This window comes from Paenibacillus oralis (assembly GCF_003863965.1).
GTDB classification, from domain to species: domain Bacteria; phylum Bacillota; class Bacilli; order Paenibacillales; family Paenibacillaceae; genus Fontibacillus; species Fontibacillus oralis.
In genome coordinates this window covers 1,877,499-1,935,052 of sequence record NZ_RRCN01000001.1, presented here as the reverse complement: position 1 = coordinate 1,935,052, position 57,554 = coordinate 1,877,499, and the positions used below count along the sequence as shown (strand labels likewise).

The window sequence follows — 57,554 nt, the reverse complement described above, 5'->3', positions numbered from 1 at the left end:
TGCTCCACTGAATATGTATAGTGAGGAATCTGACTTTCCGCAGCAACGGAGACAAAACGGATCGTGCCGTACTCGCGCATGGCCCGCCAGCCGCCGCCAAGATCAAGGCTCCATGTCGTGGGCCGGTCCTGAACCGCCCCGGTACGAACCGCTTCAATCTTGATAAAATCGCTTTCTTCCGTGCTTAAAGGCAGATAATTTAATATTAGTTTAATCAACCTCCGTTGTAAAGCGACATGTAAAGAGGCAAAAGGCGCAATTTCGAACAATGCCCCTCCTTGGTCCGCACGGACGATTTCAGCGTAAGCCTTGGACGATTCCCGGGCCAAAAAATCATCCTCAGCCCCGGCCACCTCGGCCAGCCGGTTCAGCGATACCGCCAACTGATCATTATATTGCCCCAAAAAAGGCAACACATCCAGTCTAAGCGAATTTCGCGTATATTCCGTAGACAGGTTGCTGCTATCGGTCATGTATGGGATGCCGGATTCCTCGCAAGCCCGGAGCAAATCCGTCTTGTATATACGCAGCAGCGGGCGGATGAGTTCCACATTTTTTTCCCGGCGCTTGAACCGCATTCCCGCCAGCCCCGAAGGACCGCTCCCCCGCAGCAAACGCATGAGGACCGTCTCCGCCTGATCGTCGGCATGGTGGCCCAAAGCTATCGATGCCGCCTCGTGCCGCACCGCGGTGCGCCGCAGGAACTCGTATCTTTTTTCCCGCGCCGCCAGCTCCAGGCCTTTACCCGATTCCTTCATATAAGTAAGCACGTCGGCATAGCCGAGTTCAAACGGGACGTCAAGCCTCGCCGCCAGCTCCCGGACGAAATCCGCATCGCGGTCCGCTTCGCTCCCGCGCAGGCCGTGGTTCAAGTGGGCGCAAATCAGTTCCAGCCCCTCGCCGGCCGCAATTTCTTTCATTATATGTAAAAGAACCGTCGAATCCACTCCTCCGGACACGGCCACGACGATCCGGTCCCCGCGGGACCACAGCCGCTCTTGCCGCCCGGTGCGCGAAGCGAGCTCCACCAGGCGATGCAACGTTTGTTCTTTCATATGAACTCCTTCTCCCATCAAAACCGCAGCGTTAAATATAACGCGCAAGCCAGCAGAGTCAGCGACACGGCAAACGCGCCCACAATCCAGCGGGGCGTGGACGGCCTCGACTTCCGCCTGGGGCTGAAATTCGCCGAGACCAGCTCTTTCCATTCCCGGCACGCCTCCTGCGTATCCGTAAACTCGCCGTTAATCGCCTTTTGCAGCCAACCGCGATATGAGGCCAGCGCCGGCGTTTGGTTGACGATGGCCAGCAGATCGTGGCGGCTGCGCGTTTGCGGCAGCTGGATGGCCGCTTTTTTGAGCGGCTGCTCGGCCAGCAGGTGGATGCATACGACGGCAAACGAAAACAGGTCGTACCCCGGATCCGCGGACCGGCTCCCCGCATCCCAAAAGCCGCGGTCATACCACTCGGTAAACTGCTTGATGCTGTGGCCAGTGGCGGTCACGCCGCCGTAATCGATCAGCTCCACCTCGCCGTAGGCGGCGACCAGGACGTTTTCCGGCTTCAGATCGCCAAACACCCACCCCGACCCATGCAGACGCCGCAGCTGCTGCAGCAGATTGTAACCGGCGACGTCCAGCCACCGGCTCCCCCGGCGCGCCAGAAAAGCGCTGAGCGGCTCTCCCTGCACATACCGCATCACGTAGAACGGAATCTCCCTGCCCCGGTAAGCAAAGTCATCGACCTCAACCAAATAAGCGAGATCCACCTCTGCAGCCCCTCTCCGCCGCCGCTGGCGCTGCAGCGCTTTCAGCACATTGATTTCCGATTGGATGTCCAGCGTGTCGAAGCCCAGCTTCAGCGCGTACAATTTCGCGTTTTTCTCCTGCTTCACCAGGTATACGACGCCGTTGGCCCCTTTACCCAGCAAACGCTGGACCACATAGCGGCCGCCCTTCCAGCGGCCGCTGATGCGCGTCCCTTGCGGCAGATTCAGTTTAAACGACGTAGTCTCCGAGAATTCCATCTCTTCCATCCGTCTCCTCGCGCCAAGACTTTCCATGTCCATCCAGTGTACCATATCGCATGAAATCCATCACCTTCAAGATCGCCGGACCGGTTGGCGTAGCTCCCCGCATGACGAGACGCTGGAAAATCGACCTTGCCGTCCCCAAATCGCCGGTCCAATCCACGTCAAGAACAGCATCCTCTCCGCTGTGCGCCCCCGGAAAATGAAAAACCGCCAGCTTGCTTTCCCCTTTTCTGGCGCCCAGGCTGAGCATCATATCGCGAATCGCCTCTTCCACCGCGCGCAGCTTCGGCTTCATGCTGGCGCTGGCGTCGATTAGCAAAGCGACCTGCAGCGGACTGCTCTCGCTAAGCTCGTCGATCACCTCGACGACCTGCGAACGCGTCTCCGGCGGCAAATCGCCCACCGTTTGATCTCCGAGAATTTGGCGAATCTCCTTATTGACCGCCTGCTGGATCGTCTGCACCACCGTTTTTCGCGTCATCATCTGCATCGTTTGCGCCAGATTTTCCGTGCCGACAATCCGGCTCATGCCCCCGCCGGCCTTGGCGATTTCGGCGATCTCCACGCTGCCGAGCTCCCCGATCGTCCCGTAATCCACAATCCCGACAACATTGACGGTGATCCCTTCCTGCTTGGCCAGCGCCGCCGCCATCACCGGACTTTCCCCCACATTGGAGCACCCGTCGGTTATCAGCATAATCTGTTTCATTCCTTATCCCGCCTTCCAAGTTATATAAGTTGAACTGTTGATTGTACGGATCAGGGCAGCCGTGTGAAATGTTCTTACGATCGCTGTTGTTCGCGGATTTCTATGATTTTATTGATTCCAACAAGGAAGAAATCCGCTCGCAAAGGCGACCAAGCATATGCTTCCGATGCAGCTTTCTTACAGAAAGCTTTGAGTTTCTTCAGAATCATTTCACCTAGGTTCAATATTCTAAAATGCGTACTCTTTTAGAATATTGAACACTCTTGCCTAACTTCCGCATTACTTTAGTTCAACTTATATAGATTCATAGTCTTTCTTTCTAGCATTTCCAGAGAGACGGAAGTATAAACTGCAAGGAAAAGACAGGGCGGCGGGGGAGTAGAGGAATCTGGAGGCTAAAGGACCTCAGAGACCTTATTTGCGGAAAAACGGAGGTTTGAAAAATGTAACGGACACAGATGACCTTATTTACCTCAAATCGGCCCGGATGCACTGGTTTTGAGCCAAATAGAGTCACCTGAGTCCGTTAGGCTGGGAAATACCCGGGAAATGGGCGGATAAGGTCGCTGGTGTACGTTAGAGCAGAGTCCACAGATTGGAAAGAGCCGAGGCACTTGGTGCTTCGGCTCAGGAAAGAAGGGAAAGGGTTCACGGAGTAGAACTGAAGCGGGCAAATGGGTATGAGGCTGACTCCAAGTTCTGGTTTGGACTTGTACAACCTTACCGAGACATAAACTCCCCCTCATCAGACCAGATGGCAAGCCACAAAGTGTCCCCCGCCCGCATCGCGGAATTCCGGGACGCGCTCCTTGCATTCGGCGGCGGCAAACGGGCAGCGCGTATGGAATTTGCAGCCGGAAGGCGGATTGGCCGGGCTCGGGATATCTCCTTTCAAAATGATCCGCTCCCGCTTTAACCTCGGGATGGGCAGCGGCACCGCGGACAGCAGCGCTTTGGTGTACGGGTGCAGCGGATGAAGGAACAATTCGTCCCGCGAGGCTGTTTCGACCAGGCCGCCAAGGTACATCACGCCGACCTGCGTGCAGAGATGCTCGACCACGCTCAAATCATGGGAAATGAACAGATACGTAAGTCCCCGGTTCTCCTGCAGCTTGCGGAACAGATTGATGATCTGCGCCTGAATCGACACGTCCAGAGCGGACACAGGCTCGTCGGCGATCATCAGCTCGGGATTCAGGATCAGCGCCCGGGCGATCCCGATCCGCTGGCGCTGCCCGCCGGAGAATTCGTGGGGATAGCGGTCGATATGATAGGAGGACAAGCCGCACGAAGCCAGCACCTCCAGCACGCGGTCGCGGATTTCCGCCTTGGGCAGCAGTCCGTGGTCGAGCAGCGCTTCCCCGATCGCGTCCCCCACCCGGATGCGCGGATTCAGCGAGCCGTACGGATCCTGGAAAATCATCTGCAGCTTCGGGCGCAGCCGGCGTAATTCGGCGTCCGGCAGGCCGTACAGGTCGGTGCCTTTGAACAGGATCTCGCCGCCCGTTTTCTCGGTGAGGCGGACGATGCTGCGGCCGACCGTGCTTTTGCCGCTGCCCGATTCCCCGACCAGGCCAAACGTTTCCCCGGCCCGGATGGTGATGCTGATGTCGTCCACCGCCTTGATCTGTCCGGCCGTCCGCTGCAATAGCCCCGTTTTCACCGGAAAATACTTCTTCAAATGCCGTACCTCCAGCAGCGGTTCAGCCATGACGCTCCCCCTCCTCATACAGCCAGCAGGCGGCTTTCTGCCCGTCTCCGACCCGCCCTAGCGCCGGTTCCTTCGTCCGGCAAACGTCCATGCAATGGGCGCAGCGGTCGTGAAAATAACACGATGGCTTTAGCTCCAGCAGGTTGGGCACCTGCCCTGGGATCGAAAACAGTTCATCCTGGCGCTGTCCCATAATCGGCTTGGACTTCAGCAGCCCTTGCGTGTACGGATGCTTGGGCGACTCGAACAGCCGGGTCACCTCGCCTTCCTCGACGATTTTTCCGGCATACATGACGACTACGTAGTCGGCCATTTCGGCCACGACGCCCAAATCGTGGGTGATCAGCAGGATCGCCATGTTCGATTCGGCCTTGATCTGCCGCAGCATATCGAGAATCTGCGCCTGGATCGTCACGTCGAGCGCCGTCGTCGGTTCATCGGCGATGAGCAGCTTCGGCGCGCAGGAGATCGCCATCGCGATCATGACCCGCTGCAGCATCCCGCCGCTCAGCTCATGCGGATAATTGTTCATAATCTGCCCGGGCCGGGATATGCCAACCTGCTCGATCAGCTCCACGGCGCGGCGGCGGGCTTCCTTCTTGCTCAGCTTCAGATGCAGGGCCATCGGCTCGATCATCTGCTCCCCGATCGTCAGGACCGGATTGAGCGAAGACATCGGCTCCTGAAAAATCATCGCGATCTCATGGCCCCGGATCGTTCGCAAATGGTGCTTGCCGAGGGACAGCAAATCGGTATCCCCGAATTTGATTTTCCCGCCGATTTCGACGCCGGCCCCTTGCAGCAGGCCCATAACCGACATCGCCGTCACGCTTTTGCCGCAGCCGGACTCGCCGACGATGCAGACGGTTTCCCCCTGCAATATCCGCAGGCTCACCTCGTCAACCGCCTTGATTCTTCCTTCTTCCGTCGTAAAATGCGCGCTCAAACGCTCTATCTCCAGCAAAGTTGACATCTGTCGTTCACCTACCTGTTCATTTTGGGGTCCAGCACGTCGCGCAGGCCGTCACCGAACAAATTGATGGCGATGACGGTAGCGAAAATGGACAACCCCGGCGGAATCCACAGCCAGGGATGCTGCTGGAAGTCGATCATATTGTTGGCGGCGTCGATCATGTTGCCCCAGGTGGGCGTCGGCGGCATGACGCCAAGCCCGAAGAAGCTCAGCACCGATTCGCTCAAAATCGCCCCGCCGATGTTCAGCGTCGCCATGACGATGATCAGCGGCACAAGGTTCGGCAGCAGGTGACGGATCAGCTTGCGCCGGTCGCGCAGCCCCAACACCACCGCCGCCTGCATAAATTCCCGCTCCCGCAGGCTGAGCATCTGGCCGCGGATCATCCGCGCCAGCCCCGGCCAGTTGACCAGGCTGAGCATCAGCATGACGATGTACATGCGGTAATCGGTTGGCACCTTCCATTCCGACAGCAGCGCCCCGGAGATGAACAGCAGCGGCAGGCCGGGGATCGTCAGCAGCAGGTCGGCCAGCCGCATGATGATTTGGTCGACGACGCCGCGGTAATACCCGGCGATGGCTCCGAGCAGCGTGCCGAGGAACACGGACAACACCATCGAGGCCAAACCGACGGTCAGCGAAATGCGCCCCGCCTGCAGCACCCGGGTAAGCACATCCCGGCCCAGCTTGTCGGTGCCCAGCCAATGCTGCCAGCTCGGCGGCTTGTTCATGAACGCCATGTTGATCTTGTTATCGGCGTAAGGCGAAAACAGCGGCCCTAAGAAACAGGCGGCAAACATGAAGGCGACGACGATGAAACCGGACACGGCCAGTTTATTGCGCAGCAGCCGGCGTAGCGATTGCCGCCACAGCGACGGCTTCTTGAACGCGGAAGCAGGCAAGGCCGCTTGGCTCGGCTGCGATATTTTTTTCTGGAATAAGGTCATTTCGCCTAGCCCCCTAATGCAACCGGACGCGCGGATCGGCGGCGCGGTACAGCAGATCCGACAGCAGCGTTCCGATGACGGTCAGAATCGCGATCAGCATCGTAAAGCCCATCAGCAGCGGATAATCCCTAAGCGAAAAAGAGGACATATACAGCTGCCCGATGCCCGGCCAGTTGAAAATCTTCTCAATGATCAGCGAACCGCCGAACAGGGCGGGCAGTTCGAAGCCGACCAGCGTGATCGCCGGCAGCAGCGCGTTGCGCAGGGCGTGGCGGTACAGCACCTTGCTCTCTTTGAGTCCTTTGGCGCGGGCCGTCCGGATATAATCCTGCTTGATCACGTCGATCATGTTCGTGCGGAAATAACGCGTCAGCGAGCCGACGCCCAAAATGGTCATAACGATCACCGGCAACGTCATATGATGGATCACTTCCTTGACATAAGCCAGTCCGGTGGCATTGCTGCCGGTCGTAATCATGCCGCCCGGCGGCAGCCATTTGAAGTCGACGGCGAGGATTTTGATCAGAAACAGGCCGATGAAAAATGACGGCAGCGACATCGCGGCAAAAATCAGCACCAGCACCAACGTATCAAACCAGGAGTACTGCTTGTAGGCTGAAACAACGCCAACGATGACCGCGATGAACCAGGTCAGGAACGTTGATACCGCGGCCAGCAGGAACGAATTCCAAATGTAGTCGTTAAACAGCGCAAGCACTGGTTTTTGCTGGGCCAGCGAGTAGCCGAAGTCGCCGTGGAAGGCGTTTTTCATCCATGCGGCGTATCGTTCCAGGACCGGCTTGTTCAAGCCGTAAATTTCCCGCAGTTCGGCCTTCCGCTCCGGCGTCAGCTTGATGTTGCCGCTGATGAAGTCGCCGGGCGTCAACGCGTACAGGCAGAAAATCAGCAGCGAGGCGGCGAGCAGGATCGCCGCCATGTAAATCAATCGTTTGGCGATATATGTGCTCATTGCTCTTAATGCAGCGTCCAGTTCGGCAGACTGGAGGACAGGCCGGTAAACGGACTGACGGACAGATTTTGAATGCGGCCGTTATAGGCGTACACGGTCTTTTTGTAGGAAGTGAAAATCACTGGCAGTTCGTCGTTGAGCAGTTGGAACAGCTCCTTGTATGCCCCCTTGCGCTGCTCGATGTCGCTGGTGGCCAGCGCCTTGTCGTGCAGCTCCTTTACTTTGGGGTTATCATAGCCTTTGATTTCCCCATCCACAAATTGCACCACCCCTTCGGACGGGTCCGTCAGCATCGGCGTGGAGAAGGAGGCAATATCGTAGTCTCCACCTTCCACTTTAGAGACGAGCGCGTTGAAGTCGGCAAACACCTCCGGCTGAAAATCGACGCCGATGGCGGCGAAGTTCTCCGCGGCGACGGCGATAAAAATGTCGGTCTGGGCGTTTTTGGAGCCGAGGAAATGGATCGTCAGCTTTTGGCCGTCTTTTTCACGGATTCCGTCCTGGCCCTTCGTCCAACCCGCCTCATCCAGCAGTTCGTTGGCTTTGTCCGCGTCATAAGCGTAATCGTTGATGCCTTCTTCGGTATAAGCCCAGGAGATCGGCGAAGCCGGAATGTTGGCGACTTGCCCGGCGCCCTGGTTTGCGTCGACGTAGATGCTTTGGCGGTCGAGCCCGTACGTTAGCGCCTGCCGAACCTTCTTGTCTTTCAGTGACTCATGTTCAAGATTGAGCTGCAGGTAACCATAAGTGCTAGGCGTGTACGGCAAAATATTGACGAAACCCAAACTTTTCAGCTTATCGATGTTTTCTGTTGTAGCGCTAAAAGAAGCGTAATCCACTTCGCCGGTCTCCAGGTACTGCCAAGTGTCACCCTCCGACGTTTTATAGATAAACCGCTCCGTTTTGGGCTTGCCGGCATAGTAATGTTCGTTGGCGACATAGCGCACCTCTTGCCCCGGAATGAATTTCTCCAGCACGTAAGGCCCGTTGCCGAGGGGCTTCTCATGCAGCTTCTTAATGTAGTCGAGCTGGCCGAATTTGTAATCCTTGCCGTAATAGGCTTTGGACAACACGTCACTGCCAAGCAGCACCAGCGCCGTGGCGTTCGGCTGCTCCAGCTTGGCCGAGATGGTCAATGGATCTTTGACGGTGATGCCGAAGATGCTGTTTGCCTTACCCTCTTTGTAAGCTTCGCCGCCTTCAATATGCAGCGTCGGAATTTGCGAGTCTCCGTCATAAGCTTTATCGTGCAGCAGCGTCCAGGTAAAAGCCACGTCATCCGCCGTCAGCGGCGAGCCGTCGCTGAACTTCAAATCTTTGCGCAGATGGAACGTATACGTCAGCTGGTCTGCGGAAATATCCCACCTTTCGGCCAACCCCGGAGCCGGCAGCCCCTTGTCGTCCACCGTCACGAGCGGCGTAAACAACAGGGAAGATACATTGCCGTCATAGCCGCTTTGGTGAAAATACGGCGTAAACGCCCCGCTCGGATCGGTCAGCCCGACGATGATCGTATCGGTACGCTGCTTGGCCACGGCCGGCAATTTGGACAAATCGCCGGCCGGAGTGAACTGCAGCGCGGCCGTCGGCGCAGCATCGCCGTCATTAGCGGCGGCTGCGTTTTGGCCGTTCCCGGCTGCGGCTGTGCTTTGGCCGTTCCCAGCGGCCGCCGGCGCCGGGCCGGCTTCCTGAGCGGCGCTGCCTCCGTTATTGCCGGTGCAGGCCGACAACACCAGAGCGCCGGTCAGCAAAAACGTCATCAGTACGGTTACTCTTGTTCTCTTCATCTTGTTCATCCTTCTCCCTCCCATTTGCCTGTAAACAGATCGCGGCTTATGATTCTCTTAAATTCCGATAAGATAACTCAACTATATGCTTTTACCATTATACGGATGACATTTTGTTCTGTAAATAGAGAACTTGTTTATTTTTCTTTATTCGGAGAATTTAAAAATAGAACTGCAAAATAAAAAAGCAGGCCGATCATGGTGGTGTTTGACCATAATCGACCTGCCGTAAGAGACGGCCCTTCTTTTTTTTGGAAAAATGGGGGCATTTTTTTGGGGGGGGGACAAAACCAGGCTGCCTGGCAGACTCCTGACTGAGAAAAACATAAGGACAAAAAACATCGCTATTTCGGCGATATCCGTCCATTTGAGAGAAATAGAGGAAATTTATGTCGTTATTTTTTTGGACGTAAGGAAATGCCCACTTTCCGGACCATTCTTAGCAGAATAAGTACATAAAATACCGCTAATGGGGATGAACATGCTAAGCACCGGATAATAAGTACATAAAATGCCGCTATTTTAAAGACCGGCGGTTCGTTGCAAAAAATCTAACGGTTGTAATCGACGCTATTGGGGTAAAAACGAACGAATTCAAAATGTAACGGTTGCCAGCGAGCCTATTTCCCGTTTTCTCGGCAGTAATGGGGCGGTTTCGCCTAAATAAGCACGATTACAACCGTTAAAAATAAAACCATTGCTTTTTCGCTCGAATAAGCGCGGGTGTTAACCGTTAGCGTAGAAAGCGACCCGGATTGCCTGATCATTCGCGACCATTTGAGATCAACCGTAAGTTAAGCGCCGATTTCCAGAGGTAGAGCCCCTTTTTGCCGTTTTGCCATTACTTCTGCGGCCTAATATAATCGACCAGCTTCCGGTGCATCACATCCAGCATCTCCGCACGCAGGCTGTATTCGGTGACCGTCTCTCCCTCGATGTGGGCCCGGATGAAGCCGCCGCTGCGCAGCTTGAACACGTGATCGTGCGTTATCCCTTTCGACAATTTCAAATGGCGGACGATTTCGGTAAACGTTCGCGGGCCCTCGCTTAAGTAACGGAGGATTTTCAACCGGCTTTGCTCACCGAGCGCCCGGATCATGCGGTATTCCTGCGGCGGAAAATCCGTTTCGTCGCCGAAGTAGATTCGCGCCGCATAATGGCACAACGTTACCTTGCCAAAGTGATAAATGACGTTCATTGGCTGGAAATGATATTGCGGCATCAGCACCAGTTGCTCCAGCCCTTCCTTCGGCGCAAACGCCAGCCCATTGGTCGTCCGCTCAACAAACGCCAACGGGTCGGGGGCACCGTCCAGTTCCGCTCTGCGCTGTCCGGCTTCCGCCCGCAGTGCGCCCGGCACCGCCGGATCCAGCCGGCGGAAATACTGCTCGTTCCACGCGGACAACACCTCGAGCGTCCGCGAGCGGTAAAGCCCCATATCCTTGGGGAACTGCTGGGTGTATCCGGCGATCAGCTCATATAAATCGCCCGGCGTCTTGGCCTCCAGCCAAGCGAGAAAAGCCTCCGGCGCCAGTCCGTCCGGACACAGATAGGTCAGCAGGTAGGTGATTTTCCATTCGCTGTCGACTTCCATCTCATTCAACATGGAGGCGAACCCAGGCGTCAGATGGTTTAAAGTTTCCTTTACCCAGGCCGGGGCAAGGTCGATTTTTTTATGCGATTTACGGCAAATGATTGTATGTAGACTGCTCAATAGCTCATACCGGGGTTCAAATGTTATGTTCACGCGGTAATCCAATTCCACACGCCCCTTTCTCTCTATATTATAGCGTGCTTCCCCCGAATTCAGGAAAAACAACAATTCGAGTAAGAAAAACGCCTAACGGCGTCCTTTAATGGCTCTGACTTCTACTTTGGATGTTGCTCTAAGGGACACCAGCGACCTTATCCGCCCATTTCCCGGGTATTTCCCAGCCTAACGGACACAGGCGACTCTATTTCGCTCTAAACCCGTTCATCCAGGGCAATTTAGGCTAAATAACGGCATCTGTGTCCGTTACATTTTGCAAACCTGCGTTTTTCCCCAAATAACGGCTCTGGTGTCCCTTAGCCTCCGTCCCAGGTCCCTCTTCTCCTCCCCTCTCTACCTGCCAAAACAACGCCCTCTACCATGACCGAAATTTTAATAAATACTATAAGGTCAAAAAAAAGAACCTGAGGTTCTCACCTCAAGTCCTCCCTTAACTGACCGTACGCGGCCTTTCCAACCGGCTGATCCCGGGGATATGCAGCGTGGACCACTGCGGCCGCAAATGATCGACGGTGGCCACCGCGACGGTCATGTCGTCGTGGATGACGTTTTTCTGATAGCGGATCACCGATTCAAGCAGACAATCGGCGATCTCCTGCGGATCGTCGGCCCCGATCTCCTGGATCAGCCGCTTGATCCACAGCTCTTTGTTCACCGCCGGGCCCGGCGCATCGTAAATGCCGTCGGTCATCATGATCAGCGTATCGCCGGGATACAGCTGCACCGTCACCAGATCGACCTCGATGTCCTGGATAATCCCGATCGGCAGGTTGCTCGCCGAAATCGGAATCACCTCCTTCCCGCGTTTGATAAAGCTTGGGGAAGACCCGATCTTCATAAAGATCGTACGCGCCGTATATTGGTCGATCAGCGCCATATCGACCGTGGCGTACACCTCGTCCGGCGAGCGCAGCATCAGGATCGAGTTGACCGATTTGATCGCCAGCGTCTCCTCCATGCCCGACTGCAGCAGCTGTTCGAGAATGCTAAGCGCCGTACTGCTCTCCAGTCGCGCCCGTTCCCCGTTGCCCATGCCGTCGCTGATGGCAACCGCGTAAGTGCCGTTGCCCAGTTCCTTGGCGCTGAAGCTGTCGCCGGACAGCAAATCGCCCCCCTTGGCGGTGCCGGCCACCCCGGTCGTAATTTCAAACGCTTTGGCCGAACCGAACGTAACGGTCGCAAGGCCTTCTTTTCCCCCGTGCATCGTCTCGTTTATGACCGCGATATGCTCGCCCAAAATATCCGACAGCAGCGGAGCGATGATTTTCCGGCATTCATCAAACCCGCGCGTGTATGCATGCACGACTTCGATCTCCACGTTGCCGTGATCCAAACTGACGATATCGATGCTGTGGATCGACAAGCCCATTTTTTCCAAAGCCTCGCGGATTTGCTCCTCCTGCCGGTACATAGCTTGTCCTTCGCGCTTGATTTCCTTCGCCAGGTCCTCCATCACCTGAGACACCCCGGACAATTGCTCGGCCACCAGCTGCCGGCTGTCGTATATTTGCTGTTTCCAGTGCATATCATGTTGGTAGAGTTCATATTCCCGCTTCATCACGTCCAGCACCTGGTCGGTTTTGACGCACAGCTTGCCCCACCTCGGCGGCAGCTCGTCCGGGGAAATGTCCGGCTTCTCTTCGATCGCCGTCATCATCTCCGTCATCAATTTATAGGTCTGATAAAATTTGCCGTCCCAGCACGTGCCGCGGCGGTAACAGGTGGCGCAAGCCCCTTCCGTTACGGCGTTCATAAAATGGTCGATTTCTTCACCGCGCCTTACGATTTCACCCGAACTGGAAACTTGGCCAAAGCTTCGGGACAGCTGCTTAAAGACTTGGGAGAACTGCGCCACCCGCTCGGCCGTAATGTCGCGCACCCGCTTGGCATATTCATGCTGCATTTTCACATGCTCCTGCGTGCCGGGCACATATTTGGCGATGACATTCACCGTTTTTTTCGGGGTCAAAAGAAACAACAGCACCGCAGCGCAGCTCTCCCAAGTCGAGGACATGACGTCCGCAGGTCCGGCAATGTAAATGGAAAGTATCGAGGAACCGAGCAGCATGCCGAAGCCGACGGCCCATTTTCGCCCTTCCCGCATCATGCCGGCGAGCATGCCGGAAAAGGCCAGCAAGCTCATTTGATAGAGCGCCGACGTGTCGGCCAAGCTTAAAATAAGCCCGGTTATGACCCCGACCGACGCGCCCAGCGGAGCGCCGCCCACAAAAGCGAACAGCAGTATCAAATAGCGGGACAGCACATGCTCGGCGGACAACCCGGAAATTTCCCATCCGACCGTACCGGTCATAACCGAAGCGAGCAGGATGACGAGACATAAAATTTCCTCGCCCCGCAGGTGATAGTGTCTTTTGCGGTAGGTAAAGACGGGAACCGCCTGGATAAATACCAGGGTGAGCACAAAGCTGAGCAGCGCGTCCATCACGGTCATCGTCAGCGCGTACCAGGTCAGCGACGGCCCGATGACCGCGCCGAACAGTCCGACGAAAAACGTGCTTGTAAACACCATGATCGGCGCATAGGAAATATCCGCCCGCTCAAACGCTTCCAGCCCTTTTTGCAGCAAATAGAAAATGAGCAGTTCCACCGCAATCTGGGCGGCATGGGCCTGTGCTCCCGGCGTAAACATCGCGCCCGCCACCATCACCGCCGCCGTTACCATAGCTATGTCCCGGCGCATAAACACCATGACGGCAAAAAAAGCAACCGCGAACGGCGCCAGCTCGTCCAATATCGTCGCCCGCCCGAGCAGGAAACTCATCAGGATCAGCAGCCCGTTCCATTTGCTCGCCGCCAGAAAACGCGCGGCCCGCCCAATGACCGGCAAATTTAAAACTTCGTTCCACCACGCCTCTTTATTCCACCCCTTTGCCTTTTTCAATCCTGGAAACAGAGTGACATTCCACTTGTTCAACATCCTGGCACCGCCTTTTCCAAATTTGTAAGGTATGTCCCATTATAGGAGCGCGTAAGCGGAAAGTTTGTCAGATACCGGAGGAACGTCCAAAGAAATTTCCGACAAATTGAGAGGGGTTTACGAAACAGCGCGAATGCAGGCCCGCCATGGCGATGGTTGCCCGGAAGCGCCCCTATGTTCGCATGGACTTTGCAATGCGGACGCCGCCAAAGGAGCATAATCCTCGTAAAATTGCGTAAGAACCTGTCGGCAAAAGCGGACAGCCGACAAAACCTCCTTTGCTCCAGCAAAAGCCACGGATTCGCCGGGGATGGCCGCAAAAAAGCGCACAAAAAACCGCAGGCGCCAATCACCTGCGGTGGGTTTGAAGTATTTGGTCATTTTAGATTTTACATTCGTTTGGCACCGCGTCCGCCGCGTTTGCCTTCCGTGTTCTTCTTGAGCGATGAAATTCGCTCCTCGCTGTCCTTAAGGAAACGAGATACTTTGTCTTCGAAGGAAGATTTGTTGGCTGGGGGCTTGAAAGAGCGTCCTCCACGGTCCCGATTGAATCCGCCGCCCGGACGGTCTCCGTCTCTTCCGCTTGGCCGATCTGGTCTCGGTGCGCGAGGCGGTCTAGCCTCTACCGGCTTGTCAACAGCCTGTTTGATGGAAAGTCCGATCTTACCGTCCTTATCGACATTGATTACCTTAACGGTAACCGTGTCGCCAATCTTCAGATGATCGTTAACATCTTTAACGTAGTTGTCGGCGATCTCCGAGATGTGAACGAGACCCGTGACACCTCCTGACAGATCCACAAATGCTCCGAAATGCGTGATGCCTGTCACTTTTCCCTCTAACTTGGTGCCCACTTCAATTGCCATAAAATAAAATGATCCTCCCTTAAAAATATACAGCCAGGCCTCGAAATTCATGACTGCGGTGATTTGATTATACCGAATGACTGAAACAAGGTCAACAGACGTATATCCCGCATGGGATCAGTCATTTCCGGCTTCGGATTCCGATACCCGAACCGGAATTTCCCCGGGCTTATACAGCCCGTATTTCTTCATGGCAATTTGACCGATATATTCGGGGTCTTTCAGACGGTTGACTTCATATTTAAGCTGGTTCAAGCTTTCTTCGGTTTGCTCCTTGGAGGCCTGCGTCTTGGCAAGCTGCTGCGACTTCCCGACGATTACTTCGGACTGGGAAATATACGTATACGCCGCCCAGCCGAGGAATACGATCATAAAACCGAGCCATAGCCGGAGCCTTCGCCGTGCCCCGGAGCTTCCGGTTTTTTGAGAATTCCGAGGATTTTTTGACATCTTTGGATTTGTCGTAACCGTACGCATCAGGGACACCTCCTTAAAGCATCAATCTTTAATAAACCAGCGTAACAAACGCATAATACGATTCTTCCAGGAATCCAGCCAACTCCTAAGTCTGCTTAGCCCTTCCGGAATCCGCATCCGCTTCCATATAGGCCTAAGGGCCCAAACAATTAATTTCCACAGCGGCAGCAGCGTGATCCGCCCGAGAAACAGCAGCACGATCCAGACAAAACCGAGCAGAAGCTTGGCTCCTTTGTACAACCAGCGGAGCGGAGCAATGATGAAAAGCTGGATAATCCTTACGATAAACCGATAAATTTGGTTAGTTATCCATATTAACATTAACACAAATCGTTCCGTTAGAACACTAAGGAGCAAAAAATAAATCCAAATACCTAGAAACAACCCGAGAAAAACATAGAACCTTAGTTCCCCATGGTTGCTGCGGTATAACATACGGAATACAAACAAGGCGGCTGCCGCCCAATACACCAGGTCAAGGGCATGGACACTCCAGCGGGGAAAACGGAATTGTCCCGAGACGACGCGATAGCTGTCGAAGACGACCCCCATGATCCCCCCGGAGGCGAACATCCATAGAAGGGTCACCCACTGTGTTTCCAAGTTCATCGGAACAGCTTGCCGAGCAGTCCCTTGCCGGACGGATGAGAGCCCTGTTCCAAATACGACAAAGTGTTGACCAGGCCTTCAATGCTGACAAGCCCTTGCTCGAGGTTCAGGTTTTTAATATGTAAATTTTGTCCGCGGATCGTCAAATGCCCTAATTCGGTCTGCAGCAGAAACTCCTCATTGTCAAAGCTCTCCACATTGAGGACTCCCGAAATCTCCAGCAGCTTGCGATTCATTAAATGCAGCTCCTGGTGTTTTCCTTTCAATTGTTCGACCATGGCATGTACCCCTCCTTCTTACCAATAGCTTATGGACGAATTGTCGGCTTTAGAACCGGATAACTTCACAAGACTTCAACCTGATTTCAAGATGATGAAGTGACTTTCTTTACAGGATTTGGCAGACTATTTTTTTACGATAATTACGGAAGCAATGAAAGCGGCTTTTGGAGGCGAATTCTGATGGAGCAAGATAGCAAGGAAGGGGCCGAACATGAGGGAAAATACCGCTGGGAATCCGATTCCCTCGGCAAAAAAGCAATTCCCGCGGACGTTTATTACGGGATTCATACGGCGCGGGCCATGGAAAATTTTCCGGTCAGCGGAAGACCGGTCAACCGCCACCTGATCGCGGCGCTCATGCTGGTGAAAAAAGCGGCCGCCGCCGTAAACGGCAAGCTGGGCCTGATTCCGGCGGCGGTGGCGGATGCGGTCGTTTGGGCGTGCGACGAAATCGCCGCAGGCGCGCTGCAGGACCAGTTTACGGTCGACGCGCTGCAGGGCGGGGCGGGCACCTCCACCAACATGAACGCCAACGAGGTTGTGGCCAATCTGGCCATCGAACGGCTTGGCGGGCAAAAAGGCGACTACGGGCTGGTTCATCCGCTGAATCACGTCAATTGCTGCCAGTCGACCAACGACGTGTACCCGACCGCGCTGCGCATCGCCGCGATCCGGCTGCTGCGCCCGCTCAGCGAAGCTTACGCGTCCTTGCAGGAAGCGCTGCAGGAGAAGGAGCGGGAATTCGCGGACACGCTGAAGCTGGGCCGCACACAGCTGATGGACGCCCTGCCGATGATGGCCGGACAAGGGTTCGGCGCTTATGCCAAAGCGGTCTCGCGCGACCGGTGGCGGTTGTATAAGGCGGAGGAGCGGCTGCGCGAAATTCCGCTCGGCGGCACCGCCATCGGGACGGGGCTCGGGGCTCCGCGGGCATACAGCTGCCAGGTGGCGGAAATGCTGCGGGATTTGACGGGGCTGGGTCTCGCCCAAAGCGAATATCCGCTAGACCCGACGCAAAATTGGGACATCTTCGTCGAGGTGTCCGGCCTGCTGAAGGCGGCGGCCGTCACCTTGCTCAAAATCGCCGGCGATTTACGTTTGCTGGCGTCCGGCCCGGCCGGCGGCATCGGCGAGTACGCGCTGCCCGCCGTGCAGGCCGGCTCCTCGATCATGCCGGGCAAGGTCAACCCGGTCATGGCCGAGATGGCCGGGCTGACCGCCATGCGCGTCATCGCGAACGATGCGGCGATCACCCTGGCGGCCGCCGGCGGCCAGCTCGAACTCAACGCGTTTGGCCCGCTGATCGCCGATTCCCTGCTGGAATCGCTGGAGATTCTACGGCGGGCCGTGGAGCTGTTCGAGCGGCGCTGCGTGCGCGGGATCGCCGTGAACGAGGCGGTGTGCCGCGCGCATTTGCAGCGCTCCACCGTGCTGGCGACGGCCCTCGTTCCCCATCTGGGGTACGAGCTTGCCGCCGAAATCGCGGGTGAGGCCAGCCGGGAAGGCAAAACCGTGGAGCAGGCCGCCCTGGAGCGCGGGCTGCTGACCGCCGAGCAGACGGCCCGGATTCTGAACCCGCTTGAAGTGACCAAGCCGGGGATTCCCGGCAAATCAGGGAGGAACACGAGATGAGTTTAAATGCTACGCCGCGTGGAGAGCGGACGCATATTACGGTGTTGGGACGGACGAATGCCGGAAAATCCAGCGTGGTTAACGCCATGACGGGGCAGGATATTTCCGTGGTGTCCCCGGTTCGGGGGACGACAACCGATCCGGTGTATAAAGCGATGGAACTGCTCCCGCTGGGACCGGTCGTGCTGGCCGACACCGCCGGGCTCGATGACGAAGGCCTGCTCGGCGGGCTGCGCAAGCAAAAAACAAGGGAGCTGATAGAGCGCACCGATCTCGCTTTGCTGGTGATCGATGCCGCGGAGGCCCTGCTGACAGGAGCCGACGGTTTTTATCCGGGCCTGCTCGCCGAGTTAAAGGAGAAAAACATTCCGGCGGTCGGGGTGCTGAATAAAATCGACACCATCGATGAGGTGGATACGGCGCTGGCCCGGGTGAAATCGCATCTGGGGCTGGAGTGCGTGCCGTTCAGCGCCACGGCGGGGGCGGGCGTGGCCGAGCTTACGAAAGCGATCACGGGCGCGCTCCCCCACGATGACGACCGTTTCCGGATCGTCGGCGATCTGCTCTCCCCCGGCGACATCGTTGTGCTGGTCGTGCCGATCGACAAGGCCGCCCCTAAAGGCCGGCTGATTTTGCCGCAGCAGCAGACGATCCGCGATATTTTGGAGAGCGACGCCATCGCCATGGTCACCAAGGAGCATGAGCTGCGGGTGACATTGGAAAGATTAAAGGGCCACCCGCGGATGGTCATTACCGACTCGCAGGTTTTTCTTAAAGTCGCCGCTGATACTCCAAAGGAGGTGCCGCTGACCTCGTTTTCCATTTTGTTCGCCCGCCATAAAGGCGATCTGGGCGAGCTGGTCAAAGGCGCGCGGGCCATCGAAAATCTGCGCGACGGAGATCATGTGCTGATCGCGGAAGCCTGCACCCATCATCGGCAGTCCGACGACATCGGCTCCGTCAAAATCCCGCGCTGGCTGCGCCAGATGACGGGGAAACAGCTGCAGATCGAGCAATTCTCCGGCTATAGTTACCCGCCGGACCTGACCCGCTATGCGCTGATCGTCCACTGCGGCGCCTGCATGCTGAACCGCCGCGATATGCTGCATCGCCTCGACGAGGCCAGAGCCGCCGGCGTGCCGATCGTCAACTACGGCGTATTGATCGCCTACATCCACGGCGTGTTCCCGCGGGCGATCGAGCTGTTCCCCTCCGCCATGATGGCGTGGGAGGAGTCGGCGATTTTGTAGGCGCGAACCTATACTTTTGGCGCGGTTAGGCGCGTGTTAGGCGCGTGCGCAGGGAAAGGTTGGCAATGGGTACACGCGGGGAGGGATGGACAATGGGCGTACGCGGGGAAAAGATGGGCAATAGGCGTACGCCTCCGCTGCCGAAAATAGCGGTAATTTGGGGCGTTATTCCGGGACCTTCCCTCTCCCCGCGCAAAATAGCGGAGCTTTTCGGAGCTATTTGGAGATCAATCCTGGAAATGACACCTCTTTATCCCCATGTTGCTAAAATAACGCCAAAAAATTCCCCTATTTCTGCTGAACTCCCTTTTTAGGCGAGAATAGAGACCTTTTTTACCGTTATTCTCCTCACCCCATAATAAGAAAAACGCCTGACGGGACGGCGTCCTTTTTATTCTAGCTCTTTTAGTGGCTCTGACTGCTACTTTGGAGCGATTGGAGGCTCTTCCTAAACTTTGTACGCTGCTCTAACGGACACCAGCGACCTTATCCGCCCATTTCCCGGGTATTTCCCAGTTTAACGGACACACGTGACTCTATTTGGCTCAAAACCAGCACATTCGGGCCGATTTGAGGTAAATAAGGTCATCTGTGTCCGTTACATTTTGCAAACCTCCATTTTTCCGCAAATAAGGTCTCTGGTGTCCCTTAGCCCCCAGATTCCTCTTCTCCTCCCCTCTCTACCTGCGCCTCGCCCTCTACCTTGCCCGATATTTTTCTATAAGGTTAAAAAAAACATGCCCCGCCTAAACGGGACATGCTCATGGCCTGCCGCGAATCAGGTCCAATCCAGACCGTTATCCTTCGCGATCGGCTCTTCCTTAATCAAGGTATACAAGGTCGCAGCTTCATCCTTGCGAGTCGTTTCGGCCAGGCGCTCGACGCGGACGGTGACCAGCTTTTGGCCGAACTGCACCGTAATTTCGTCGCCCACCTTCACCGTGCTGCTCGGTTTGGATTCGCGTCCGTTGATGAGGACTCTGCCTTGTTCGGAGACATCTTTTGCAACCGTACGCCGCTTAATTAACCGTGATACCTTCAGGAATTTATCAAGACGCATTATTTTACAGCTTCTTTAAGTTTGTTGCCCGCTTTGAATGCCGGAACATTGGATGCCGGAATTTCAATCGTTTTGCCCGTTTGCGGGTTGCGGCCCGTGCGGCCGGAACGTTTGCGGGTTTCGAACGTGCCGAAGCCGATCAATTGTACTTTGTCTCCGCCAGCAAGAGCTTCCGTGATTTCACCGAGAAAACCGTTCAATACGGATTCTACGTCTTTTTTCGTCAAACCGCTTTTGCTGGAAATGTTGTTGATCAGGTCTGTTTTGTTCATTAATAATGCCTCCCAATAAATAAAAAAATAGGTGATACCTTGGCACTACAGGCAAAAGGCCTGCTATAAAGCCATAACGATATCTTTGTAACAGTATTCTTGCTCCGCATTGAAATTCCTGCCCGGACGGGAACTTTTTTTTGGTTTTTTCACAAAAAAACCGAATTTTAGGCCTTTTCTCCCATCATTCCCGTTCTTTCGACTTAGCTTCCTCCCAAAATGCATCCATTTCTGACAAAGAGCTATCGCCGGGCGTTTTCCCTTGAGCTCTCAGCCGTTCCTCCACATAATGAAACCGCCGGGTGAACTTGGCGATCGTCCGCGACAGAGCCTGCTCCGGGTCTGCACCGATATACCGCGCGGCGTTGACGACCGAGAACAAAACGTCACCCAATTCGAGCTCCTGCGCCTCCGGATCCTGCTTGTCCTTCACCGCCTGCTTGAGCTCGGCGATCTCCTCTTCGAGCTTGTCCCATACGCCGTCGATTTGCTCCCAGTCAAAGCCCGCTTTGGCGGCTTTCTTCTGCAGCTTGTAAGCCTTCATCAAAGCCGGCAAATCGCGCGGCACACCGCTGAGAGCCGACTGCTGCTCGGGTTTGATGCCTTTGCGCCGCTTTTCCTCCGCCTTCATCGCTTCCCAGTTGTTTAGCGCCGCCTCGGCATCCTCCGCGCTTAAATTGCCGAATACGTGCGGATGGCGGTAGAGCAGCTTTTCGTTTAATTCACGGATGACATCGTACACCGTAAAGGTGCCAAGCTCTTCTTCCATTTGGGAATGGAGCATGATTTGCAGCAGCAGATCTCCCAGTTCCTCGCGCATATGGTCGGGATCGTCGTCATCGATCGTTTCGAGCACCTCATAGGTTTCTTCGATGAGGTTTTTGCGGATCGACTGATGCGTTTGCTCGCGGTCCCAAGGGCATCCGCCGGGGCTGCGCAGAATGGTCACAATTTCGTGCAGGCGCTCGAAGCTGCGGATGCGTAAGGCCTCGTCCTCGCTGGCCGGAATGTAGACAAGCGACAGATTGCCGTAGCCGTCGATGCGGTCCAGCTCATACAGCGGAATACGCCGAATCTGCTCCTGTCCGCTGACGCCAAGGGCATGTCCGACGACGACGGGATAATCGTCGGGGAACACCTCCATCAGCCCGAGCTTCACCTCCGACGCGGTAAGCTGGTCATACACCTGGCCGATCAGCGTATGCCGGCGGGGATCAATCCGCCCTCCGCCGATGTCGGTCGCATCAAGCAGCGCAAACCCTTCGATCGGGTCAAACCCGAGACGGACAAACGCCTCGTCCAGGAAGCTCTCGCCCCCGATGATCTCCAGCGCGATTCCCGCCTGCGGGCAGCGCTCCCGCAGCAGCTTGACCGTCGCCTCGGCAACCATCGGGTGCCCGGGCACAGCATAGACGATTTCCATGCCTGCCGGGCCATATTCGCCCCGCTTAAGCAGCCGTGCGGCGATTTCCTCATAGACGGAAGGAAAATCCTCCTTCGCTTCGTACACATCGTCGAACGAAACGAACGACACTTCCGTCTCCTCCAGCCAGGCTACGACCGGGTGGTCTTTGGTCCGCACGTACCGCTCTCCGGCCCCCTGAAGGCGTTTCAGGCTTCCCAAGGTCAGCTTGTCGGGATCGCCCGATCCGAGCCCAACGATCGTAATGCGAGCGCTCATGCTCTCTTCCTCCCTCTGCTTCAGTCCGTTTCTGCATGTACCTAATATACCACTGCCGGGGCAAAATATGAAATCGGGCCGGGCAAGCATAAACCGTGATGCGGACAACGCCACACTCTAACGGACTGAGATGACGCTAAAAATACGTGTTCAAAAAGTCAGGTTTTCAGCACCGAAGCGTATGCTTCCGAAGCGCGTTTTTTCAAAACGCTGTAGGTCGGATGAAGCTAGGGACGTCAGGAGCGGAGCTGAACGTTTTCGGAGAAAACGGCTTCGGAAGCATAGGCTCTTGTGAGGGTACGTGAAATGTTTCCGTAGGAAACATGCTTCGAAAGCATACGTTAGGCCCGGCTGAATTCAAGATTCGACGCCCGATCCACTTCATGACCTGCTTCGGGATCAAAAGATGACTTTTTGAACTACCTCCAGAAAGCAATTTCCGCATCATTTCCCAAGCTAACGGACACAGAAGACGTTATTGCCGGAAAATCGGCTGCTTTGGCAGCGATTTGGACTAATTAAAGTCTCTCTTGTCCGTTAGAGCGGAACGTGGCGGGAAATCGGGCGCTTAAGGGCTCTTGTGTCCGTTAGCCTGGGGGTGGAGCGATCATGCACGGCGAACTGCAGCGAGCGGCGGCCGCCATTGAGGGCAACGATCGCGGTTAGGCCTCTGGCGGGCAGCACCGGCCGCGGCAGCGAGCGCCTTTGCCGGGCTGCGCTACGGCAGCAGCCGCAGCTTCCGAAGCCGCGCCAGCAGCTTCGGCCCGATCCGCGGCAGCGCGCCGAGCTCTGCCGCGCTAAGCAGCCGCGTGCGCAGCACCGCGGCTGCAAACACGGCTGCGCCGAGCAGCACGCCGAGTAGGCTCTCCGCCGCGGCCGCCATGCGGCCGGGCGGCAGCAGCTCGGCGACGGCGAGGCGCAGCGCCGTCACCGCGGCGGCCATCGCCAGGAGGGCCGCCGCCGGGCGCAGCAGCGCGTCCCGCAGGCGCGGACGCAGCCCTACGCGGCGCAGCAGCAGCGCGGCGTTCAGCGCGGCGGCCGCGCCGTAGGCGGCGATGCCGGCGATGGCCGCGCCGGTGATGCCGAGCCGCGGCACGAGCAGCGCGTTCAGCGCCGCCTTGAGCAGCGCCGCCGCGAGCAGGTGCAGCGCCGGTGCGCGCTGGGCGCCGAGCCCCTGCAGCAGCGCGCTGGTCACGACCATAATCGCGCTGGGCGCGGCCGTCCAGGCGATCCAGGCAAACGTGGCGCTGCCGGCCGCATCCTCATAGAGCATCACATTGATCGGTTGCGCGAGCAGCGCCAGCCCCAGAGACGCCGCCAGCCCGATCAGCCAAAACCAGCGAAGCGCGGTTTGCGTTTGCCTGCGAATCGCGGCGATGTCGGATTTCATCCGCAGTTCGGCCATCGCCGGGATGAACAGCACCGACAAAGAAGTGGCCAGCATGGTCACGAGCTGAACGAGCGGGATGCCCCGGTTGTATATGCCTACCTGCCCCATAACGCGAATCTCGTCCCCATGGACATTCAGCAGCCGCGGCAGCGAGAACGTGTCCACCAGGCTGATTAACGGGACCGCCAACGCGGCCAAGCTAATCGGAATCGCGTATTTCAGCAAGGCCCGAAGAAGCTCCCATCTGGCCTTGGACGGCAGTCCCGAGTTGCCCGAATTGCCCGAATTGCCCGCCCCCGCTAGTCCTTCCCTTCTCACATAAACCCGCCAATACAACAACATGACCAGCAGGCTCGCGGCCGCTCCCACCGATGAGCCGGCCAGCGCGCCGCCGGCCAATGCCGGGTCGCCCACCGGAATCCGGCTCAAATAGAGCAGCAGCGCAATCATGACGGTGACCCGCACCGCTTGTTCGGTAACCTGGGACACGGCCGTCGGCAGCATATTTTGCAGGCCTTGATAATATCCCCGCAGCGCGGCGCTGACCGGGTAAAACAGCAGCGCCGGCGCGGCCGCCTGCAAGGCCGGAACGATCAAGCTGCTGCCGATCAAGCGCGCCAACAGCGGAGCTCCAAAGTACAGCAGGATAGCCCCCGCCACGCCGAACACCGTCATCATAGCCGCCGCCAGCCGCAAAACCTCCCGTTGTTCGGGTTCATTTCCGATTGTATGCCGTTCCGCCACAAAATTGGATACTGCGGCCTGAAAACCCGATGTGGTCAGCGTAATGAGCAGCGTATAAAAAGGATAGACGGTGTTGTAAATACCAAAAACCCCGTCGCCTCCGATGTTTTGCAGCGGTATTTTCTGCAAGGTGCCCAGCAGCTTGGTCAAAATGGCCGCCAGGCTCAAGATGGCCGCTCCCTTCAGGAGCTTGGAAGCCAAAGTTCCGCTCGGTTCTTTCATGGTTTCCCTTTCTTTGCACTTCTGATAATGGACATGCCAAAGCTTGCAGGTTCCATTATATGACGAAACCATGGGTTACGGCTAATTTTCGGCTCAACGCAAAAAAACTTACACATCCGCTCCAAACGGCTGGCCGCCGCGTAAAAGGGCGATGTGTAAGTTTGAGAATGGCACAGGTGAGAGGAGTCTTGGCTATTGTTCCATTTGCTTGGCCAGAAAGCCGGCGGCCGTCTCCGCCATTTTCGACTCCAATTCCGACATCTTCACGGAATTATCTTTCGTCAACAAAATGACGGTCCCGATCGGGTCGCCTCCGGCAATAATCGGCGCGATCACGAAAGAAGAGATGTTCTCCGGATGGTCCTTCGTAATTTCGTATTCGCCCGATTCCGTTTCCATTAAGATTTTGCGTCCATCCATGCTGTTTTCCAGCAGCGAACTGATCGCCTTGTCCAAATACTCCTTTTTCGAAGCCCCCGCCACCGCAATCAGCGTATCCCGGTCAGAGATCAGCGTAACATGTCCCGTACTTTCGTACAGAGATTCGGCATATTCCTTGGCAAAATCACCCAATTCGCCGATCGGTGAATACTTTTTCAAAATGACTTCTCCGTCGCGGTCCACAAAAATTTCCAGCGGATCTCCTTCGCGAATCCGCAAGGTCCGGCGAATTTCCTTAGGGATAACGACGCGGCCCAAATCATCAATACGGCGTACAATACCAGTAGCTTTCATGTCACATGTTGCCCCGCTTTCTTAGAAGTTTTGACTACTGCTTCCTCGGATATAGCCTAATCAAAAACCAGTTCTATATACGATCTCTTATGCAAAAATCTGCCGGACGCAGACGAAAGTGCGATCCAAGCTTGCAGAAAACCGCTGACCGATGCCTGAGGCGGATAGGGGATTGCTGTACCTGTGATTCTGTGCTTAGTATTCATCCCTGAAGAGCACCTTATTCATCATATTGAACCATCATTTTTAAAAAATAGCCCTGATCCCCCACAAATGTCTGGTTAAGAAAAACCGCCGGAGAAATACACTCCGGCGGTTTATTTCATGTGCTGCATGGTGAGGGCGGGAAAGGAAGCAACCTCTTGTTGTGGTAATAACGGTAATTTATGCACTAGCGTTGCATTAAATCTGACAAAATACATTTACTACACACACAAATTTTCTAACGGTTGCCACAAGCGCTATTTGTGCCAAAAACATTGATTTCAAATTGTAACGGTTGCCATAGCGCTTATTTCACTGAAATCCGGCTATTTTTACTTAGATTCAGGCAAATAACGGCGATCACAACCGTTAGAATTTAGAAAAGGTCTTTTTTCGGAAAATAGCCGCTGCTACAACCGTTAGATTTCCGGGTAGCCTTCCTCATGCCATCGTCACGTTATTTTCCGGCATTGCCGCTGCCGGTTCCGCTCGTGCCGGAATTATTGGCGGCCCCGCCGCTGTTCCCCGTCGACCCGGCATTCCCGGACCCATCGGTTCCCGCGTTTGTGCCCGTACCGGTACCTGCGCCGTTATCCTTCGGGGTTTCCACTTTCGGAAGATTAATTTTCTTGATGATCTTCTTCTCGAGATCCCCGGCGATGAACTCGTCCACTTTACGGGTCGCGACCGACAGTTTAAGTTGATCCTTTTCGTCCTGCGTCAAATCCTCGTATTTTTTCTCGTTACGCGATTCGACGCGGATAATGTGGTACCCATAGGTTGTTTTGACCGGATCACCGATTTTGTTGATCGGTTGCGTCAAAGCAGCCTGCTTGAACTCTTCAACCCACCCGCTGACGTTGGCATTTTCATACAATCCGCCGTCGTCTTTCGAACCTGGATCCTCGGAGTATTTCTTGGCCAGCGTGGCAAAATCCTCGCCTTTGTCCAAGCGGGCTTTGATATCTTTGGCTAATTTAAGGGTTTCATCTTCCGAGCGTTGCTTGCCGCTCGGATCGGTAAACCCGATCAGGATGTGTCGAACCGAAGCCGTCGTGAAGTTTTCCTTCGTTGCTTCGAATTCCTTTTTCACATCATCTTCAGTAAGTTTGTTCTCCTCGTTTTCCGTAGTGATGTAAAGGCGGTTGAAATAATCTTTGACTTCCGCTTCGGTCACTTTCTGGGCGTCCAGCATTTTTTTGAACGTATCGGCGCCGTATGATGCCTTCATCATTTCAAGCTGCTGCTCCGCCTTTTTCTTCCCGGCTTCCGCCGTCTTATCATCGGCTTTCGCCGCCAAATACTTGTACGCAACCTCCTGTTTGAGCAGGTACTCGCGGAATTCGTCTACCTGCAGCAGCTGTGCCGCATTCGGCGACAGCGCCAGCAAGATGCGTTGGTCCAGATCGAATTCCTTCGCCGTAATCTCCCCGCCCTCGTAAGTGGCGACAACATCCTTCTTCCCGCATCCCGCCATGATGGAAAAGGCAAGCACCGCCACAAGGGCAATCAGCAGCGTTTGCCAGGAACGCCTTTTACTTTGAAACATCTTGTAGTTCCCCTTTCGCTTTGAACGCATCCTTCAGGGCATTCAGAAATTGTTCCAGCAGGCCCATCAACGCTTTGTCGTCCATACCTTTGATATTGATCCGGATCAGCATCACGGACCCTTGATTAAATTGTACACGTCTTCCGAACAGATTGCCAACTTCCGCGAGCTTGGCGGGTACGATCGTCTGTTCCCGGCCTTCGTAGAACTTGACGGTAACTTCTTCTCCACGCAATGCGATCGATTCGATGCCGTACTTCTTGCCGTACAACTTCACCCTGGCTACGGACAGCAGGTTCTGCACCGCTTCCGGCAATTCGCCGAAACGGTCAAGCAGCTCGTCCTCCAGCTCCGCCACGTCCTCGAACGAGGCCGCGGAGGCCGTTTTTTTGTAAATTTCAATTTTTTGCATGCTATCGTAAATGTAATCCGAAGGCAAATAAGCATCGATGCCGAGATCGATCGTCGTATTCCAGTGCGTTTCCGCAGGTTCGGCCTCTCCGAGCATGGTCACTTTGCGCTTCTGAATTTCTTCGGCCAGCATCTGCGAATACAGGTCAAAACCGACGGAAGCGATGAAGCCGTGCTGCTCCGCCCCCAGCAAATTGCCCGCGCCGCGGATGGCGAGGTCGCGCATGGCGATTTTGAAGCCGGAGCCGAGCTCGGTAAACTCCTTGATCGACTGCAGGCGCTTTTCGGCCACTTCGGTCAACGATTTGTCCTTCTGATACGTGAAGTAAGCATAGGCGATCCGGTTGGACCGGCCAACCCGGCCCCGCAGCTGGTACAGCTGCGACAAGCCCATTTTGTCGGCATCGTGCACGATCAGCGTGTTGACGTTCGGAATGTCGACGCCGGTCTCGATAATGCTGGTGCTGACCAGCACGTCGTATTCCCCGTCGAGGAAGTCGAGAATCGTCTTCTCCAGCTCCTGCTCGGACATCTGCCCGTGGCCGACGCCTACGCGGGCATCCGGGACGAGCGCCGAGATTTGCGCCGCCATCTCATGAATTCCCTGCACGCGATTGTACAGGTAGTAGATTTGCCCGCCCCGGGCCATTTCGCGTTCGATCGCTTCGCGCACCAGCGCCTGGCTGTATTCGACCACGTAGGTTTGCACCGGGAAGCGGTTTTCCGGCGGCGTTTCGATGACCGATAAATCCCGTACGCCGAGCATCGACATATGCAGCGTTCTCGGAATCGGCGTTGCCGTCAGGGTAAGCACGTCCACATTCGTTTTCAGCTTCTTCAATTTCTCTTTATGCGTTACGCCAAACCGCTGCTCTTCGTCGACGATCAGCAGGCCCAAATCTTTGAACACCAGGTCCTGGGACAATATCCGATGGGTCCCGATTACGATGTCCACCGTGCCCTGCCGGATCCCCTTGATCGTCTCGTTCTGCTCCTTGCGGCTGCGGAACCGGCTTAGCGTCTGAATATTGATCGGATAACCGGCAAACCGTTCGCGGAACGTTTCGTAATGCTGCTGCGCCAAAATCGTGGTCGGCACCAGCACCGCGACCTGCTTGCCTTCGATCGCCGATTTGAAAGCGGCCCGGATCGCCACCTCCGTTTTTCCGTAGCCAACGTCGCCGCAAAGCAGGCGGTCCATCGGCCGGTTTTTTTCCATGTCCTTTTTGATTTCTTCGATGGCCCGCAGTTGGTCCGGCGTCTCCTCGTAAGGAAACATTCCTTCGAACTCCTGCTGCTCCGGCGAGTCCTTCTCGAAGCCATACCCCGGCGCCGCCTGCCGCTCGGCATACAGCTTGATCAGATCGTCGGCGATATCCTGCACGGAGGAGCGGACTTTGTTCTTCACCCGCTGCCATTCATTGCCGCCGAGCTTGTAGACCTTCGGCTCTTTGTCTTCGGAGCCGACGTATTTCTGGATCATGTCGATCTGTTCAATCGGAACGGACAGCTTGTCGCCGCCGGCATACATGATATGCATGTAGTCTTTGTGGATCCCGCCGACCTCGAGCGTACCGATCCCCATATATTTGCCGATCCCGTGGTTTTGGTGAACGACGTAATCGCCAACTTTCAGCTCGGTGTAGCTCTTGATCCGTTCGGCGTTGTCCATGCTTTTGCTGGCGACGCGGCGCGCTTTGCGCTGCTTCTGGGAGAACATCTCCCCTTCGGTAATGACGACCAGATGCACGGAAGGCAGCTCAAAGCCCGACTGCAGATTGCCCTTCAGCAGCGTCGGCTCCTCGATCCCGTAATCCTGCAGCACCCGCCGCATCCGGTCCATGCGTTCCTCGCCGCTGGCCAGCATGATGACGTTGGCGCCGCTTTTTTTCCAGCGCTCCATTTCCGCCTTTAATACGTTCATTTGTCCATGGAAATCCTGCATCGTCCGGCTGACGAAATTGAGAATGTTCTGCGGCTGGGAATGCGGAACCTGGCGCAGGAACAAGGACAGGAACAACGTTTGGAACGGGCGGTGGTAGAGCACATGATCGGCCTCCACCGCCAATGGCAGCTCCGGAAGGCTTTTGCCGTTTTGCAGCAAGTGCAGATTCCACTCCGATTCATCGCGCTCCAACTGCTTGGCCGTCTCCAGCAGGCGCGCCGGCTCGTCAAGGATGAGCAGCGTTTCGCTTGGCATGTAGTTATACAACGTTTTTCTTTCAGGGTAGATCAAAGAAATATATTTATAGATTTCCGGAAAATAGACATGCTCCCGCAGCAGCTCGATCTCCTTGGCGATTTCCTCCTGCAGCTTGTTTTTCGCCTGGCGGTCGGCCATTTTCTCAAGTTGGCGCTCCAGTCGTTCGGACGCGGCTTGAGCGGCCGCCCCCAGCCGGTCCGGAGAAGCGATCAATTCCTTGCAAGGGGGAACGAACACTTCCTTGACTTGATCCACCGAACGCTGGTCGGACGGATCGAAAATGCGGATGGAATCGACTTCGTCATCGAATAATTCCACCCTATAAGCCGTCGCCGAGGTCAGCGGGTAAAAATCGATGATTCCTCCGCGCAGGCTCATTTCCCCGCGGGATTCAACCCGTTCGACGCGCTCATAACCGAGCTCGATCATTTTGTTCAGGAAGTCGCCATGCTGGATCGTCCCTCCGAGGGTGATCGTCAGTCCGGCCTCCGCCATCACTTCCGGTGTCGGAATAAAGCGGCGGATGCCGGAATAAGGCACCACCACAACGCCCCGAAAGCCGCGGGAGCATTGCAGCAGCACCTCGATCCGCTGGGCCAGCGTTTCCGGGCTGGATACGGCCGATTCGGCGGCGACCAGCTCGTTGGCGGGATACAGCAGCACTTCGTTCGGTGAGAGCGCTTCCTGTAAATCTTCATAAATTTTTTGGGCGGCGAACATATTGTGGGTTACGACAAGGAGCGGTCGCTTTACCTCCTGGTGCAGCGCGGCCAGCATCACCTGTCTCGTTGAACCGGACAATCCCGAAATCAACTGCTCCTTCATACCGGAGTTGACACCGGCGACCATCGAAGCAAAGTCGGTATCCCGGGAAAAAGCTTCTATTAGCGCTTGTAGCAAGTGTGGCACCTCTCTTACTGCTTATTCAATCTATTGACCCGACCGGGCAGGACAACGTATTTACACGAACCAAAAAGGAGCCTCAGCAAACGTGCCAAGGCTCTATAACCGCTTCTAACCGGTAAATTTATCGTTCTTCATCGGCCTTTGCCCCCGCTCATTGCAAGGGACTCGCGAGCAGCATCAGCTCCGGGTTATGCTCCAGCGCTTCCCTGCAGTAATCGCAGGTTACCCGAACCGTCATTTCGCCATTCGAATCATACGCTATTATATCTCGCCGTTCCTCGGGGGTCAAGGAATGAAAGCCTAGTTGGGCTTCCGTAACCTGGGGGGCCTCTATTCTACCAATCACCGTCCGGCAGTGCCGGCAGACGTAATTTATAGCCATCTATATGCCTCCTGAAGATTCATTATGTCTCCAGTATGCCCCAGACTGACCCCTTTTAGCCCTGATTCAGAACGGCAGCAAAACGCGGTTGGGTTTCTAACCGGCTCGCCTTAGGCTTTATCCGTTAAACTTGGCCATGGTCTGCTCAAATGTGTGGTCCAAGCTGTACTCCAGCGCGTCGCACGCCGCTTCGATCGATTGCTGCAGCAGCGGTTGTTCTTTTTTAGCAAACCCGGAAAGCACATAGTCCACGACCGCGTAACCGGGCTCCGGGCGGGAAATGCCCATTCGTATGCGGTTGAACACCTGTGTTCCGGTATGCTGGATAATCGATTTAATTCCGTTATGGCCGCCCGAACTGCCTTGATAACGCAGCCGGTTACGGCCAATCTCGGTATCGAGGTCGTCGTATACGACGATCATATCCTCCAGGGACGCTTTGTAATAATCCATATAGGCGCGAACCGCCTCGCCGGACAAGTTCATGAACGTCATCGGCTTGATCAATACGACCTTGCCGCCCGGCAGCACCCCTTCACCGATCAAAGCCTTGCACTTGCTCTGTTTGATCTCGATGCCATGCCGCCGCGCCAGTTCATCCACGGCCATAAAACCGATGTTATGCCTCGTTTTCTCGTATTGTTTCCCCGGGTTTCCGAGGCCTACAATCCATTTCATTTGTTCCATATACCTCCTACGTTTGTGGCAGCTTGCAGCACCTTAAGGCTCGTTCCTCCGCCCTTCATTGGAAAAATCCAATAGATCGACGGGAACCGACCGCCCCCACCCCGGCAAACACACCGATAGGGGTTACACCCTCCCGGCGGGAGGATGCAACCCCTGTGTGCAGTAGCCTTACCTTATTCGATCTCGAACAGCTTGCTGATCGACAGCTCCTCGTGCACGCGAATAATCGCTTCGCCCATAAGCGGAGCGACGGACAGCACCTTCAGCTTGCTGGTCGGATTGGGATGCGTAATCGGAATCGTGTCGGTCACAATAACTTCTTTCAACGGAGAATTCTCCAGCCGCTCCATCGCCGGGCCGGACAACACGGGGTGCGTACAGCAGGCGTAAACCTCTTCCACGCCGCCCTCCTTCAGCGCATTCGCGCCAAGGACGATCGTTCCGGCGGTATCGATGATATCGTCGACGAGAATCGCCGTCTTGCCTTCGATGTTCCCGATAATGTTCATGACTTCGCTGACGTTGGGCTCCGGACGGCGTTTATCGATGATCGCCAGCGGCGCGTTCAGGAAATCCGCCAGTTTACGGGCGCGCACCACCCCGCCGTGGTCCGGCGATACGACGACCGGATTCGGGATATGCTTAGACCGGAAATACTGGGCCAAAATCGGCACCCCGAGCATATGGTCCACCGGGATGTCGAAGAAGCCTTGAATCTGCATGGCGTGCAGGTCCATCGTAATGACGCGGTGTGCGCCGGCCTTCTCGATCAAATTGGCAACCAGCTTAGCCGTGATCGGATCGCGCGAACGGGCCTTCCGGTCTTGGCGGGCATAACCGTAATACGGGATAACCACGTTAATGCTTTTGGCTGAAGCTCTTTTCAAGGCATCCACCATAACGAGAAGCTCCATCAGATTGTCGTTGACGGGAGCGCACGTCGATTGAACGACATAGACGTGGCAGCCCCGGACACTCTCGGACAGCTTGACCTGAATTTCGCCGTCGCTAAAACTGGTCGTGTCCGAATCGCCCATCGGGATTCCGATATAATCCGCGATTTGATGCGCCAGCTTAGGATTGGAGTTACAGGTGAATATCTTTAATTTAGAATCACAATAAGTCATAAAATTAAAACCCTCCGTGCTGTGTAGATAGCGAAAGGGATCAAACCGCTGAACCCGCCTTCGAGCTACCCCGTCATTAGAAATCGTCACTGCATCCTCATTCCGAAAAATGGATTCCGGCAATTGCTACTACATCCTATGATAAAACGGCTTAAGAGTCCTGCTTATTCTGTTTTTTGGCTTTTGCGCGGCCGCGGATTTTTTCGCCATAACCCGGCTTGTTCTCCTGCCGCTGTCTCGCGATCGCCAAATCACCTTCCGGGACGGAATGCGTGATGGTCGAGCCGGCGACCACATAAGCGCCTTTCCCGACCTTCACCGGCGCAATCAGATTGACGTTGCTGCCGATAAAAGCTTCGTCCTCGATCTCCGTAATGGATTTATTATAACCATCGTAATTGACGGTAATCGCACCGCAGCCGATATTTACGTTTTTGCCGACTTTGGCGTCGCCGATATAACTCAGATGCGAGACTTTCGCTCCGTCGTCCAAGGTCGCGTTTTTGATCTCGACGAAATCGCCCACTTTGACGTTTGCGCCAAGTTTAGCCCCCGGACGCAAATAAGCGAAAGGTCCCACCGTCGTTTCTTTGCCGACTTCCGCCTGGCTTAGAACCGAATGCTTCACCTTCGCGCCGTCATGAATCACGCTATCCTCGATTTGGGACGCCGGCCCGATCACGCAATCCTCGCCGATGACGGTCCGCCCCGAAAGCACGGTTCCCGGATAAATCACCGTATCCGAACCGATGGTCACATCAGCTCCGATATAAGTCGATGCCGGATCGACCACCGTGACGCCGCCCAGCATATGCTGCCGAACGATCCGTTCGCGCATAACCGCTTCCGCTTCGGCCAGTGCAACGCGGTCATTGACGCCGATCGACTCGCGGTGGTCCTGCGCCGCATAACCTTCCACGATTTCGCCGGCCTGTACCAAAATGCCGATAACGTCGGTCAGGTAATACTCCTGCTGCGCGTTGTCATTGGTTACCTTTTCCAAAGCGGCAAACAATTTCGCATTATCAAAACAATAAGTGCCTGTGTTGATTTCCTGTACCGCTGCTTCTTCCGGCGTGCAGTCTTTCTGCTCGACGATGCGCTCGACCGTACCGTTCTCTCCACGGATCACCCGGCCATATCCTTGAGGATTGTCCATTTTGGCCGTGAGCACGGTAGCGGCTGCACCCTTGCGGGTATGAAGTTCGACCAGCGCTTCAAGCGTCTCCGTGGTCACCAGAGGGGTATCGCCGCAAATTACAACGGTCGTACCTTCCTCTCCGGCGAGCAGCGGACCTGCCTGCTTCACCGCATGCCCGGTTCCCAGCTGCTGCTCCTGCAGCACGTACTCCGCCGATGATCCAAGGTATGATTTTACCGCCTCGGCACCATGGCCGACAACGACGATGGTTCGTTCGCAGCCGGCTTGCTGCACAGCGTTTAAAACATGCCCGACCATCGGTTTGCCGCACACAGGATGGAGCACTTTATAAAGCTTGGACTTCATGCGTTTCCCCTGACCTGCGGCAAGAACAATCGCTAATTTTTTCAAGGCTCCGGTCTCCTTTACTCAAAGAGGTAGTAACTCTCACTTAAACTCATTACTGAATATATCTCATTTACCGCAAAAAGAAAAGGGAGCCATGTACTCATGGCTCCCTTTTCCTCGAACCCCAATTGGTCAAGAATTAAAAATGCGACTTACGCCCCTTCTTCAATAGCTTCCTCTTGGTCGGCCGCACGTTCGTATTCAGCCAAAACAGCGGCTTGAATCTTCTCGCGGGTGCCGGAGGAAATCGGATGCGCGATGTCCCGGAACTCCCCGTCCGGTGTGCGCTTGCTCGGCATAGCTACAAACATTCCATTGTTCCCGTCGATGACGCGGATGTCGTGAACGACAAATTCGTTATCGATGGTAATGGATGCTATGGCCTTCATTCTGCCTTCAGAGCTGACTCGGCGGAGTCTTACATCCGTAATTTGCATATGTGTTCACCACCTTTTTCCATCAGAGACTTGGTGTAATATTCCACATAGCAAACGGAAATCCTTTTTTTTTGAGGAACAAAATGCCTTAAAATCTCGATTTTTTTTGATATGACGGGCTTTTCGACACATTTCGTCGCAAAACTTTCGGTTTTGCGGTTTTATCGACAGATTTCAACTTACCCGAATTTGGAAAAATAATTTCCAGGCTCCACGGAGATTTCCTTGCCTTTCGCATCCACTGCCCGGAGCGTCGCCAGCGACACATAATCGTGCAGAAGCCGCTGTTCGGAATCCACTTCCCCCGATTCGACCAGGACGCCTACGCCCGCCACCTTAGCATTGAATTCGCCCAGCAGGTCGACCATCCCCTGAATGGTGCCGCCGGCCTTCATAAAATCGTCAACGATCAGCACACGCGAAAGTTCTTTGAGCGCCCGGCGGGACAACGTCATCGTATGCAGGCTTTTGTGCGACCCGGACACATAATTGATGCTTACGGCCGACCCTTCCGTGACCTGATGGTCTCTTCGCACCAGGACGACCGGCAGATTCAGCTCGGCGCCCGTAGCGTAAGCGAGCGGTATCCCTTTCGTTTCCACAGTCATGATGCAGTCGATCTCCAAATCGCCAAACGCGGTGGCGAACAGTTTGCCCGCCTCATTCATCAAAGCCGGCTGCCCAAGCAGGTCGGACATATACAAATAACCGCCCGGCAAAATGCGGTCGGGCTGAGCGAGCTTGCCGCACAGTTCGCGGATAAAGACAAGCGCCTGCTCGCGGCCCACCCGCGGAATATATTTAACGCCGCCGGCGGCTCCGGCCAGCGTCAGCAAGTCGCCGATCCCCTCTTCTTCAAATACCTCTTTAATAATGCCCAAATCCTCGCTGATGGACGATTTCGCGGCTCCGTACCGCTGGGCAAAGGTCGTCAGCGGAATCAGATGATGCGGCCGGGCTAGTAAATAGTGGGTCATCTCCACCAAACGAGCGCTTCTTTTTAATTTTTTCACGAAGTACCCCTCGCTAAAATCCGAATATTTTATTGAAACTATAACATTTTTGTACGGATTTGTCCAAGCATGATCTTCGTTTTCGTAGGGGGTGGGGTGCTTCGTGCTTAAGAACCAAGCCGTTACCAATCAGGTCAGAAGACGCACCGCGTAAACCTCTTTGCAAAACCCGCGCAGCCCGTTATAAATACGGGACACTTTCGCTTCTTTGGAGACGAGCCCGAACACCGTCGGACCGCTTCCCGACATCAGCACGCCGTCCGCCCCCAGGCGCAGCATCGTTTCTTTCAAATGGGCGACCTCGGGATGCATATGCAGCGTCACGCTCTCCAGAACGTTGCCCAGCTCCCGGCACACCTCCGGAAAAGACCGGCTTTCCAGGGCCGCCCGCATCCGCTCGGCCGAGGGATGCTTCTCGATCCGTTCGTTGCGATACCGTCCGTACACCTCGGCTGTAGATACGTTAATCGGCAGCTTCGCCAGAACGACCCAACATTGCGGCGGGTTCGGCAAAGGCGTCAGCACCTCTCCGCGCCCCGTAGCCAGCGCCGTCCCGCCCGTCACGCAAAAAGGTACGTCCGATCCCAGCTCCGCCCCCAGCTTCTTCAGCTCTTCTCCGGAAATGTTCAGTCCCCAAAGCCGGTTGAGCCCCCTCAGCGTTGCCGCCGCATCGCTGCTTCCGCCGGCCAGACCGGCCGCGACCGGAATCTTTTTGTCGAGATGGATATACACCCCGCTGCGCACGTTATACCGTTCCTTGATCAGCTTGGCGGCCTGAAAGGCCAGGTTCTTCTCATCGAGCGGAATATATCCGGCCTGGCTCGATATAATAATCGTATCCCGCGGGAGGGCGCTCATTTCCAACCGATCGGCGAGATCAACCATCGTCATGATCATCTCGACTTCGTGGTAGCCATCCGGACGTTTATGTAATACGTCGAGCATCAAGTTGATTTTTGCCGGCGCTTTCTCGTAAATTTTCAAGGCCCTCACCCACCTTCAGCAATCCTTACCGTTCCTTATCTTATACTATCTTACTTCATCCCGGCAAAAAAACGAAGCTCCCCGTAAGGGAAGCTTCGTCCGTCAAATATTATTGCTGCTATTGCTGCTGTTTTGCCGCAGCCTGTTCGGCGAGCTGAATCGCCCGCTTCACCATATTTCCCGCATCCTTTGCCCTGATGCCGCCCCAACCTTCCTGCTTCACGGTATCGTAAAATCCCAGATCCTTGGCTAATTCGACCTTCAGGTCCTCCGACATTACGCTTCGTCTTCTGCGCGACATGGTCAGTCCTCCTATGGGGTCTTGGATATGGAACAATGGTTAGTATGCGTGGAGCCGCAGCAGTTCATACGGTGACCTCGGCAAACCTGTCCGCCAAAAAAAGCCTGGCGGCAGCGCGCCGCACAGACCTTGCGTCCGTTGGCCGCTTGTCCGCGCCTTGCTCCAGCCTGCCCGGCAGCCCATAAGAAAAACGCCTGGCGGCGTCCTTTAATGGCTCTGACTTCTACTTTGGACGTTGCTCTAAGGGACACCAGCGACCTTATCCGCCCATCTCCCGGGTATTTCCCAACCTAACGGACACCAGCGGCCCTATTTCGCTCTAAACCCGTTCATCCAGGGCAATTTAGGCTAAATAACGTCATCTGTGTCCGTTACATTTTGCAAACTCCCGTTTTTTCGAAAATAACGGCTCTGGTGTCCCTTAGCCCCCAGGTTACTCTTCTCCTCCCCTCTCTCCCTGCGCATCGTCCTCTACCATGTCCGAAATTTTATAAATTCTTTAAGGTTAAAAAAACGGCCCCGCCCAATGGCGAAAGCCGTTTACTTGAAATTCATCATGATGTTCACGGTTTAATATACGAAATCCGCACCTCGTTGTTGTCGTCGCAAATCATGACCTCAACAGATTCGGTTAGTATATCGGCATAACTGTAAGACACACGCTTAAAGGTCTGATGCTCTTGGTCCAGCTTCACGATAAAGACCGAAGGATAGGTTTCCTCCAACACTCCGGTGCGTTCGATGGTCTTTCGGCGACCTCCGTTTGCCCGAAGCATAATTTTTTGTCCAACGTGGGCGTCGAGACTATGCTTGATTTCCGACAGCGCATTTTTAGCCATTACCTGTGACCACCTTCTTTCTCAAACCATTATACAGGAAAAGAGAACCTTTGTCAAATCAAAATAATTAATTATATCAGCATGGAAAAACCCATGTCAATGAATTTTTTTCGACACGACCCGCCGACCCCTTCCTGAAAAAATAAAGCTGCCGGAACGACCGACCGTTGGCCTTCAAAATAGCGGCATTTTATGTACTTATTATCCGGAGACCAGCATGTTCATCTTCATTAGTGGAATTTTATGTACTTATTTCCTCAAGAATGGTCCAGAACGCGGGTATTTCCTTGCGACAGGGGAAAATAACGACATAAATTTCCTCTATTTCTTTCAAACTGACGGATATAGCTGGAATAACGACCTTTTTGGTCCTTATTTTTTGGCTCGACCTAAAAATCGGTGCTTGACGGCCGGCCATTCGCATTACGTAAAAAACCGGAAGCCCCAAAGAAAAACTTTGGAACTTCCGGTTTAATACGCTCTTACATGGAAGGCACAACTTTAAGCGAGGACAAATCCTTCAGCTTCGGCAGGCCAATCCGGTAGCTGCCGCGCGTTTCGATCCCCCCGACGCCCTGCGCGCCGCTGATCGTATTGTTCAGGACATCCGTAATCTGAATCGTATCGCGTATGGACGTCAGCGAGGCCTTGGCGGCGATATACACGGGATCCAGGGCGTGGATCAGCACGCGGCCCGGGGAACTGGCAAAATTGGCTCCCGCCTGCAATAACGCCTCAAAATGCGATTGGCAGGCGCCGGCCACGATCGTTAACGTATCGAAATTACGTTCGTATTGTCTGGCCGTCTGAATGGCTTCCACGAAATGTTTGGAATTTTTATAGCTGGTTAAATTGTACAGGTCGCCGGTAGGCCGATGCTTCAAAACACCGTCATGGCCGGTCAGCACCACGATATCCGGGCGAACCGTCGGCAGCAGCCGGTACAGAGCGCTGGCCATCTGCGACTCCGTGACAAAGTAACCTTGAGCGGGGACCCGCAGCTTCTCGTACAGGCTTAAGCTTTTTTGCAAATATCTTTGATCCCCGTCCAGATGAAGCACCTTGCCCGGTACTTCAAAATAAGCCGGCTCCCCCATTGAGTACCATTCCCCGCCGATGGTCATCCGGTTGCGCTCCGCCAGCTGCTTCCGGTCCTCGGCCAACCGCTTCAGCGACTCCGTCGCCTTGATGCGCGCGCGCTGCGTCGTTTCTCCGGGGGCGTCCCGGTCTATACGGATCAAATCGCTTAAAGGCGCGTCCGCCAGCAACCGGAATTCCGTTCCCTTGATGATCGCTTCACTCCGCACGATGCTTGCTACCCGGAACGTAACATCCCCGCCGTAAGATTTGCGGACGACCAAGTCTCCCAAATTCGTCAAGTCAATCACCTCTATCCCATGGTATGGGCGAAAGGTGGGATTGGTTACTGCGGCGGCCCCCTGCTACGGCCGCTTCAATCCGGCCTGCAGCAAGGTGTTGCTCAGCCCCGCGAACTCCGCCAAATCCAGCGTTTCGGCGCGGCGCGACGGGATGATCCCGGCCTCAGCCAGCAGCTGCTCCAGCCGTTCCCGGCCTTCGCCCGGGAAGAACCGGCTTTTCAGATTGTTGGAAATCGTCTTGCGCCTTTGGGCGAAGGCGGCATGTACCACCTCGAAGAAAAACGCCTCATCCTCCACCGACACCGGCGGCTCCTTGCGCACCGACAGGCGGATGACGGCCGACTCCACGTTCGGCTGCGGAATGAACACGCTGTGCGGCACCGTACAGACCAGCTCCGGCACGCTGTAATACTGAACCGCGATGCTGAGGCTGCCGTAGTCTTTGCCGCCCGGCGAGGCCGCCATCCGCTCCGCCACTTCCTTCTGGATCATCACGACGATATGCTCCAGCGGCAGCTTCTCCTCGAGCAGCTTCATCAGGATCGGCGTCGTCACGTAATACGGCAGATTGGCGACGACGCTAACGCCGCTGACGCCGGTAAATTCGGCGGCAAAGAGCGCCTGCAGGTCCAGCTTCAGCACGTCCCCGTGAATGACGTGAACGTGCGGATACGGCTCCAGCACCTCCCGCAGGATCGGCAGCAGGCGCTGGTCGATCTCCACGGCCGCGACCTGGCCCGCTTCCTGAGCCAGCTTCTCCGTCAGAGCGCCGATCCCCGGGCCGATTTCGAGCGCTCCTTTGGAGGCGTCAAGGCCTGCGGCGGCGACGATTTTGCCGAGGATGTTCTGATCGATCAAAAAGTTCTGTCCCAAGCTTTTCTTAAACGAAAATCCGTACCGCTGAATGATCTCCTTCGTCCGGCGCGGCGTGGACACGTCTTCCCTTATGCTCATGGCCTCTATACCCCTTCATTCTCCAACTTGGCGAGCGCATCCGCAAACTCCTCGCGGCTGATCCGGAACACCGTCAAACGCTTGTACAGCTGTTTGCCGTTGCAGTACCCGATGCCGAGCAGCTCCCCCAACGCCTTGCGCCGGGCCGCCGCCTGCGGATGCACGATCAGCCCCGCCGTCATCAAGTCTTCCCAATCGATCTGGCCCGCTACTCCCGGCGCTTCGCTGCGCACGCGGGACAGCGCCTCGCGGATCGCTGCCGGAGAGGCGTTTTCGATCCCGATATCGCCCCGCTTCGTCGCATCCGCTTCCCGCAGGAACGCATGCTTGCAGCCAGGCACCCGGTTGGCAATGATCTTACGGATCCGTTCCCCGGCATGGTCGGGATCGGTAAAAATGATCACTCCGCGCCGCTCCTGCGCCAGGGAGATTTTCCGCAGCGTCGTCTCATTGATGGCGGAGCCGCCCGTTTCGATCGTATCCGCCTCCACGGCCCGCTTGACGGCCACGGTGTCATCCCGGCCTTCCACCACGATGACCTCTTTAATCATGTGTCTTCTTCCCTTCCGTTTACAGCAAAAAGAAGAGGAACGTATCCTCTTCTAATCCAAGTGTCTTATTCATCATCATAATAGAGGTTGTTCAAAAAGTCATCTTTTTATCACGAAGAGGGCTTTTTGAACACGCTCAAAGTATCCCGTTCCCCATCTAAGCATGACGGGGCGAATTAATTCAATTCCGGTTTGGTCGGACCGATCACGTAAACGGTGCGGCCCTTCTTGCGGCCGAAATTTTTAGCCGACTTCAAGCTGTCGTAATACACGTCCATCTTGTTGCCGTCGATCGCTCCACCGGTATCCTCCGCTTTCCGGAAACCGATGCCCTCGATATAGACCCACCAGCCCAGCGGCACGACGTCTTTGTCCACGGCGATCGTCCGCCCTTCGGTAACGCGGGTGCCGGAAGCCGTGCGCGTTCCGATGCCGTCCTCCTCAGAGGAATAAGCGGTGAGCGTGACGTTTTTAAGTACTTTTTTATATTTGAATGAGACTCCGCCTTTCGTTGTCGTTCCGCTGACGCTGACCCCGTCCGAACTGCGGGTCATGCTGGCGGACATCACCGCGGTCGGCTGTTTGGTGCCGACGGCAATGACTTTCGGCTGTGCGGTCTTGGAGACCTCTTTGCCGAGCCATCGCTTCGTCACAAACTTGCCGTCCTCATAAGTTTTCTCCACGGTGTGGACAACCAACCCTTTGCTGCCTTGCTGAACGACCTTGGTTTCGCCTTTCGGCAAACTGTCATCAGCCGTTTTGACAACGGTAAACGGTACGGCTTCTTCTTTCTTGACGGTATGTTTATTAACCCGAACGATTTTGATGTTCATGCTGGCTGCAATTTTGCTGTCCAAAGCGGGTGTTACCTTATCGTCCTGTTCCAGGGTGACGCCAAGTTCGGAAATGGCGCCCTTTACGGTGCTCTTTGTCGTAAAATCAACTTTAGTTGTTCCATCGACAATGATCTTCACCGGAACCGCCCGTTCAATCACGATGCGGTCTCCGTCCGAAAACAGGCTGTCGAGCGGACGCGATACGGTGTCTTGCGGTGCAAGCTTAATGGATTGTTCCTCCAGCAGATGAGCCACCTTCGACTCCGTCGTTTCCACCGACTGGACCTTCCCGTCGATGACCAGAGATACTTGTTTACGCTCCTGACCAAACGTCCCGATCAGGATGATGATGATTAGTGCGATGCTCAGTACGCCGACAAGCGTAATCTGACGAAAATTCTCATGCTTCCATCGCATTGCGTAAGACATGCTGGATGAGCGTGATTCATGGGTCTCCCCGTTTCGGAAAATGCCCATTTCTTCCGTCCTCCTTCATAGTCCCGCCGTAAGGTCGATGCATGATACGGTTGACGCGACTACAGTTCTTGTTTACGAAACGCGCTTAGAGGTTGTTCAAAAGTCATCTTTTGATCACGAAGCAGGCCGCCCCGACTTTTGAACTCACATTTAAACAACAAACAGCGCATTTCGCATCCTGCCCCAGTCTTATCGGCAATTGTCACCTCCTGTTTATCAACAGTATGATGACCCTATTACTTTTATTCAAAACAAAAGAAGCCCAAAGAAAGAGTTAGAGGAACTCCCTTCGTGGCTTCCTGATTTGTCTAGGTGTAATAGGCTGCACGAGTTACCTCTCTTGGTACGCTTACGAGGTTAGCTGTCGGATTAGGACGAAAGAGAGCCGCCCTTTCTCAGTTCGTTCGCTCATGGCGCAACGACCTCGAATTCACCCCAAAGACCCTGAAAAGGAATCACTTGCAAACCTGGCCGGCATCATCCGATCCATGTTCGCACCGGTTCCCCCGTTCTCCATGCGGAGACTCAGCGAGACTGGTTCACGGAACCAAGTTATCGAACGGCTCGTCAAGCTAAAAAATGAGCCGCAGCGATTACTGAAAAAATTCTATCCTGTTTCGATGCATGTTGTAAAGAACCAATCAACCACGTTTTTTTAAAAAAATGGTTAAAAAAATGTAATAAACATGCTGTTTTCGGTTAAAAAGCATTAATCTTTCGTTTATCCTCATTTTTTCAGCGGTTTTTCTCCGTTATGCTCGGTATTCCAAATAGTTCCAGTGCATTTCGGGTGGTAATTTCAGCGATTTCCTCAAAAGAGACCCCTTTCAGCTCGGCTGCCATTTCGGCTACCAAACGCACATGGGCCGACTCGTTCCGCTTCCCACGAAATGGATGGGGAGTTAAATAAGGGGAGTCGGTTTCGATCAATAAACGGTCCATCGGTGTTTGGGCCAGGACCTCTTTGGGCTGCTTTGCATTTTTAAACGTAATCGGCCCGCCAAACGACAAATGAAATCCCAGATTTAGACACATTTTAGCAATTTCCCAGCTGCCGGAGAAGGAATGCATCACCCCTCCGACTTCATTCGCCTTTTCCTCGCGCAAAATCCGCACGACATCCTCGTGGGCGTCGCGGTTATGAATGGAAATCGGCATCCCCAGGCTGCGGGCCAAGCCGATTTGCTTGCGCAACACCTCGTGCTGAACGTCTTTGGGCGACGTGTCCCAATAATAATCGAGCCCGATTTCACCGATGGCCACCACTTTTTCGTGCTTGCAAAGTTCGGCGATCCAGTCCAAATCGCCCTCCTTCATCGTGATCGCATCCTGCGGGTGCCACCCGACGGCGGCGTAAATGAAATCATACGTTTCCGCCAGCTTCATCGTCGACGGGATCGTTTCGCGGTTAAAGCCGATGTTGATCATGCGCGTAACCCCTTGCTCCACCGCGCGCTGAATCACTTCCTCCCGGTCCTCGTCGAACTGCGGAGCGTCCAAATGCGTATGCGTGTCAAATAACATGGTCGTCTCGTTCCTCCTAACGTGCCTGTTCAAATATTCGGGCAATGGTCGGCGGCAATTGATCCCGTACCGCATGCAATTTATTATCCGGATAATACAAATGGTATTTGCCGAGCTGCAGCCCGCTGATCGAGCGGACGATGTCCGACACTTCGGATATTTCCCGCAGCCGCTCCTGCCGGTCCAGCAGCAAAATCTGCTTCCCCGCGGCGGCCTCGTCCGGACGGAACACATCATACGGCAGATCGGTCGGAAAATCAATTTCCAGGTCGTATTCGGGATGAAGACCGGCCTGCTCAAACGCCTGGCGGATCTGTTCGACCATTTCCAGTTCGCCTGACTCAAGTTCTACATATTTATACAATTTCCGGTCCAAAAAACGGCCGCAAAGATCGCTCAGCAGGGCATCCGGTTCGTTTTTCCACTGCATGAAGGCGGTCTGCATCAGCGCTTCGTCAAGCAGCAAATAATCGCGCACGCCGATCTCCCCCTGAAACAGACAAGGAAGCGGGTGAGGCAAAAATGAAAAAGCATAGCCGTCCCGGTACAATTCCTTGGCCCGGCGCAAAATTTGCCGCAAAATGATATCCGAGCTGCGCGTAACCGGGTGAAAATACACCTGCCAATACATCTGATAACGGGACATCAAATAGTCTTCCACCGCGTGCATGCCCGATTCCTTGACGACCACCCGGCCGTGATAAGGGCGCAGCATCCGCAAAATCCGATCCATGTCGATCGTGCCGTAATTGACGCCGGTAAAATAAGCGTCCCGCAGCAAATAGTCCATACGGTCTGCATCCAGCGGGCTGGTGACGAGATTAACGACGATCGGGTTGTCGTAATCTTTGCGGATCACCGCCGCGACCTTGTCCGGAAAATCCGGCTCCACCGTGCGCAGCACTTCCCCGACCTCGGTATCCCCGAGCAGGATTTTACAAGTCCAATCCTCGTGATGCATTTGGAAAGCCTCTTCGACCGAATGCGAAAACGGGCCGTGCCCCAAGTCATGCAGCAGCGCGGCGCACAAAGCAACCATCCTTTCCCCGCTCGGCCAATCGGCGTATCCCCCGCGCTCAAACTGCGAAATGATCCGGCGCGTAATTTCATAGACACCGAGGGAATGGGAAAAACGGCTGTGCTCAGCGCCATGAAACGTCAAATATGACGTCCCCAGCTGGCGGATGCGGCGAAGACGCTGAAACTCCGGGGTATTAATCAGGGACCAGATCACTTCGTCCTGTACATGAATATAATTATGTACGGGATCTTTAAACACTTTTTCCTCGGAAAGCGGACGATACATGGCTAACACTCCTTTTTTGTCATCATAGTTTTTTTGAGAAATAAAGGGGGAACTTGACCGAAATTTGCGATTTATGTCGAATGGTGTCGGATTAAGTCAAATCTTTGTTTTCCAAAATGTCGAATCGGCTCATTCCTTGAACTTCCTAGATAAATAAGTAGTTCTTGAAGGTATGTAAGATATTTTTTTAGAAATAATGCTGAACTCTACCATAAATAGGTTGACTATTCTGGCAATGGTTGGTATTATAAAAAGCAGAAAAGATAGAACAATGTCGAAAAATGACATTAATAAATTATAGCGAGAGGGGCACTTATCAGTTATGATGAAATCAACAGGTATTGTAAGAAAAGTCGACGAGTTGGGACGTGTCGTTATCCCGATCGAATTGCGCCGCACGCTCGGCATCGGCGAGAAAGACGCGCTTGAAATTTATGTAGACGGCGAGCGGATTATGCTGAAGAAATACGAGCCCGCCTGCATTTTCTGCGGCAATGCCGAGAACGTCACTTACTTCAAAGGCAAAATTGTTTGCCATGAATGTATTACTGAACTACCTACCCCTGTGACAAATTAAGAAATATAGTATATAATAGATTTACTGAAACTGTTAATTCTAACCTTTTTCATATCTCCTTGGCGCCTTCCCTTGGCTTGAACCCGGCCTAGCGAAGGCCCCTTTTTTTGGCTGCTCAGCATTTTTTGGGTATTTTGGCGGGTTTATGGGCCCCTAGAGCAGCGAATTATAAATATCACGTTTGGATACCCCGCGGTCGGCGGCGGTTTTTTTCATTGCGTCTTTCCGCGTTAATCCTTCTTCCCGCTCATAATGCGCCACATGTTCCTGCACTGGTAAATTTTGCCACCAGGCTTCCCTTTTCTCCTTCACCTGATCCGGATTGGCCCCTTCCACCACCAGACAGTATTCCCCTAGCGGCGGATGCTCCTCCAGCCATTCCAGGCAAGCCTGCAGCGAACCCCTGGCCATCTCCTCATAACGTTTGGTCATTTCGCGCGCCATCACGATGCTGCGGTCTCCAAACACCTCCAGCAGGGACTGAAGCGTCTTGCTTAACCGATGAGGCGACTCATACATCAGCATGGTGCTTTCCTCGTCCTCCAGCGATTTTAGCAGCCTCTCCCGCTGCTTCGGGTCCCGCGGCAAAAATCCCAAAAACATAAACCGCTCCGTAGGCAGTCCCGAAACGATCAGCGCGGACAACGCGGCGTTGGCCCCCGGAATCGGGATAACGGAAATGCCCGCGTGAAGCGCCAGCTTTACAAGGTCGCTCCCGGGATCGGAAATCGCCGGCAGACCGGCATCGCTGACCAGCGCCAAATTTTTTCCTTCCATTATATACCGGATCAGTTCAGGTCCGCTCGCCGCCTTATTGTGTTCATGATAGCTCAGCAGCTTGCCCGGCGATATTTCAAAATGGGTGAGCAGCTTCCGCGTCTGTCTCGTGTCCTCGGCCGCAATGATGTCCGCTTCGCGGAGCGTCCGCACGGCGCGGAAGGTCATGTCCTCCAAATTGCCGATTGGCGTGCCGACCAGGTACAGCTTGCCGTAATCCGCCCGTTCTCCGGCCGCGGCTTCAAAACTTTTTTGCACGTTTACGTTCATCGTTTACCCTCTTTTGGTCCATAATAAATGTCCATGATTTCCCGGCAATACTGCCCATCCTCCCCGTAAACGATCAGCGGGGGAAGCACCCGCAAATCGGGTTTGCCGTCCCGGAGCGCCTCAATTAGCACCATATTGGCCTCGGCCCCGGCCCGCGGATGGACAAACCGGATGAGCTTCGGCTCCAGCCGGTGCTGCCGCAGTACCGTTACAATCTCCCCCAAACGCTGCGGCTTATGCACCATCGATACTTTGCCTCCCGGCCGCACCAGCCGCATCGCCGCGATCGCCACGTCCTCCAGGCTGCAATGGATTTCATGGCGGGCGATCGCCTGATGCCTATTGAGCTTCAAATCGCCCCCGGTCAGCGGCATATAAGGCGGATTCACCGTAATCGCGTCATACACCCCATGGCCGGTGTTTTGCGCCAGCTCGCGCAAATCCCCTTCGCGGATCAGAATCCGCTCCGCTAGACCGTTCATCTCCACGCTGCGGCGGGCCATATCGGCCACCCGCGGCTGAATTTCAATGCCTTCGATCGCAGCCTTCGTCCGTGTCGACAGCAGCAGGGGAATGACCCCGTTGCCGGTACACAAATCGAGAACCCTTCCATAGTTGGGTATGGAAGCAAACCGGGCCAGCAGCACGGCGTCCATCGAGAAGCTGAATACCTCGTCGCTTTGAATGATGTGCAGGTCATGCGTGAGCAAATCGTCGACCCGCTCGTTGTCATAAATCGGTACATTGTTCATGAATTTATCCTTCTTTATGGTCATTGAAAAAAAACCGTAGGGCCAATCCCCACGGTTTAATATTCATTTATTTATTCAAAAATGACAAGCAGAACAAGCAATCGCCTTCCGTACGAAGATGTCCATAATATACATTGCAAATATGAAAACCTTCATGATAAATACGCGCCAAATTATCGTACCCTTCGCCCACGACATCGATCGCTTCTTTGCCGGCCAAAACCGGGTCCGCAACCTTGCCTTCGGCCGTTACCGGTACGCGGTTTTCCGTGCTTTCCCGCTTTAATAATTTGCGCAGCTGCTCATTCTCCAGCAAGAGCCGCTGGTTCTCCTCCACCAGCTTCTTCACTTCGAGCATGAGGCTGCCCAATTCGCCGTGAACTTTACCCATTTGTGATTCCAGCGCCTGCATATGGTTGAAAATGTCCTTGTTCTCCAAGTTCCCACCCCAGCGTCATCTCTAAAGTCTTGAAAAAGCCTTTTCTTATTTAAGGACAACGTCGTCCAGCGGAAGCTCCTTCACTTTTCCGATTTCAAACAGCTGAACGTGCACGGTGCGCGACCCGGCGTTGATCCCAACGACCTTCCCGTCGCCCAAAGAAGTGATCACCATTTTGCCAACGGACGGAAGCTCCTCTTTCACGCTTTCGTAGTTATCATGCTCAAACTTGAGGCAGCACATTAACCGTCCGCACAAACCGGAAATTTTCGTTGGATTTAGCGACAGGCTTTGATCCTTGGCCATTTTGATGGAAACCGGCTCAAAGTCGCCAAGCCAGGAAGAGCAGCAGAGCACACGTCCGCAAGGACCGATACCGCCAAGCATCTTGGCTTCGTCTCTGACGCCGATTTGTCTCAGCTCGATCCGGGTGCGGAAGATGCTGGCCAAGTCCTTTACCAATTCGCGAAAATCCACCCGTCCCTCGGCCGTGAAGTAAAAAATGATTTTGTTGCGGTCGAACGTGAATTCCACATCGACCAGCTTCATCTTCAGGTCATGGTCCTTGATTTTATTTAAACATGTGGCAAAAGCGTTTTTTGCCGCAAGCTTGTTCTCCTCGACTACACGGGCGTCGGCTTCGTCGGCGATCCGGATGACCTTCTTCAGCGGAAGGACGACATCCGTTTCCCCCACCTGCTTCTTGCCGACCACCACTTTACCGTATTCGATCCCGCGCGCCGTTTCGACAATCACGTTCTGATCCTTCTCGACGGGAAGATCCAGCGGATCGAAATAATATATTTTGCCCGCTTTTTTAAAGCGGACGCCCACTACAGTGTACAAAAACTAACCCCCTCGTATACCTATAAAACCCCCATAAATGGTGATACGCCAAAAAAGCATCGCTCGAACCAGCTTTTTCTCATTCCCTGCTTCTTTCACGGGAGAAAGTTTCAAAAAGTGCCTGAGTGCTGCCTGCCCGGGTAGTAAAAACGTTCTACCGCTGCCCATCCACCGCGATGAGGAACTGCTCCACGCAAAGTTGGGCATTCATATGCTGCCGCAGTTTCTTCTTGCTCTCCGCAGCCAGCGCCATCGCTTCAATCCACTGCTGTGGGCTGCGCGAGGCGGCATGTCTGGAAATAAACTCTAACTCATCTATGAAAACGACTTGATCATGCTTATGATAGAGCGCGTGGATCATATCTTTAAACCACAAATGGAAAAGACTGAACAACATGTCCAAGCGGTCGCTTAAACCGGCCTTGAACAAGCTTTGCTGCGCTGTAATTAAAGGAGAACCGCCACGGCCTGCGATCTCCTTCCCTAATTGTAACACTACGTTTCTAATTTCTGCAAACCAATTCTGCTGGATAAGTTCGCGGCACGGACCCAATCCTGCCGCGAGATGAACGGCGCTCCGGGCCAAAGTTGCCGGAAATCCCTCATCCGCCAATATTTGGAGCATCCGCTCCGGGTTTAGCGGCAGAAACGGCACCCACTGCGCCCGCGACTGGATCGTCGGCAGCAAAGCCCGTCCATTGTCGGACAGCAAAATAGCAACCGCCGGGGACGGCGGCTCCTCCAAAAATTTCAGCAGGCTGTTCGCGGCCTGAACCGTCATTTTTTCCGCCTCATCGATGATATAGGCTTTCGGATTGCCGCTCTCTGTGCGATAAGAGAAAATCCGCTGCAAATCGCGGATTTGATCGATTTTAATCGTGGCCCCATCGGGTTTGACGGTAAAAAGATCCGGGTGATTGCCGTGCAGCACCTTGCGGCATTCCAGGCATTCCCCGCAGGCGTCGTCCCCGCCCCGAGTGCAAAACAACGCCTGGACGAAGGCCATGGCCATTTCCATTTGCCCGCTTCCAGGCGGTCCGCTAAAAATATAGGCATGCGATATTTCGTTTCTCCGCAGGCCGCCCTGCAGCAGCTGCTTGGCGGTATCCTGGCCGATGATATCTTGAAATGACACGTGTTTTCCTCCATTTGATACTCGCACTTTTAGAAACACAAATTGATCAGCATGCCGCGGATTTCGCCGATTTTTTGCAGCAGCTCGATTTTTCCCTGCTCGGTTTCCAGCAGTTCGTCGGCCATGGCAAGCAAAGCGGCGTCAACTTCGTCCAGCAGCTTGTAACGTTTCCCCCGGCCGCGGCGATCCCATCCTCTGACATCCTTAATAAGGACGCCCCGGCGGACTGTCTCCTCGAGAAATCTTTTGACCATAAGCCGGTATGCTTTCAGCTCGCGGATGGTCATGGAACGGGCCAGCCGGTCTCCCTGCATTTGAATTTCCTTAAACCGCCGGCCCAGCTCTTCCTGCGACGCCCGCTCCCCATGCTGCTGCATGACATCGGCAAAGTTCTTGGACTGCACCGGCTTTGCAGGGCCGTCAGTCACCCCCAGGCCGCTTTGGAGCGGCCGGAATCCCGGATCAATTTTCACCTTGGATCACCGCCTACCTTTGGAAGTCGTTCATCTAACTGAACGTTTATCTCTATAAGAGGTTGTTTTTTTGAACTTGCAATTTAATAATATTTTCTCAGAAATGTTCAAACCGGTCTACCGGCAGCACGAATACGGTGGCTCCGCCAACCTGCACTTCCACGGGGAGCGGCAAATACGAATCGGTGGTACCGCTCATCGGCGTTACCGGGGTAACCAATTGCTCACGCACTTTACAACTGTTGCGGATGACGTTCAGCACCGCGTCCACCTGGTGGTCGTCAACACCGATCATAAACGTCGTGTTCCCCGCCCGAAGAAACCCTCCGGTACTGGCCAGCTTGGTTGCCCGGTAGTTTTCCTTGACGAGCGCGCTGGACAGCCGGTTGCTGTCTTTATCCTGGATAATCGCAACAATCAGCTTCATTTGCAGTCCCTCCTCGTTATATTAAAAATGTACCACACCTTATTATTTGACAGCTAGGCCCTTAATTCCTTTAAAAATGCGGAAAGTTGGCCGCGAATGTCGGCAGCCACCTCGTCTTTGCCTTGCGAGGCGTCGATCCGCCTGATCCGCTCGGGATACATCTCGGCAATCCGCAAATAACCTTCCCGAACCTTCCGGTGGAACTGGGTGCTTTCCATATCCAGACGGTCGACCTTTCGCCCCTGGCCTGCGGCGATGCGGGCCAAGCCGGCCTCCGGTTCGATATCAAGGTAAAAGGTAAGGTCCGGAAAACGGCCTTGCGTCGCAAACATATTGATGTTCAGCACCTCTTGAATGCCGAGTCCCCGCGCATAGCCCTGATAAGCCAGGCTGCTGTCGATGAACCGGTCGCACAGCACGCTGACGCCCCGCTCCAAAGCAGGCTCTACTTTCTCGGCCAAATGCTGGCGCCGCGACGCCGCGTAGAGCAGCGCTTCGGTACGGGCATCCATCGCCGTATGCTGCGGATTCAAAATGATGTCCCGGATTTTCTCGGCGATTTCAATCCCCCCCGGCTCACGGGTGCTGATAAATGAAACGCCGTGCTCTTCAAGCGCTTTGGCCACTTCGGCCATCACCGTCGTTTTGCCTGAACCATCACCGCCTTCCAGCGTAATAAATAGTCCTCTCTCTTTACCGTTCATGTGGTTCATTCCCTGCTTTCTTGATTAGCTTCTTCACTTGGATGGTGAGCAGCAAAGGATCTGCCGCCCCCTGGCATTTCGCCCGGGTCTGCCGCAGCCGGAGCAGTCGGCGTTTCGTCTCTTCCGTGACCGTCTCTCCCGGATACAGCAGCGGGATGCCCGGAGGATAAGGGATGATCATCTCCGCGGCCTGCCGGCCGGCGCTGTCCTCTACGGGAATCGCTTCGATCTCCTCCGGGGATAGGGGAGCCAGAGAAAACGCCACAGGCTCCGAGATGCCGGGAAGGATGTCTGTCTGATCTGCGTCTATGCCCGAATCCGCAGGTTCCGCGTCTGTAAGCGTACCGGTTACTTGCACATCTATGCCGGCATCGGTTTGGGATCGGGCTTCAGCATTCCTTATTGCGGCATCTGCCGGTTTCGGATCAAGCGAAATGTTCCACGTGGAAAGTTCGGCAGATGGGTCTCTTTCGGCTCCGGAACAATCCTGTTCCGCTTCCCTTTTCTCCGCCAACTGCGTTGCCGCCTGTGCTGCCGTTGCTGTCGCCTTCTCTTCCGCTTTCTCCGACGCACTCTCGGCCGCTTCCGCTGCCACCGCGATGCGCTCCAACGCCTGCAGCAGCCGCCCAGCATCCCGCTCCGTCGTCCCCGGTCCAAAGGCCAGCACCACGTACCGCTCATCGCTCATTTCCGGCACACAGCCCTCCGCCTCAAGCCGCCGCTGCAGCTCGTAGCCGCTCCACCGGTTTGTTGCATCGTATATTACAAGCTTAAACGGGTCTTGAATAGTATATGCAGCGTCCCCTCCACTCGCGCCCGGTGGCTTGACGACGCCGAAGCGCGGCAGTTTGCCAAGGCCGCTGCGCGCCGCGGCGGCCTTGGCCAGCCCGCCTGCGAACAGGGCGGGCCCTTGGGCCGCCAGCAGGCTTCGGCTAACGTCGAGCGAAGCCATGATGGGGTAGGACGGGCTGGAGCTCTGCAGCATCGCCAGCCGCTGGCGCAGCAGCGCGCGGTCGAGCAGCCCGCCCTGCACATGTAGCATCGCGCCCATCGTGAGCGCGGTGAGCATCTTGTGCGTCGACTGCACGACGCCATCGGCGCCTTGGGCCAGCGCGCTCTCCGGCAGCGCCGGATGCTGGCCGAAGTGGGCGCCGTGCGCCTCGTCGACGAGCAGCGGCACGCTGTGCGCGCGGCAGAGCTCGGCCAGCGGCCGCAGCGATGCGCCCATCCCGTAGTAGCTCGGGTGCGTGACGAGCAGCCCTTTGGCGCCGGGGTGCCGGCGCAGGGCTTCACGCACCGTCTCCACGGACGGGGTGGTCGCCAGGCCGCTCCGCGCGTCGAGCCGCGGCGCCAAAAACACCGCGTGCGCGCCTGCCAGCATTAATCCGTGGATGACGGATTTATGCACGTTCCGCTGCACGAGCAGCACATCGCCCGGAGCGGTGCACACGCTCAGGATCAGCGCCAAATTGCCGGCTGTGCTGCCGCCGACAAGAAAAAACGTCTCCTCCGCCCCAAACTGGGCGGCGGCCAGCTGCTGCGCCTCACGGATAACCCCTTCCGGATGATGCAGATCATCCGTCCCCGTAATTTCCGTCGCGTCGATCTCCATCACCCGGGACAGCAGATCCTGCTCCCAGGGCATTCCGCCGCGCAGGGCTTGTCCGTTTTTATGTCCCGGCACATGAAAGGAAACATCGCTTTTTTTCATATATTGCATCAAAGCTTCATATAACGGAGCCCGATTAACTTGTTCTGGCATCTCTATCTTAATCCTTCCGGCTGTGATCCTGCTCCCAATTCTACACCGCTTAAACCTTAGTTCGCTGAAAATATCATTGCTTCATTTTACCGCTTCTTTCCCCGAATGGGCAACATAAGCCTACAAAAAAGGACCCGTTCTCCCAAAGAACAGGCCCTGTCACCTCATCGATTTATGCGTTTTATGCATTCTTTTGCACCCAAATTTGCTTCATTTGATGAATAAAGAAATGGTATTTTTCCTCCTGAACATCCGTGTGCACCATTTCGGCCTCGCACGCATCGCAAATAAATTCCGATACGATATGAATGCCTTCGGTTTTTGGCTCCCCGCAAATAATGCAATTTCTTTCGGTCCGCTCATCCATGCCCAAATCCCACCTTGTCTGTTTTACTATCAGTATGACACAGATTCTATTATTTTAAACCTTTTCATAGTCCTCTACCTGCTTTATCTTATGCCGCATTACCCGCGGCTGTGTTTGTACGCTGCATCTTTAATTATCGGTTGCTTGCTCCGATATAGTAATATAGGTATGTCCGAGTTTTACGCACTTAAAGTGATTTATAGGAGGGTTGATGGGTGAAATCCGCTGATCCTGAAACAAATGCGACGTTTTACCATTACCGGCTGCTGAAAAAGGTCGTATTGCCCAAAGCCTTGATTTACGGTTTCGCAACGCTTCCTTTTCTTTGGCTCGCCGCCGAGATGATTTTTCTATCCTGGACCAGCCTTTTTTTCTTTCTGATTGCCGCGCCCATTGCGTTATGGATTCAATTCGTCATTTCTCGGTCGGTCCTGATCATCTTAAGCCATTCCTACCGCAAACGCTGGCGATTTTCCCGGCTGCTGCCCTGGATCGGGTATATGCCCGAACAATACGTGGCTTACTCCGTGTTTCGCAAAGTTCACCTGCATGCCGCCTGGATCGGCTGCTGCATCATAGCGATCATCATTCCGTGGTCTCCGGCTTCTTTTGTGCTGGCCTTGTTCTTCTGGCATTTCTGGCTGATCGGCCCGCGGTTGCTCGCCCTTGCCTGTGTTAGGGGCCAACGTAAAGACGGCATGCTGAAAATCACCGGCCCCGACATTTCCTATTACTTGCAGTGACCTACTCTCAAAGAAAACAGACCACGTTTCGGGGCAGTTTTTCTTGCGATATCAGGATGCATGCAAAATCATCTATTCCCGCCATTCTCCTTATTTGACGAGAATAAGGACATTTTTTACCGTTATTATCCTTGACCTTGACAAAAAGCCTGTTCCCCGCAAAGGGAACAGGCTGGTGATCCATCTGGAATTAGCCGGCTTGCGATCGGGCGAATTAAGGGCTGCTTTCCAGACCTTGAATCACCGCCTTGTCTTCCTGTTTTGGGACAAGCACCGTAAACGAATCGTCGTGAATCGTCAGCTGCACGATTTTTTTGCCTTTCTCGTAAACTCGGGTTGAACCGGTGCTTTCCTCTTTTTTTTCGGTCCAGCCCCATTCCTCTATGACCTTTTCATAAGCCTCAGGTACGCCGCCGCTTTCGCTTAACCCCTTCAGCGAGTAGTGAATATAGTCCATTTTCGAGTTATTTAATGCGTTATCCGTCTGATTAGCTTCTTTTGGCACCGGGAAGCTTTTTTCTACAGCCGCCCCTACGTAATTTGTCCATGAAGGCTCGGAAGACGCACAGCCCGCGATGACGAACATCATCATCAAGACTCCCCACATGAAGCATAAGGAATATCCAACTCCTTTTCGCCGCATGATCCATTCCTCCTTACCCTGCCTATATACTGAAAACGTTATCCCATGTTGTCGATACCTGATATAGATTGCGGAAGGCTATATGCCCTAGACATATCAGTATAATTATAACGGTTGACTTGCCACTGTCGGTAACAAAAAGGTTACATTCTTTTTGATAGGTTCTAAGTATAGTAAATCCGTATATCTCAAAATGCAATACCGGTACAGAAATTTTGTGTAAGTAAAATGTTATTTTATTTGACATGGACTTTTTACTATTTTATTTTTCAATCACACGAATTCGTGAGTTATATAAAGTAATATAAACTAAATAAACTATGTATGCGTTTACTTACGGTTTGAGTGCTTTTGTCATAATACCTTACATCTATTTATGATTATAGCCAGAACCTTACATACGATTTCAGGAGAGGAGAGCAAAATGAGATGAAACTACATCGCTGGAATTGGAAAAAAAGCGGTGCCCTGCTCTTAACCGGGGTTCTAATGACCGGGGTATGGACCGGCGCCAGCCCGCAAGCTGAGGCTGCTTCATCCTCTGCATCTGCAGCAGCAAGCAGTGCCAGGGACGCTGCAGCCCAAGGTTTTGTCACAGCAGATCAGTTTTACCTTTCCATGAAAGAGGCGGCGGCCGAAGCGGGGTCTGCCTTAACGATGGACGCCCCGCAAGGCGCGAAAATGCTGCGCAGCAATGCAGCCGTCCTTTTTCGGCAATGGCTGAATCTGAAAGATGCGGCGGAAACTTTTGATGACGTAGCGGACGATGCCCCCTATGCGCCGGCGGTCGGGGCTGTTGTCAAAGCAGGCTTAATGGAGGGGTATTCCGATACCCTGTTTATGCCGGGGCAAACGCTATTGGCAGGGGATTTGGCGGTTTTGCACGATCGCGTCGTGAGTTACCTGAAACCGTTCGTGCTCGAAGAAGCGACGATCACCGATATGCAGTTAGCGATGGACCAGGGCAAGCTGACCTCAAAACAACTCGTTCAAATGTATTTGGACCGTATTGCCAAATACGATGACCAGGGCGTCTCGCTGCAGGCCGTCCTAACCTTAAACCCTGACGCATTGAGCATTGCCGGAGCCCTCGATCAAGAACGGGCCACGCAAGGGCCGCGCGGGCCGCTTCATGGCATTCCTATTTTGGTAAAAGACAATTTCGATACGGCCGACATGCCAACCACCGCAGGTTGCTTATGTTTGAAGGATTCCATTCCGGACAAGGATGCCTATCAAATCGCCAAATTGAAAGAGGCCGGCGCCATAATCTTGGGCAAAACCAACCTGCATGAGTTCGCCTTCGGCATCACGACATCCAGCTCCCTTGGCGGGCAAACGAAAAATCCGTACGCACCCGGCCATTATCCCGGCGGCTCCAGCGGCGGCACCGGTGCAGCGATCGCGGCCAACTTCGCCGCAGCCGGCCTCGGGACCGATACGGGCGGATCGATCCGAATCCCGTCCAGCTTCAACAGCCTGGTGGGCATTCGCCCTACGATCGGATTATCCAGCCGCGACGGCATCATCCCGTTGGCATTGACGCAGGATGTCGGCGGCCCGATGGCCCGCACGGTGGAGGATGCGGCCATTTTGCTCGACGCCACCGCTGGTTATGATCCGGATGATATCGCAACCGCGTACAGCCTTGGGCATCTTCCCGCAAGCTATACCGATTTTCTGGATGCCGACGGTTTAAAAGGCGCCCGCATCGGTGTCGCCGTCGAATTGCTTCAGAGCGGCAATGATCAGGAAAAGTCCGTCTCCGATGTCGTTTACCATGCGGTCGATGAGCTCAAGGCCCTGGGGGCTGTGGCCATTCCGGTCACCATTCCGAACCTGGCCGAAATTAACAAATACCCTAGCCTTAGCGGATATGAGTTCAAGTTCCAACTGAACGAGTACCTTCAAGAGCTGGGAAACGATGCACCTTACCACAGCCTAGCGGAAATTATCGCATCCGAAGAATATGATAAGGCCCAGGAGCAGTCCATGAAAGCCCGTGAGGCCCGTGAAACGCTGGAAACCGCGGAATACAAAGATATTTTACTGAACCGGACCAAGCTGACGCGTGATGCCCTCTTAAAAGTGATGGCCGATTACGACCTGGATGCGATCGTTTACCCGACAACAACGCAACCGGCCGCAGTCATCGGCGAGAATCAAGTGTCCGGCGCCAACAACCGGCTCAGTCCCTTCTCCGGATTCCCGGCCATTACCGTCCCGGCTGGATTTACCACAGACGGTTTGCCAGTCGGCATCGAATTCCTGGGCAAGGCTTTTGACGAAGGAACCCTCATTAAGCTGGCCTACAGCTATGAACAAGGGACCCACCATCGCCAAGCCCCTAAATCGACGCCATAACAAGTAAAAAATAAGAAAGCCGTCGCTTAGCGGCACTCTTATCGGAAACCGACATTCTTACCTGAAACTGGCACTCGCTGGCCACTCCGTCATGCTGCAATTCCACCTAACGGACTCCAGCGACCTTATTCGCCCATTTCCCGGGTATTTCCCGTTCTAACGGACTCAGACGACGCTATTGGGCCAAAAATACGGACTTTGATGCCAATCTGAGTGAAATAAGGTCCGCTCGGTCCGTTAGAATTTCTAACCCCCTCATTTGGAGCAAATAACGTCGCTCAGGTCCGTTAGCCTCCTCAGTTAAGTTTCCCCTCTCCATCCCCCAGTGTCCGCAAAAACGTAATATCCGTTTCACCACGCCGTTCCGTTTCATCTCGCTGCAAACACTTTAACAATGCAAAAAAACACCGCCGAGTTATCAGCGGTGCTTTTCTCTCTTGCTTGGCGGCGTCCTACTCTCCCAGGACCCTTCGGTCCAAGTACCATCGGCGCTGGAGGGCTTAACGGCCGTGTTCGGGATGGGTACGCGTGGAACCCCTCCGCCATCATCACCAAACGCATAAGAGTTTGAACTCTCAAAACTGACCAACGAGTGAGTA

At 54.7% G+C, this 57,554-nt stretch carries 54 protein-coding genes, 1 rRNA gene and 1 riboswitch (1 of these 56 only partly in view); of the genes, 7 read left to right on the top strand and 48 right to left on the bottom strand.

The annotated features are described in order from the left end of the window. The 14 genes from tilS to yabP all read right to left on the bottom strand — a co-directional run. Positions 1-1,055, bottom strand: partial view of a tRNA lysidine(34) synthetase TilS gene (gene tilS, locus EHV15_RS09135; protein WP_128630929.1) — the 5' portion only. 373 nt of this gene lie to the left of the window's left edge; the window shows 1,055 of its 1,428 coding nt (coding positions 1-1,055); the start codon lies at positions 1,053-1,055; its stop codon lies off the left edge, out of view. Positions 1,056-1,072: 17 nt separating this feature from the next. Beyond that, positions 1,073-2,026: a serine/threonine protein kinase gene (locus EHV15_RS09130; RefSeq protein WP_128635256.1), complete on the bottom strand. Its 954-nt coding sequence runs from the start codon at positions 2,024-2,026 to the stop codon at positions 1,073-1,075. After that, positions 1,998-2,741, bottom strand: coding sequence for a vWA domain-containing protein (locus tag EHV15_RS09125; protein WP_128630928.1), 744 nt, complete (start codon positions 2,739-2,741; stop codon positions 1,998-2,000). The genes EHV15_RS09130 and EHV15_RS09125 overlap by 29 nt, the downstream gene beginning before the upstream one ends. A gap of 745 nt (positions 2,742-3,486) precedes the next feature. Further along, a complete protein-coding gene (locus EHV15_RS09120) occupies positions 3,487-4,452 on the bottom strand; it encodes an ABC transporter ATP-binding protein (RefSeq protein WP_128630927.1) in 966 nt (321 codons plus the stop codon). Next, positions 4,445-5,425 (bottom strand): ABC transporter ATP-binding protein, encoded by a 981-nt coding sequence (locus EHV15_RS09115; RefSeq protein WP_128630926.1) that lies wholly within the window; start codon positions 5,423-5,425, stop codon positions 4,445-4,447. Before EHV15_RS09115 ends, EHV15_RS09120 begins: the two co-directional genes overlap by 8 nt. Before the next feature lie 11 nt (positions 5,426-5,436). Further along, positions 5,437-6,372, bottom strand: a complete 936-nt coding sequence (gene opp4C, locus EHV15_RS09110; protein WP_128630925.1) for an oligopeptide ABC transporter permease — start codon at positions 6,370-6,372, stop codon at positions 5,437-5,439. Between the two features lie 13 nt (positions 6,373-6,385). Next, positions 6,386-7,342 (bottom strand): ABC transporter permease, encoded by a 957-nt coding sequence (locus tag EHV15_RS09105; protein ID WP_128630924.1) that lies wholly within the window; start codon positions 7,340-7,342, stop codon positions 6,386-6,388. Positions 7,343-7,347: 5 nt separating this feature from the next. Further along, positions 7,348-9,129 (bottom strand): ABC transporter substrate-binding protein, encoded by a 1,782-nt coding sequence (locus EHV15_RS09100; RefSeq protein WP_128635255.1) that lies wholly within the window; start codon positions 9,127-9,129, stop codon positions 7,348-7,350. An 841-nt stretch (positions 9,130-9,970) separates the two neighbouring features. Continuing rightward, on the bottom strand, positions 9,971-10,894 hold the full coding sequence (locus EHV15_RS09095; RefSeq protein WP_246061427.1) for an ArsR/SmtB family transcription factor: 924 nt from the start codon (positions 10,892-10,894) through the stop codon (positions 9,971-9,973). Positions 10,895-11,330: 436 nt separating this feature from the next. Then, a complete protein-coding gene (spoIIE, locus tag EHV15_RS09090; RefSeq protein ID WP_128630922.1) occupies positions 11,331-13,838 on the bottom strand; it encodes a stage II sporulation protein E in 2,508 nt (835 codons plus the stop codon). Between the two features lie 389 nt (positions 13,839-14,227). Continuing rightward, on the bottom strand, positions 14,228-14,704 hold the full coding sequence (locus tag EHV15_RS09085) for a S1 domain-containing RNA-binding protein (protein WP_128630921.1): 477 nt from the start codon (positions 14,702-14,704) through the stop codon (positions 14,228-14,230). 117 nt (positions 14,705-14,821) lie between these two features. Further along, positions 14,822-15,181, bottom strand: a complete 360-nt coding sequence (locus EHV15_RS09080; RefSeq protein WP_128630920.1) for an FtsB family cell division protein — start codon at positions 15,179-15,181, stop codon at positions 14,822-14,824. Between the two features lie 21 nt (positions 15,182-15,202). Continuing rightward, the gene (yabQ, locus tag EHV15_RS09075) at positions 15,203-15,790 is read right to left on the bottom strand and encodes a spore cortex biosynthesis protein YabQ (RefSeq protein WP_128630919.1); all 588 of its coding nucleotides are present in this window, start codon (positions 15,788-15,790) and stop codon (positions 15,203-15,205) included. After that, positions 15,787-16,068, bottom strand: coding sequence for a sporulation protein YabP (gene yabP, locus EHV15_RS09070; protein WP_128630918.1), 282 nt, complete (start codon positions 16,066-16,068; stop codon positions 15,787-15,789). The genes yabQ and yabP overlap by 4 nt, the downstream gene beginning before the upstream one ends. Before the next feature lie 183 nt (positions 16,069-16,251). Between yabP and EHV15_RS09065 the strand changes: the two genes are divergently transcribed. The 3 genes from EHV15_RS09065 to EHV15_RS09055 all read left to right on the top strand — a co-directional run bounded on the left by EHV15_RS09065 (position 16,252) and on the right by EHV15_RS09055 (position 19,267). Continuing rightward, positions 16,252-17,703: an aspartate ammonia-lyase gene (locus tag EHV15_RS09065; protein ID WP_128630917.1), complete on the top strand. Its 1,452-nt coding sequence runs from the start codon at positions 16,252-16,254 to the stop codon at positions 17,701-17,703. Beyond that, complete coding sequence (gene hydF / locus EHV15_RS09060; RefSeq protein ID WP_128630916.1) at positions 17,700-18,953, top strand: [FeFe] hydrogenase H-cluster maturation GTPase HydF; 1,254 nt, start codon at positions 17,700-17,702, stop codon at positions 18,951-18,953. The genes EHV15_RS09065 and hydF overlap by 4 nt, the downstream gene beginning before the upstream one ends. Before the next feature lie 92 nt (positions 18,954-19,045). After that, a complete protein-coding gene (locus tag EHV15_RS09055) occupies positions 19,046-19,267 on the top strand; it encodes a hypothetical protein (RefSeq protein ID WP_128630915.1) in 222 nt (73 codons plus the stop codon). A gap of 464 nt (positions 19,268-19,731) precedes the next feature. Here the strand turns inward: EHV15_RS09055 and EHV15_RS09050 are convergent, their stop codons facing one another. The 15 genes from EHV15_RS09050 to EHV15_RS08980 all read right to left on the bottom strand — a co-directional run bounded on the left by EHV15_RS09050 (position 19,732) and on the right by EHV15_RS08980 (position 36,810). After that, positions 19,732-20,013: an RNA-binding S4 domain-containing protein gene (locus tag EHV15_RS09050; RefSeq protein ID WP_128630914.1), complete on the bottom strand. Its 282-nt coding sequence runs from the start codon at positions 20,011-20,013 to the stop codon at positions 19,732-19,734. Continuing rightward, on the bottom strand, positions 20,013-20,285 hold the full coding sequence (locus EHV15_RS09045) for an HU family DNA-binding protein (RefSeq protein ID WP_018753532.1): 273 nt from the start codon (positions 20,283-20,285) through the stop codon (positions 20,013-20,015). Before EHV15_RS09045 ends, EHV15_RS09050 begins: the two co-directional genes overlap by 1 nt. Positions 20,286-20,469: 184 nt before the next feature. Beyond that, on the bottom strand, positions 20,470-21,966 hold the full coding sequence (gene yabN / locus EHV15_RS09040) for a bifunctional methyltransferase/pyrophosphohydrolase YabN (protein ID WP_128630913.1): 1,497 nt from the start codon (positions 21,964-21,966) through the stop codon (positions 20,470-20,472). 718 nt (positions 21,967-22,684) lie between these two features. Beyond that, positions 22,685-24,322 (bottom strand): putative polysaccharide biosynthesis protein, encoded by a 1,638-nt coding sequence (locus tag EHV15_RS09035; RefSeq protein ID WP_128630912.1) that lies wholly within the window; start codon positions 24,320-24,322, stop codon positions 22,685-22,687. Positions 24,323-24,514: 192 nt separating this feature from the next. Then, positions 24,515-25,057, bottom strand: a complete 543-nt coding sequence (gene spoVT, locus EHV15_RS09030; protein WP_128630911.1) for a stage V sporulation protein T — start codon at positions 25,055-25,057, stop codon at positions 24,515-24,517. 661 nt (positions 25,058-25,718) lie between these two features. Further along, positions 25,719-26,810, bottom strand: a complete 1,092-nt coding sequence (locus EHV15_RS09025) for a peptidylprolyl isomerase (protein ID WP_128630910.1) — start codon at positions 26,808-26,810, stop codon at positions 25,719-25,721. After that, entirely contained in the window at positions 26,797-30,324 is a 3,528-nt protein-coding gene (mfd, locus tag EHV15_RS09020; protein ID WP_128630909.1) for a transcription-repair coupling factor, read from the bottom strand. Before mfd ends, EHV15_RS09025 begins: the two co-directional genes overlap by 14 nt. 157 nt (positions 30,325-30,481) lie before the next feature. After that, entirely contained in the window at positions 30,482-30,712 is a 231-nt protein-coding gene (gene fin, locus EHV15_RS09015) for an anti-sigma-F factor Fin (protein ID WP_128630908.1), read from the bottom strand. 117 nt (positions 30,713-30,829) lie between these two features. Then, entirely contained in the window at positions 30,830-31,390 is a 561-nt protein-coding gene (pth, locus tag EHV15_RS09010) for an aminoacyl-tRNA hydrolase (RefSeq protein ID WP_128630907.1), read from the bottom strand. Between the two features lie 182 nt (positions 31,391-31,572). After that, entirely contained in the window at positions 31,573-32,526 is a 954-nt protein-coding gene (locus EHV15_RS09005) for a ribose-phosphate diphosphokinase (RefSeq protein WP_128630906.1), read from the bottom strand. A gap of 151 nt (positions 32,527-32,677) precedes the next feature. Continuing rightward, positions 32,678-34,078 carry a bifunctional UDP-N-acetylglucosamine diphosphorylase/glucosamine-1-phosphate N-acetyltransferase GlmU gene (glmU, locus tag EHV15_RS09000; protein WP_128630905.1) on the bottom strand — a complete coding sequence of 467 codons (1,401 nt, stop codon included), beginning with the start codon at positions 34,076-34,078 and terminating at the stop codon, positions 32,678-32,680. Between the two features lie 149 nt (positions 34,079-34,227). After that, positions 34,228-34,512, bottom strand: a complete 285-nt coding sequence (spoVG, locus tag EHV15_RS08995; RefSeq protein ID WP_036618134.1) for a septation regulator SpoVG — start codon at positions 34,510-34,512, stop codon at positions 34,228-34,230. Between the two features lie 179 nt (positions 34,513-34,691). After that, on the bottom strand, positions 34,692-35,525 hold the full coding sequence (gene purR, locus EHV15_RS08990) for a pur operon repressor (protein ID WP_128630904.1): 834 nt from the start codon (positions 35,523-35,525) through the stop codon (positions 34,692-34,694). Between the two features lie 129 nt (positions 35,526-35,654). Further along, positions 35,655-36,509 (bottom strand): 4-(cytidine 5'-diphospho)-2-C-methyl-D-erythritol kinase, encoded by an 855-nt coding sequence (gene ispE, locus EHV15_RS08985; RefSeq protein WP_128630903.1) that lies wholly within the window; start codon positions 36,507-36,509, stop codon positions 35,655-35,657. Between the two features lie 118 nt (positions 36,510-36,627). Further along, on the bottom strand, positions 36,628-36,810 hold the full coding sequence (locus EHV15_RS08980) for a small, acid-soluble spore protein, alpha/beta type (protein WP_128630902.1): 183 nt from the start codon (positions 36,808-36,810) through the stop codon (positions 36,628-36,630). 35 nt (positions 36,811-36,845) lie between these two features. Between EHV15_RS08980 and EHV15_RS36440 the strand changes: the two genes are divergently transcribed. After that, on the top strand, positions 36,846-36,995 hold the full coding sequence (locus EHV15_RS36440; protein ID WP_178075806.1) for a hypothetical protein: 150 nt from the start codon (positions 36,846-36,848) through the stop codon (positions 36,993-36,995). A 378-nt stretch (positions 36,996-37,373) separates the two neighbouring features. Here EHV15_RS36440 and veg read toward each other — a convergent pair whose 3' ends face one another. The 7 genes from veg to EHV15_RS08945 all read right to left on the bottom strand — a co-directional run bounded on the left by veg (position 37,374) and on the right by EHV15_RS08945 (position 44,676). Next, positions 37,374-37,649, bottom strand: a complete 276-nt coding sequence (veg, locus tag EHV15_RS08975; protein WP_036618138.1) for a biofilm formation stimulator Veg — start codon at positions 37,647-37,649, stop codon at positions 37,374-37,376. Positions 37,650-38,131: 482 nt separating this feature from the next. Next, complete coding sequence (gene yabG, locus EHV15_RS08970) at positions 38,132-39,028, bottom strand: sporulation peptidase YabG (RefSeq protein ID WP_128630901.1); 897 nt, start codon at positions 39,026-39,028, stop codon at positions 38,132-38,134. A gap of 63 nt (positions 39,029-39,091) precedes the next feature. Beyond that, positions 39,092-39,982 carry a 16S rRNA (adenine(1518)-N(6)/adenine(1519)-N(6))-dimethyltransferase RsmA gene (rsmA, locus tag EHV15_RS08965; RefSeq protein WP_128630900.1) on the bottom strand — a complete coding sequence of 297 codons (891 nt, stop codon included), beginning with the start codon at positions 39,980-39,982 and terminating at the stop codon, positions 39,092-39,094. A gap of 5 nt (positions 39,983-39,987) precedes the next feature. After that, the gene (gene rnmV / locus EHV15_RS08960; protein WP_128630899.1) at positions 39,988-40,533 is read right to left on the bottom strand and encodes a ribonuclease M5; all 546 of its coding nucleotides are present in this window, start codon (positions 40,531-40,533) and stop codon (positions 39,988-39,990) included. Positions 40,534-40,709: 176 nt separating this feature from the next. Next, on the bottom strand, positions 40,710-41,846 hold the full coding sequence (locus tag EHV15_RS08955) for a resuscitation-promoting factor (RefSeq protein ID WP_128630898.1): 1,137 nt from the start codon (positions 41,844-41,846) through the stop codon (positions 40,710-40,712). 330 nt (positions 41,847-42,176) lie between these two features. Beyond that, a riboswitch (cyclic di-AMP (ydaO/yuaA leader) is annotated at positions 42,177-42,387 on the bottom strand. A gap of 194 nt (positions 42,388-42,581) precedes the next feature. Continuing rightward, a complete protein-coding gene (locus EHV15_RS08950) occupies positions 42,582-43,370 on the bottom strand; it encodes a TatD family hydrolase (protein ID WP_128630897.1) in 789 nt (262 codons plus the stop codon). A gap of 16 nt (positions 43,371-43,386) precedes the next feature. Continuing rightward, positions 43,387-44,676, bottom strand: a complete 1,290-nt coding sequence (locus EHV15_RS08945) for an HD domain-containing protein (protein ID WP_128630896.1) — start codon at positions 44,674-44,676, stop codon at positions 43,387-43,389. A gap of 322 nt (positions 44,677-44,998) precedes the next feature. On the opposite strand from EHV15_RS08945, the gene EHV15_RS08940 reads away from it, so the two are divergent. Further along, entirely contained in the window at positions 44,999-45,253 is a 255-nt protein-coding gene (locus EHV15_RS08940; protein WP_009226360.1) for an AbrB/MazE/SpoVT family DNA-binding domain-containing protein, read from the top strand. Positions 45,254-45,406: 153 nt separating this feature from the next. Here EHV15_RS08940 and rsmI read toward each other — a convergent pair whose 3' ends face one another. The 10 genes from rsmI to EHV15_RS08890 all read right to left on the bottom strand — a co-directional run bounded on the left by rsmI (position 45,407) and on the right by EHV15_RS08890 (position 53,205). Then, complete coding sequence (gene rsmI, locus EHV15_RS08935; protein WP_128630895.1) at positions 45,407-46,300, bottom strand: 16S rRNA (cytidine(1402)-2'-O)-methyltransferase; 894 nt, start codon at positions 46,298-46,300, stop codon at positions 45,407-45,409. Then, the gene (locus EHV15_RS08930; RefSeq protein ID WP_178075805.1) at positions 46,297-47,052 is read right to left on the bottom strand and encodes a tRNA1(Val) (adenine(37)-N6)-methyltransferase; all 756 of its coding nucleotides are present in this window, start codon (positions 47,050-47,052) and stop codon (positions 46,297-46,299) included. The genes rsmI and EHV15_RS08930 overlap by 4 nt, the downstream gene beginning before the upstream one ends. 67 nt (positions 47,053-47,119) lie before the next feature. Continuing rightward, entirely contained in the window at positions 47,120-47,491 is a 372-nt protein-coding gene (locus EHV15_RS08925; RefSeq protein ID WP_128630894.1) for an initiation-control protein YabA, read from the bottom strand. A gap of 45 nt (positions 47,492-47,536) precedes the next feature. Continuing rightward, complete coding sequence (locus EHV15_RS08920; protein WP_128630893.1) at positions 47,537-48,337, bottom strand: PSP1 domain-containing protein; 801 nt, start codon at positions 48,335-48,337, stop codon at positions 47,537-47,539. Between the two features lie 154 nt (positions 48,338-48,491). Continuing rightward, entirely contained in the window at positions 48,492-49,472 is a 981-nt protein-coding gene (holB, locus tag EHV15_RS08915; RefSeq protein WP_128630892.1) for a DNA polymerase III subunit delta', read from the bottom strand. Between the two features lie 29 nt (positions 49,473-49,501). Continuing rightward, the gene (locus EHV15_RS08910; RefSeq protein ID WP_128630891.1) at positions 49,502-49,945 is read right to left on the bottom strand and encodes a YaaR family protein; all 444 of its coding nucleotides are present in this window, start codon (positions 49,943-49,945) and stop codon (positions 49,502-49,504) included. 97 nt (positions 49,946-50,042) lie between these two features. Next, the gene (locus EHV15_RS08905) at positions 50,043-50,372 is read right to left on the bottom strand and encodes a cyclic-di-AMP receptor (protein ID WP_036618158.1); all 330 of its coding nucleotides are present in this window, start codon (positions 50,370-50,372) and stop codon (positions 50,043-50,045) included. Positions 50,373-50,425: 53 nt separating this feature from the next. Further along, the gene (gene tmk, locus EHV15_RS08900; RefSeq protein WP_128630890.1) at positions 50,426-51,076 is read right to left on the bottom strand and encodes a dTMP kinase; all 651 of its coding nucleotides are present in this window, start codon (positions 51,074-51,076) and stop codon (positions 50,426-50,428) included. Then, positions 51,066-52,838: an aminotransferase class I/II-fold pyridoxal phosphate-dependent enzyme gene (locus EHV15_RS08895; protein ID WP_128630889.1), complete on the bottom strand. Its 1,773-nt coding sequence runs from the start codon at positions 52,836-52,838 to the stop codon at positions 51,066-51,068. Before EHV15_RS08895 ends, tmk begins: the two co-directional genes overlap by 11 nt. Positions 52,839-53,019: 181 nt before the next feature. Next, positions 53,020-53,205, bottom strand: coding sequence for a sigma factor G inhibitor Gin (locus EHV15_RS08890; RefSeq protein WP_128630888.1), 186 nt, complete (start codon positions 53,203-53,205; stop codon positions 53,020-53,022). Between the two features lie 215 nt (positions 53,206-53,420). Between EHV15_RS08890 and EHV15_RS08885 the strand changes: the two genes are divergently transcribed. After that, positions 53,421-53,948 (top strand): hypothetical protein, encoded by a 528-nt coding sequence (locus tag EHV15_RS08885; protein WP_128630887.1) that lies wholly within the window; start codon positions 53,421-53,423, stop codon positions 53,946-53,948. 214 nt (positions 53,949-54,162) lie between these two features. Here the strand turns inward: EHV15_RS08885 and EHV15_RS08880 are convergent, their stop codons facing one another. Then, complete coding sequence (locus tag EHV15_RS08880; RefSeq protein WP_128630886.1) at positions 54,163-54,591, bottom strand: hypothetical protein; 429 nt, start codon at positions 54,589-54,591, stop codon at positions 54,163-54,165. A 429-nt stretch (positions 54,592-55,020) separates the two neighbouring features. Between EHV15_RS08880 and EHV15_RS08875 the strand changes: the two genes are divergently transcribed. Next, positions 55,021-56,955 (top strand): amidase family protein, encoded by a 1,935-nt coding sequence (locus EHV15_RS08875; protein WP_128630885.1) that lies wholly within the window; start codon positions 55,021-55,023, stop codon positions 56,953-56,955. A 439-nt stretch (positions 56,956-57,394) separates the two neighbouring features. On the opposite strand, the gene rrf is transcribed toward EHV15_RS08875, so the two are convergent. Next, positions 57,395-57,511: ribosomal RNA gene (gene rrf / locus EHV15_RS08870) — 5S ribosomal RNA — on the bottom strand. Between the last annotated feature and the right edge of the window lie 43 nt (positions 57,512-57,554).

What these genes read in the sequence shown, in the direction of transcription:
- EHV15_RS09130 (WP_128635256.1), bottom strand. Translation starts at nt 2,026, where the DNA reads ATGGAATTCTCGGAGACTACGTCGTTTAAACTGAATCTGCCGCAAGGG.
- EHV15_RS09125 (WP_128630928.1), bottom strand. Translation starts at nt 2,741, where the DNA reads ATGAAACAGATTATGCTGATAACCGACGGGTGCTCCAATGTGGGGGAA.
- EHV15_RS09120 (WP_128630927.1), bottom strand. Translation starts at nt 4,452, where the DNA reads ATGGCTGAACCGCTGCTGGAGGTACGGCATTTGAAGAAGTATTTTCCG.
- EHV15_RS09115 (WP_128630926.1), bottom strand. Translation starts at nt 5,425, where the DNA reads ATGTCAACTTTGCTGGAGATAGAGCGTTTGAGCGCGCATTTTACGACG.
- opp4C (WP_128630925.1), bottom strand. Translation starts at nt 6,372, where the DNA reads ATGACCTTATTCCAGAAAAAAATATCGCAGCCGAGCCAAGCGGCCTTG.
- EHV15_RS09105 (WP_128630924.1), bottom strand. Translation starts at nt 7,342, where the DNA reads ATGAGCACATATATCGCCAAACGATTGATTTACATGGCGGCGATCCTG.
- EHV15_RS09100 (WP_128635255.1), bottom strand. Translation starts at nt 9,129, where the DNA reads ATGAAGAGAACAAGAGTAACCGTACTGATGACGTTTTTGCTGACCGGC.
- spoIIE (WP_128630922.1), bottom strand. Translation starts at nt 13,838, where the DNA reads ATGTTGAACAAGTGGAATGTCACTCTGTTTCCAGGATTGAAAAAGGCA.
- EHV15_RS09085 (WP_128630921.1), bottom strand. Translation starts at nt 14,704, where the DNA reads ATGGCAATTGAAGTGGGCACCAAGTTAGAGGGAAAAGTGACAGGCATC.
- EHV15_RS09080 (WP_128630920.1), bottom strand. Translation starts at nt 15,181, where the DNA reads ATGCGTACGGTTACGACAAATCCAAAGATGTCAAAAAATCCTCGGAAT.
- yabQ (WP_128630919.1), bottom strand. Translation starts at nt 15,790, where the DNA reads ATGAACTTGGAAACACAGTGGGTGACCCTTCTATGGATGTTCGCCTCC.
- yabP (WP_128630918.1), bottom strand. Translation starts at nt 16,068, where the DNA reads ATGGTCGAACAATTGAAAGGAAAACACCAGGAGCTGCATTTAATGAAT.
- EHV15_RS09065 (WP_128630917.1), top strand. Translation starts at nt 16,252, where the DNA reads ATGGAGCAAGATAGCAAGGAAGGGGCCGAACATGAGGGAAAATACCGC.
- hydF (WP_128630916.1), top strand. Translation starts at nt 17,700, where the DNA reads ATGAGTTTAAATGCTACGCCGCGTGGAGAGCGGACGCATATTACGGTG.
- EHV15_RS09055 (WP_128630915.1), top strand. Translation starts at nt 19,046, where the DNA reads ATGGGCGTACGCGGGGAAAAGATGGGCAATAGGCGTACGCCTCCGCTG.
- EHV15_RS09050 (WP_128630914.1), bottom strand. Translation starts at nt 20,013, where the DNA reads ATGCGTCTTGATAAATTCCTGAAGGTATCACGGTTAATTAAGCGGCGT.
- EHV15_RS09045 (WP_018753532.1), bottom strand. Translation starts at nt 20,285, where the DNA reads ATGAACAAAACAGACCTGATCAACAACATTTCCAGCAAAAGCGGTTTG.
- yabN (WP_128630913.1), bottom strand. Translation starts at nt 21,966, where the DNA reads ATGAGCGCTCGCATTACGATCGTTGGGCTCGGATCGGGCGATCCCGAC.
- EHV15_RS09035 (WP_128630912.1), bottom strand. Translation starts at nt 24,322, where the DNA reads ATGAAAGAACCGAGCGGAACTTTGGCTTCCAAGCTCCTGAAGGGAGCG.
- spoVT (WP_128630911.1), bottom strand. Translation starts at nt 25,057, where the DNA reads ATGAAAGCTACTGGTATTGTACGCCGTATTGATGATTTGGGCCGCGTC.
- EHV15_RS09025 (WP_128630910.1), bottom strand. Translation starts at nt 26,810, where the DNA reads ATGTTTCAAAGTAAAAGGCGTTCCTGGCAAACGCTGCTGATTGCCCTT.
- fin (WP_128630908.1), bottom strand. Translation starts at nt 30,712, where the DNA reads ATGGCTATAAATTACGTCTGCCGGCACTGCCGGACGGTGATTGGTAGA.
- pth (WP_128630907.1), bottom strand. Translation starts at nt 31,390, where the DNA reads ATGAAATGGATTGTAGGCCTCGGAAACCCGGGGAAACAATACGAGAAA.
- EHV15_RS09005 (WP_128630906.1), bottom strand. Translation starts at nt 32,526, where the DNA reads ATGACTTATTGTGATTCTAAATTAAAGATATTCACCTGTAACTCCAAT.
- spoVG (WP_036618134.1), bottom strand. Translation starts at nt 34,512, where the DNA reads ATGCAAATTACGGATGTAAGACTCCGCCGAGTCAGCTCTGAAGGCAGA.
- EHV15_RS08980 (WP_128630902.1), bottom strand. Translation starts at nt 36,810, where the DNA reads ATGTCGCGCAGAAGACGAAGCGTAATGTCGGAGGACCTGAAGGTCGAA.
- EHV15_RS36440 (WP_178075806.1), top strand. Translation starts at nt 36,846, where the DNA reads ATGGTTAGTATGCGTGGAGCCGCAGCAGTTCATACGGTGACCTCGGCA.
- veg (WP_036618138.1), bottom strand. Translation starts at nt 37,649, where the DNA reads ATGGCTAAAAATGCGCTGTCGGAAATCAAGCATAGTCTCGACGCCCAC.
- rsmA (WP_128630900.1), bottom strand. Translation starts at nt 39,982, where the DNA reads ATGAGCATAAGGGAAGACGTGTCCACGCCGCGCCGGACGAAGGAGATC.
- rnmV (WP_128630899.1), bottom strand. Translation starts at nt 40,533, where the DNA reads ATGATTAAAGAGGTCATCGTGGTGGAAGGCCGGGATGACACCGTGGCC.
- EHV15_RS08955 (WP_128630898.1), bottom strand. Translation starts at nt 41,846, where the DNA reads ATGGGCATTTTCCGAAACGGGGAGACCCATGAATCACGCTCATCCAGC.
- EHV15_RS08950 (WP_128630897.1), bottom strand. Translation starts at nt 43,370, where the DNA reads ATGTTATTTGACACGCATACGCATTTGGACGCTCCGCAGTTCGACGAG.
- EHV15_RS08945 (WP_128630896.1), bottom strand. Translation starts at nt 44,676, where the DNA reads ATGTATCGTCCGCTTTCCGAGGAAAAAGTGTTTAAAGATCCCGTACAT.
- EHV15_RS08940 (WP_009226360.1), top strand. Translation starts at nt 44,999, where the DNA reads ATGATGAAATCAACAGGTATTGTAAGAAAAGTCGACGAGTTGGGACGT.
- rsmI (WP_128630895.1), bottom strand. Translation starts at nt 46,300, where the DNA reads ATGAACGTAAACGTGCAAAAAAGTTTTGAAGCCGCGGCCGGAGAACGG.
- EHV15_RS08930 (WP_178075805.1), bottom strand. Translation starts at nt 47,052, where the DNA reads ATGAACAATGTACCGATTTATGACAACGAGCGGGTCGACGATTTGCTC.
- EHV15_RS08905 (WP_036618158.1), bottom strand. Translation starts at nt 50,372, where the DNA reads ATGAAGCTGATTGTTGCGATTATCCAGGATAAAGACAGCAACCGGCTG.
- tmk (WP_128630890.1), bottom strand. Translation starts at nt 51,076, where the DNA reads ATGAACGGTAAAGAGAGAGGACTATTTATTACGCTGGAAGGCGGTGAT.
- EHV15_RS08895 (WP_128630889.1), bottom strand. Translation starts at nt 52,838, where the DNA reads ATGCCAGAACAAGTTAATCGGGCTCCGTTATATGAAGCTTTGATGCAA.
- EHV15_RS08890 (WP_128630888.1), bottom strand. Translation starts at nt 53,205, where the DNA reads ATGGATGAGCGGACCGAAAGAAATTGCATTATTTGCGGGGAGCCAAAA.
- EHV15_RS08880 (WP_128630886.1), bottom strand. Translation starts at nt 54,591, where the DNA reads ATGCGGCGAAAAGGAGTTGGATATTCCTTATGCTTCATGTGGGGAGTC.
- EHV15_RS08875 (WP_128630885.1), top strand. Translation starts at nt 55,021, where the DNA reads ATGAAACTACATCGCTGGAATTGGAAAAAAAGCGGTGCCCTGCTCTTA.